This window comes from Halomonas heilongjiangensis, from assembly GCF_002879645.1.
GTDB lineage: Bacteria > Pseudomonadota > Gammaproteobacteria > Pseudomonadales > Halomonadaceae > Halomonas > Halomonas heilongjiangensis.
Map to the genome: position 1 here is coordinate 1 of NZ_PNRE01000031.1, position 48,325 is coordinate 48,325.

General features: G+C 57.4%; 41 protein-coding genes and 1 pseudogene. 17 read left to right on the plus strand and 25 right to left on the minus strand.

Features of this window, described 5'->3' with window-relative positions:
- The 3 genes from xseA to C1H66_RS06530 all read right to left on the minus strand — a co-directional run.
- The coding region (gene xseA / locus C1H66_RS06520; protein ID WP_102627094.1) for an exodeoxyribonuclease VII large subunit at window positions 1-729 on the minus strand (729 nt) is incomplete at its 3' end.
- 122 nt (window positions 730-851) lie between these two features.
- Window positions 852-1,517 (minus strand): PRC-barrel domain-containing protein, encoded by a 666-nt coding sequence (locus tag C1H66_RS06525; protein WP_205738632.1) that lies wholly within the window; start codon window positions 1,515-1,517, stop codon window positions 852-854.
- A gap of 41 nt (window positions 1,518-1,558) precedes the next feature.
- Window positions 1,559-1,756, minus strand: a complete 198-nt coding sequence (locus tag C1H66_RS06530) for a CsbD family protein (RefSeq protein WP_102627095.1) — start codon at window positions 1,754-1,756, stop codon at window positions 1,559-1,561.
- 231 nt (window positions 1,757-1,987) lie between these two features.
- Between C1H66_RS06530 and guaB the strand changes: the two genes are divergently transcribed.
- From guaB to C1H66_RS06560, 6 genes are all read left to right on the plus strand, one after another.
- Window positions 1,988-3,457, plus strand: a complete 1,470-nt coding sequence (gene guaB / locus C1H66_RS06535) for an IMP dehydrogenase (protein ID WP_102627096.1) — start codon at window positions 1,988-1,990, stop codon at window positions 3,455-3,457.
- A gap of 95 nt (window positions 3,458-3,552) precedes the next feature.
- Window positions 3,553-5,130, plus strand: coding sequence for a glutamine-hydrolyzing GMP synthase (gene guaA, locus C1H66_RS06540; protein WP_102627097.1), 1,578 nt, complete (start codon window positions 3,553-3,555; stop codon window positions 5,128-5,130).
- Between the two features lie 433 nt (window positions 5,131-5,563).
- Window positions 5,564-7,156: a DNA phosphorothioation-dependent restriction protein DptF gene (gene dptF, locus C1H66_RS06545; protein ID WP_170064108.1), complete on the plus strand. Its 1,593-nt coding sequence runs from the start codon at window positions 5,564-5,566 to the stop codon at window positions 7,154-7,156.
- Entirely contained in the window at window positions 7,153-8,496 is a 1,344-nt protein-coding gene (gene dptG, locus C1H66_RS06550) for a DNA phosphorothioation-dependent restriction protein DptG (protein ID WP_102627099.1), read from the plus strand. Before dptF ends, dptG begins: the two co-directional genes overlap by 4 nt.
- Complete coding sequence (gene dptH, locus C1H66_RS06555; protein ID WP_240618231.1) at window positions 8,477-13,582, plus strand: DNA phosphorothioation-dependent restriction protein DptH; 5,106 nt, start codon at window positions 8,477-8,479, stop codon at window positions 13,580-13,582. The genes dptG and dptH overlap by 20 nt, the downstream gene beginning before the upstream one ends.
- On the plus strand, window positions 13,579-15,318 hold the full coding sequence (locus C1H66_RS06560; RefSeq protein ID WP_102627101.1) for an AIPR family protein: 1,740 nt from the start codon (window positions 13,579-13,581) through the stop codon (window positions 15,316-15,318). The genes dptH and C1H66_RS06560 overlap by 4 nt, the downstream gene beginning before the upstream one ends.
- Window positions 15,319-15,359: 41 nt before the next feature.
- Here the strand turns inward: C1H66_RS06560 and C1H66_RS23515 are convergent, their stop codons facing one another.
- The 8 genes from C1H66_RS23515 to C1H66_RS06600 form a co-directional block, all read right to left on the minus strand.
- Window positions 15,360-15,728, minus strand: coding sequence for a DndE family protein (locus C1H66_RS23515; protein WP_102627102.1), 369 nt, complete (start codon window positions 15,726-15,728; stop codon window positions 15,360-15,362).
- 1 nt (window position 15,729) lies between these two features.
- Window positions 15,730-17,724: a DNA sulfur modification protein DndD gene (dndD, locus tag C1H66_RS06570; RefSeq protein ID WP_102627103.1), complete on the minus strand. Its 1,995-nt coding sequence runs from the start codon at window positions 17,722-17,724 to the stop codon at window positions 15,730-15,732.
- Window positions 17,724-19,244: a DNA phosphorothioation system sulfurtransferase DndC gene (gene dndC / locus C1H66_RS06575; RefSeq protein WP_102627104.1), complete on the minus strand. Its 1,521-nt coding sequence runs from the start codon at window positions 19,242-19,244 to the stop codon at window positions 17,724-17,726. Before dndC ends, dndD begins: the two co-directional genes overlap by 1 nt.
- Window positions 19,241-20,320, minus strand: coding sequence for a DNA sulfur modification protein DndB (gene dndB / locus C1H66_RS06580; RefSeq protein ID WP_102627105.1), 1,080 nt, complete (start codon window positions 20,318-20,320; stop codon window positions 19,241-19,243). Before dndB ends, dndC begins: the two co-directional genes overlap by 4 nt.
- Window positions 20,321-20,780: 460 nt before the next feature.
- On the minus strand, window positions 20,781-21,950 hold the full coding sequence (locus C1H66_RS06585; RefSeq protein ID WP_102627106.1) for an HNH endonuclease domain-containing protein: 1,170 nt from the start codon (window positions 21,948-21,950) through the stop codon (window positions 20,781-20,783).
- Window positions 21,947-22,339, minus strand: a complete 393-nt coding sequence (locus C1H66_RS06590; protein ID WP_102627107.1) for an HIT family protein — start codon at window positions 22,337-22,339, stop codon at window positions 21,947-21,949. Before C1H66_RS06590 ends, C1H66_RS06585 begins: the two co-directional genes overlap by 4 nt.
- A gap of 132 nt (window positions 22,340-22,471) precedes the next feature.
- Entirely contained in the window at window positions 22,472-23,086 is a 615-nt protein-coding gene (locus C1H66_RS06595; protein ID WP_102627108.1) for a tetratricopeptide repeat protein, read from the minus strand.
- Complete coding sequence (locus C1H66_RS06600; RefSeq protein ID WP_102627109.1) at window positions 23,076-23,912, minus strand: PAAR domain-containing protein; 837 nt, start codon at window positions 23,910-23,912, stop codon at window positions 23,076-23,078. The genes C1H66_RS06595 and C1H66_RS06600 overlap by 11 nt, the downstream gene beginning before the upstream one ends.
- A gap of 352 nt (window positions 23,913-24,264) precedes the next feature.
- Between C1H66_RS06600 and C1H66_RS06605 the strand changes: the two genes are divergently transcribed.
- Complete coding sequence (locus C1H66_RS06605) at window positions 24,265-26,181, plus strand: acetyl-CoA hydrolase/transferase C-terminal domain-containing protein (protein ID WP_240618232.1); 1,917 nt, start codon at window positions 24,265-24,267, stop codon at window positions 26,179-26,181.
- A 21-nt stretch (window positions 26,182-26,202) separates the two neighbouring features.
- Here the strand turns inward: C1H66_RS06605 and C1H66_RS06610 are convergent, their stop codons facing one another.
- The 4 genes from C1H66_RS06610 to C1H66_RS22830 all read right to left on the minus strand — a co-directional run bounded on the left by C1H66_RS06610 (window position 26,203) and on the right by C1H66_RS22830 (window position 28,530).
- Window positions 26,203-27,444 (minus strand): NAD(P)/FAD-dependent oxidoreductase, encoded by a 1,242-nt coding sequence (locus tag C1H66_RS06610; RefSeq protein WP_102627111.1) that lies wholly within the window; start codon window positions 27,442-27,444, stop codon window positions 26,203-26,205.
- Between the two features lie 183 nt (window positions 27,445-27,627).
- Window positions 27,628-27,804: a DUF1289 domain-containing protein gene (locus C1H66_RS06615; protein WP_102627112.1), complete on the minus strand. Its 177-nt coding sequence runs from the start codon at window positions 27,802-27,804 to the stop codon at window positions 27,628-27,630.
- Window positions 27,805-28,170, minus strand: coding sequence for a hypothetical protein (locus C1H66_RS06620; RefSeq protein ID WP_102627113.1), 366 nt, complete (start codon window positions 28,168-28,170; stop codon window positions 27,805-27,807).
- 198 nt (window positions 28,171-28,368) lie between these two features.
- A complete protein-coding gene (locus tag C1H66_RS22830; protein ID WP_170064109.1) occupies window positions 28,369-28,530 on the minus strand; it encodes a PAAR domain-containing protein in 162 nt (53 codons plus the stop codon).
- A gap of 611 nt (window positions 28,531-29,141) precedes the next feature.
- Here C1H66_RS22830 and C1H66_RS06625 point away from each other — a divergent pair.
- Window positions 29,142-29,756, plus strand: coding sequence for a LysE family translocator (locus tag C1H66_RS06625; protein WP_102627114.1), 615 nt, complete (start codon window positions 29,142-29,144; stop codon window positions 29,754-29,756).
- Window positions 29,757-29,881: 125 nt separating this feature from the next.
- Here the strand turns inward: C1H66_RS06625 and C1H66_RS06630 are convergent, their stop codons facing one another.
- Both C1H66_RS06630 and C1H66_RS06635 read right to left on the minus strand, forming a co-directional pair.
- The gene (locus tag C1H66_RS06630) at window positions 29,882-30,880 is read right to left on the minus strand and encodes an NADP-dependent oxidoreductase (protein ID WP_102627115.1); all 999 of its coding nucleotides are present in this window, start codon (window positions 30,878-30,880) and stop codon (window positions 29,882-29,884) included.
- 412 nt (window positions 30,881-31,292) lie between these two features.
- The gene (locus C1H66_RS06635; protein WP_205738633.1) at window positions 31,293-31,592 is read right to left on the minus strand and encodes a hypothetical protein; all 300 of its coding nucleotides are present in this window, start codon (window positions 31,590-31,592) and stop codon (window positions 31,293-31,295) included.
- A 353-nt stretch (window positions 31,593-31,945) separates the two neighbouring features.
- Between C1H66_RS06635 and C1H66_RS06640 the strand changes: the two genes are divergently transcribed.
- Window positions 31,946-32,725, plus strand: a complete 780-nt coding sequence (locus C1H66_RS06640) for a DUF899 domain-containing protein (protein WP_102627116.1) — start codon at window positions 31,946-31,948, stop codon at window positions 32,723-32,725.
- 1 nt (window position 32,726) lies between these two features.
- Here the strand turns inward: C1H66_RS06640 and C1H66_RS06645 are convergent, their stop codons facing one another.
- The gene (locus C1H66_RS06645; RefSeq protein WP_102627117.1) at window positions 32,727-33,647 is read right to left on the minus strand and encodes a LysR family transcriptional regulator; all 921 of its coding nucleotides are present in this window, start codon (window positions 33,645-33,647) and stop codon (window positions 32,727-32,729) included.
- A gap of 78 nt (window positions 33,648-33,725) precedes the next feature.
- Between C1H66_RS06645 and C1H66_RS06650 the strand changes: the two genes are divergently transcribed.
- Window positions 33,726-34,652 (plus strand): DMT family transporter, encoded by a 927-nt coding sequence (locus C1H66_RS06650; protein ID WP_102627118.1) that lies wholly within the window; start codon window positions 33,726-33,728, stop codon window positions 34,650-34,652.
- Between the two features lie 80 nt (window positions 34,653-34,732).
- On the plus strand, window positions 34,733-35,674 hold the full coding sequence (locus tag C1H66_RS06655) for a DMT family transporter (protein WP_102627119.1): 942 nt from the start codon (window positions 34,733-34,735) through the stop codon (window positions 35,672-35,674).
- A 19-nt stretch (window positions 35,675-35,693) separates the two neighbouring features.
- Here the strand turns inward: C1H66_RS06655 and C1H66_RS06660 are convergent, their stop codons facing one another.
- The 3 genes from C1H66_RS06660 to C1H66_RS06675 form a co-directional block, all read right to left on the minus strand.
- Entirely contained in the window at window positions 35,694-36,827 is a 1,134-nt protein-coding gene (locus C1H66_RS06660) for an aminoglycoside phosphotransferase family protein (RefSeq protein ID WP_102627120.1), read from the minus strand.
- Between the two features lie 7 nt (window positions 36,828-36,834).
- On the minus strand, window positions 36,835-37,422 hold the full coding sequence (locus C1H66_RS06665) for a GNAT family N-acetyltransferase (protein ID WP_170064110.1): 588 nt from the start codon (window positions 37,420-37,422) through the stop codon (window positions 36,835-36,837).
- Window positions 37,423-37,893: 471 nt separating this feature from the next.
- Window positions 37,894-38,244: a hypothetical protein gene (locus tag C1H66_RS06675; RefSeq protein WP_110286051.1), complete on the minus strand. Its 351-nt coding sequence runs from the start codon at window positions 38,242-38,244 to the stop codon at window positions 37,894-37,896.
- 148 nt (window positions 38,245-38,392) lie between these two features.
- Here C1H66_RS06675 and C1H66_RS06680 point away from each other — a divergent pair, with 148 nt between their 5' ends.
- The 6 genes from C1H66_RS06680 to C1H66_RS22565 all read left to right on the plus strand — a co-directional run bounded on the left by C1H66_RS06680 (window position 38,393) and on the right by C1H66_RS22565 (window position 45,619).
- Window positions 38,393-39,097: a LuxR family transcriptional regulator gene (locus C1H66_RS06680; protein ID WP_102627123.1), complete on the plus strand. Its 705-nt coding sequence runs from the start codon at window positions 38,393-38,395 to the stop codon at window positions 39,095-39,097.
- A 78-nt stretch (window positions 39,098-39,175) separates the two neighbouring features.
- Window positions 39,176-39,823, plus strand: a complete 648-nt coding sequence (locus tag C1H66_RS06685) for an acyl-homoserine-lactone synthase (RefSeq protein WP_102627124.1) — start codon at window positions 39,176-39,178, stop codon at window positions 39,821-39,823.
- A 179-nt stretch (window positions 39,824-40,002) separates the two neighbouring features.
- Window positions 40,003-41,985, plus strand: coding sequence for a flavin monoamine oxidase family protein (locus tag C1H66_RS06690; RefSeq protein WP_102627125.1), 1,983 nt, complete (start codon window positions 40,003-40,005; stop codon window positions 41,983-41,985).
- Between the two features lie 11 nt (window positions 41,986-41,996).
- The gene (locus C1H66_RS06695) at window positions 41,997-43,784 is read left to right on the plus strand and encodes an alpha-keto acid decarboxylase family protein (RefSeq protein ID WP_102627126.1); all 1,788 of its coding nucleotides are present in this window, start codon (window positions 41,997-41,999) and stop codon (window positions 43,782-43,784) included.
- Window positions 43,785-44,389: 605 nt separating this feature from the next.
- Window positions 44,390-45,064, plus strand: a complete 675-nt coding sequence (locus C1H66_RS22560; protein ID WP_146010691.1) for a hypothetical protein — start codon at window positions 44,390-44,392, stop codon at window positions 45,062-45,064.
- 18 nt (window positions 45,065-45,082) lie between these two features.
- A complete protein-coding gene (locus tag C1H66_RS22565) occupies window positions 45,083-45,619 on the plus strand; it encodes a DUF6710 family protein (RefSeq protein ID WP_146010692.1) in 537 nt (178 codons plus the stop codon).
- Window positions 45,620-45,622: 3 nt separating this feature from the next.
- Here the strand turns inward: C1H66_RS22565 and C1H66_RS06705 are convergent, their stop codons facing one another.
- From C1H66_RS06705 to C1H66_RS06720, 4 genes and pseudogenes are all read right to left on the minus strand, one after another.
- Window positions 45,623-46,030 carry an SOS response-associated peptidase family protein gene (locus tag C1H66_RS06705; protein ID WP_102627128.1) on the minus strand — a complete coding sequence of 136 codons (408 nt, stop codon included), beginning with the start codon at window positions 46,028-46,030 and terminating at the stop codon, window positions 45,623-45,625.
- 31 nt (window positions 46,031-46,061) lie between these two features.
- A pseudogene (locus C1H66_RS06710) lies at window positions 46,062-46,517 on the minus strand (transposase); the annotation flags it as partial.
- Between the two features lie 111 nt (window positions 46,518-46,628).
- Window positions 46,629-47,258: a Vgb family protein gene (locus C1H66_RS06715; protein ID WP_102627129.1), complete on the minus strand. Its 630-nt coding sequence runs from the start codon at window positions 47,256-47,258 to the stop codon at window positions 46,629-46,631.
- A gap of 35 nt (window positions 47,259-47,293) precedes the next feature.
- The coding region (locus tag C1H66_RS06720; RefSeq protein ID WP_102627130.1) for a helix-turn-helix domain-containing protein at window positions 47,294-48,325 on the minus strand (1,032 nt) is incomplete at its 5' end.

Genomic DNA, 48,325 nt, shown 5'->3' on the forward strand with positions numbered 1-48,325 from the left:
GTCCACCTCGTGGCCCACCGCCGACATCACCGGCAGCCGCGAATGGAAGATCGCCCGCGCCAGGTGCTCGTCGTTGAAGGCCCAGAGGTCCTCCAGGCTGCCGCCGCCGCGGGTGATCAGGATGGCGTCGCGGCCCGGGTCCAGCGCCGACTGGCGGTTGAGCAGGCCCAACGCCGAGATCAGCGCCGGCGCCGCCTCGCGGCCCTGCACCGGCACCGGGATCAGCGTGACCTTGGCCAGCGGCCAGCGCGCCGCCAGCACCGCCAGCACGTCGCGGATCGCCGCCCCGGTGGGCGAGCTGAGCACCAGCAGGTGGCGCGGCGGGTAGGGCAGGGGGCGGGCGTTGGCGAACACCCCCTCGGCGGCGAGCCGGGTCTTGAGCCGCTCGAAGGCCGCCAGCAGCTCGCCGACGCCGGCGGCCTGCACCGCCTCGACGATCAGCTGATAGTCGCCCCGCGGTTCGAAGATCGACAGCCGCCCGCGCACCTTGACCAGGTCGCCGTCGCGCATCGGGGCGGCGACGAAGCGCGCGCGGTTGCGGAACAGCGCGCAACGCAGCTGAGCCCGGTCGTCCTTGAGGGTGAAGTAGACATGCCCCGAGCCTGGCCGCGACACCCCCGAGAGCTCGCCCTCGACCCACAGCTCGCCGAAGTCGCGCTCCAGCGTCTGCCGGGCGCGGCGGTTCACTTCGCTGACGGAGAGGGGGGAGGGGGTATCGGCGCCGGGCATGGGGCAGCTGTCCTGTCGCGTATGACGCCGCTCACTCTAGCATGTCACCGGCAACGAAAGCGCCGAGCCTGGTCGGCTCGGCGTTATGTCATGGCGGTGGGGCGATGGCCCGTCAGCGGAGATCAGCCTTGGTCTTCGGGGACTTCAGCCTCTTCGGGGACGTCAGTCTCCTCGGGGACGTCAGCCTCCTCGGGGACGTCAGTCTCCTCGGGGACGTCAGCCTCCTCGGGGACGTCAGCCTCTTCGGGGACTGCAGCCTCCTCGGGGACTGCCGCGTCTTCGGGAGGCTCGTGCATGGGCTCTTCGTCGGGGGTCAGGGCCTCGCGCGTGCTCTGCCAGGCGCTTGCGGCACCCTCGCGGGTCCTCTCCCAGGCCTCGCGAGCCTGTGCCCTGGCCTGTTCCCACCAGTCACGGTCGTACTCAGGAAACGCTTCCATCTCCTCGGCGGTGGCTTCCACCAGGATGCGGTGCGTGGCAGCGCCAGCCTCGTCCAGCTCGCTTTCGAGCCGGAACTGTTCGGCTTCGACGACCACCCCGCGTCCGCCCATGCCCAGGACTGCACCACTCTTGACCACGATGGCAGTGACGCGCATGTCGTCATCGAACAACAGGTTATCCACGTTACCGACGTCTTCCTCGGGGTCGTCGGACAGAAAGACATCGGAGCCCAGAATGTCATCGGCTGCGTAGAGGCCCTGGGGGGCACCGGGCTCCTCGGCCGCCTGGGCAGCGAGGGCGAGACTTCCCGCCATGGCCGCAATCGCAACGGTCAGTACGTGCTTGTGCATGGCAGTCCTCCTTTGGCCCGTCGATCGAGCCACAATGCGGGTTAGAGCTTCCTGGCCCATTCATCGGCCTGCTTCTCGGCCTCTTCGCGGGCCAGGCCGTACTTCTGCTGGAGCTTGCCGACCAGCTGGTCGCGCTTGCCTTGGAGCTGATCCAGCTCGTCGTCGGTGAGTTCGCCCCAGCTCGAGCGAGCCTTGCCTTTCAGCTCTGTCCACTTGCCTTCGATCTGATCCCAGTTCATGTCGACACCCCTTTCCTGAATGGAACGTTGCATGAGGGAAGCCCTGGTCGCGCCTATCCATTTTAGTTCATTGTGGTCAACCTGATGGTAATACCAGCTTTTCTAATGGTCCGGCTCGTAGGCGGGCTACGCTTCCGTTGCCTTTCCCCCCGTGACGTGACCCACCCTTGGCCGTTATAATGGTTGATTAACTTCACTCCCTCCCCACCAGCTCACTGGGTGTTGCCGATTATGTTACGTATGGCCCAAGAAGCTCTTACGTTCGATGACGTATTACTCGTACCCGGCTACTCCGAGGTCCTGCCCAAGGACGTCAGCCTCCGGACCCGCCTGACCCGCAACCTCTTCCTCAACATCCCGCTCGTCTCGGCCGCCATGGATACCGTGACCGAGGCCCGCCTGGCCATCGCCATGGCCCAGGAAGGCGGCATCGGCATCATCCACAAGAACATGAGCATCGCCCAGCAGGCGGCGGAGGTGCGCAAGGTCAAGAAGCACGAGAGCGTGATCGTCAAGGACCCGGTCACCGTGGGCCCCAAGGCCAAGCTCGAGGACCTGCTGGCGATGGCCTCCGAGCACGGCTTCAGCGGCTTCCCGGTGGTCGAGGGCGAGACCCTGGTCGGCATCGTCACCCAGCGTGACATGCGCTTCCAGCCCAACCACGGCGACAGCGTCTACGACATCATGACCCCCCGCGAGCACCTGGTCACCGTGACCGAGGGCACCCCGCTCGACGTGATCAAGGGCAAGATGCAGGAGCACCGCGTCGAGAAGATGCTGGTGGTCAACGACCAGTTCCACCTGCGCGGCCTGGTCACCTTCAAGGACATCGAGAAGGCGCGCACCTTCCCCAACGCCGCCAAGGACGCCGACGGCCGCCTGCTGGCCGGTGCCGCGGTGGGCACCGGCCCCGAGACGCCCGACCGCATCGCCGCCCTGGCCGAGGCCGGCGTCGACGCGATCATCGTCGACACCGCCCACGGCCACTCCAAGGGCGTGATCGACCGGGTGCGCTGGGCGAAGGAGCACTTCCCGCAGATCCAGGTGATCGGCGGCAATATCGCCACCGGCGAAGCGGCCAAGGCCCTGGCCGAGGCCGGCGCCGACGGCGTCAAGGTCGGCATCGGCCCCGGCTCGATCTGCACCACCCGCGTGGTCGCCGGCGTCGGCGTGCCGCAGATCAGCGCCGTCTCCAACGTCGCCGCCGCACTCGAGCCCTACGACATCCCGCTGATCGCCGACGGCGGCGTGCGCTTCTCCGGCGACCTGGCCAAGGCGATCGCCGCCGGGGCCAGCTGCGTGATGGTCGGCGGCCTGCTGGCCGGCACCGAGGAGGCCCCGGGCGAGGTCGAGCTGTTCCAGGGCCGCACCTACAAGGCCTACCGCGGCATGGGCTCCATGGGCGCCATGGCCCAGAGCCAGGGCAGCGCCGACCGCTACTTCCAGGACAAGAGCGAGGGCGCCGAGAAGCTGGTGCCGGAGGGCATCGAGGGCCGCGTGCCCTACAAGGGCGTGATGAGCGCCATCGTCCACCAGCTGATGGGCGGCCTGCGCGCCTCCATGGGCTACACCGGCTGCAGCGACATCCAGGAGATGCGCACCAAGCCGGAGTTCGTGCAGATCACCGGCGCCGGCTTCGCCGAGTCCCATGTGCACGACGTGCAGATCACCAAGGAAGCCCCGAACTACCGCGCGGGTTAACCCAAGCTTGAAGCCGGAAGCTTGAAGCTGGAAGTGGCCGCGCCGCTTCCAGCTTTCCTGTTTCCGGGCCGTCTACCTCTCAAGGGAAAGGCCAGATGACCGATATTCACGCCCACAAGATCCTGATCCTCGACTTCGGCTCCCAGTACACCCAGCTGATCGCCCGCCGCGTGCGCGAGATCGGTGTCTTCTCCGAGATCCGCGCCTTCGACATCACCGAGGCCGAGATCCGCGAGTACAACCCCAGCGGCATCATCCTCGCCGGCGGCCCGGAGTCGGTCATCGAACTCGACTCGCCGCGCGCCCCGCAGTGCGTGTTCGAGATGGGCCTGCCGGTGCTCGGCATCTGCTACGGCATGCAGACCATGGCCGAGCAGCTCGGCGGCGCCGTCGAGGGCTCCCACAAGCGCGAGTTCGGCTACGCCCAGGTGCGCGTCGACGAGGAGACCGCGCTGTTCAAGGACATCAAGGACCACGTCGACCGCGACACCGGCCGCGGCCTGCTCGACGTGTGGATGAGCCACGGCGACAAGGTCGCCCGGGTGCCCGACACCTTCACCGTCACCGCCTCGACCCCGAGCTGCCCCATCGCCGCCATGGCCTGGGAGGCGAAGCGCTTCTACGGCGTGCAGTTCCACCCCGAGGTGACCCACACCCTGCAGGGCCAGCGCATCCTCGAGCACTTCGTGCTGGAGATCTGCGGCGCCGAGCGCCTCTGGACCCCGGCCCAGATCATCGAGGACCAGATCGCCCGGGTGCGCGACCAGGTCGGCGACCGCCACGTGCTGCTCGGCCTCTCCGGCGGCGTCGACTCCTCGGTGGTCGCGGCGCTGCTGCACAAGGCGATCGGCGACCAGCTCACCTGCGTGTTCGTCGACAACGGCCTGCTGCGCAAGGCCGAGGGCGACCAGGTGATGGAGACCTTCGCCCAGCACATGGGCGTCAAGGTGATCCGCGTCGACGCCGAGGACCTGTTCCTCGGCAAGCTCGAGGGCGAGGCCGACCCCGAGGCCAAGCGCAAGATCATCGGCAACACCTTCATCGAGGTGTTCGACGACGAGGCCAGCAAGATCGAGGGCGTCGACTTCCTGGCCCAGGGCACCATCTACCCCGACGTGATCGAATCCGCCGCCAGCAAGACCGGCAAGGCCCACGTGATCAAGTCGCATCACAATGTCGGCGGCCTGCCCGAGACCATGAAGCTCAAGCTGGTCGAGCCGCTGCGCGAGCTGTTCAAGGACGAGGTGCGCAAGCTCGGTCTCGAGCTCGGCCTGCCCTACGACATGGTCTACCGCCACCCCTTCCCGGGGCCGGGCCTCGGCGTGCGCATCCTCGGCGAGGTGAAGAAGGAGTACGCCGACATCCTGCGTGAGGCCGACGCCATCTTCATCGAGGAGCTGCACAAGGCCGACTGGTACCACAAGACCAGCCAGGCCTTCGCCGTGTTCCTGCCGGTGAAGTCCGTGGGCGTGGTCGGCGACGGCCGCCGCTACGAATGGGTCATCGCCCTGCGCGCCGTCGAGACCATCGACTTCATGACCGCCCGCTGGGCCCACCTGCCCTACGAGCTGCTGGAGAAGGTCTCCAACCGCATCATCAATGAGCTCAGTGGCGTCTCCCGCGTGACCTACGACGTGAGCAGCAAGCCGCCCGCGACGATCGAGTGGGAGTGATAGGGTAGGGCAGATGAGCAACGCCTAGTGCCATCACATCACACGCCTCATACGAAAGCCTGCCTCCTTCGGCAGGCTTTTTCATTGCAATTCGTTACAGAGACCGCTTTACTTGGTGGTTAAGGCCACTGAGACGGCTGCCGATAAGAAAGAATAGAAGAATACGCAGACAATGAGGTCGCAGGGAAAGGATGTCATCCCCGGGCGGTAGCGTGTCAGTTTCACCTGTAAGGCATGTATTTATTTATTGGTGGCGGGGCTGATGTACGGCCTGAAGATAGTAATTACTCCCCTGCATTCATCTTGCTGAATAAAGCGATAACGGAAGAGTGCTGCCTTAGCTCTGGTGTATGTGCCACTGGTAAGGTCAGGCGGTGATCTTGGTGCTATATGAATAATCTAAGTTTCACTATTCAGCTGCAAGGTGCATAACGTGAACTTTAGAATTCTTCTAGATACTCTTGCAAAGTCATCTGCTCAAGCAGTAACTACCCTTGGCCGAGGACAAGGAGAAGCAGAAGAACTTAAAGAGTATCTTTACGTAGAGACTGCAATAGAAAGGGACTTTAAGGAGGCTCTGGACTCCTGTCCAAGTTCCGACTCCATCATCTTTCTCTGTGGTTCTAGTGGTGACGGTAAGTCAGAGGTTCTGAAACGATATTACAAGCGTTATTCGGATACTTTCCGCTTCCACCTTGACGCAACCCACAGCTTTAGACCTGATCAGGGTGCTATAGAGGCTCTAGATCAGCTTTTCGACGAGCATAAAACCTCCAATAAGCCCCTAGTAATAGGCATCAATGTGGGGATGCTGTTTAATTATACGGTAGCGGGTGCGGGGCGCCATCAAGATATAAAGTCAGCGATTGAGGAGTTCACCCGCGCGGGGCATTCAAGCCATTCTTTTAGCTTTCTGAATTTTGAAGATTATCCGAAATTTAGACTTGAGAGTGGCTTTACCGGTTCAGCGTTCATAAGCGACCTGCTAGAAAGGGTAGTTCACTCTTCAGAACAAAACCCCCTTTACCGAGCCTATCAGGATGCAAGTGAGATATCTCCTGGCTTGCTTACGACAAATTATCGCCTTCTCCAGCAGGCAGAGGTCCGCGAACGGATTGTTCAGCTTTTGCTTTCTGCACGGCTGCGCTTTGATCAATTTTTATCCGCAAGAGGGCTTCTGGATTTTATACACCACTTAATTTGTGGTCCCCGAAGCCTTTTCGATAACTTATTTGTACGTGGTCACAATGATCTCTGTGACATTATTAGTCATTTTGACCCATGCTCAATCCGGTCTCAGAAGCTTGACCAATTTCTCATCCAGCATTCGCTAGGAGTGAAGGAGCAGAGGTTTACCGAATTCCAAGAAGACATCTTCAGGGCGTTTGATATAAAAGATTTAGACGCTGCCGGTTGGTTGCGACTATTCTATGTCCTCCAAGACCTCGAGATTGGCAATAAATACCATCAGGAGTTTGTTGGAGATTTTCAGCGGCCTTTATACGACAGATATATCGATGTATGGCGTTTACATGCAGAATTTGATGGTGATTCAGACAAAAGGCAGCTGCTTCGCAAGTTTTATCAAGATGAATTAGTCTCAGCTTTAATGCGTTTTGGAAACCGTTTGTCCCCATCATTGACAAAACGAAAGCATATGTATTTGTGCAAACGAAATAAGGTTGTCATCTCGGCTAAAGCAGATGTTCGGCCAGACTTTAAAGGAATTAAAGAAGAGCCAGTAAAAAGTATTCATGAATTCCCTGTTTGCTTAAAAGTCGAAAGTAATTCTCTCAGAGTGTTTCAGGTCAATGTAAGCTTTCTTGAGCTAGTGACAAAAATAAATAATGGTTACCGTCCTAATAAGCATGACAAAAACACCATTGTCATACTGGAAGAGATTGTAGATGAGATGAGCAAGGTTGTTGTTCAAGCTAAAACGTTGTTTCTCACAGCCAAGAACCGTAAAATTGCACTTACCAATGAGGCGGATGATGGAGAGTTTGTGGTTGGAGGTGATGAATGAGTATCGCTGATAACTTAAACAAACTGCCTGATCAAGAAATCCAGGAACGAAATCTTGTCAATAGTTTCTTACCCTTTCGCCAGCAGAGATCCAACGTTGCTGAGTACGACTTTGAAGCTATTGCAGCAAGTGTTCTCTCTACTGCTCTTAGGAGGAAAATTAAGAAAGGGAATGACCTAGAATCATATAAAAGCAGAATTATTTCTCGGCTGACGAATAAATTGACCGATGATTCCCTGGGCGATCTCATTTATGAGATGTATTTCAGCGGTAATGATCTTGGACTGTATAAAGTATCGCCAGAATTTCTGCTTTTTAAAGAGTCTCTCGCCGATGCGTCGAACAATAAGCATGTCTCTCAATTGCTTAAGAACTTCATTGCAGAAAGTGACCGGTCATTTCCTCCTCTACGCAGTGCAGTCAACTTTCTAGAATCAGAGTTGGTCTCAGAGCTTCAGACGGGGTTAGAAGAATATCGACCTATATCATTTGAGTCGCCCTATCTTCCCTTCCTTTCTGAGTTTTTTGCTGAGGATCTTCAATTTCTATTCCAGCATCCAAACTACCTGCTTCAGAATATCCGATCGTTTTTTGGTTTATATGCGTTTTTGTATAGTGCTCAACTAGCCTTGAATATTAATGGGTGGAAATCCGAGCCTGAAAGTAAACCGCTTTTCTTTATTCTAGATACCGAAAAGGCGAGTTTGGAACGCAAGTATGTTAAGGAAGCTTTTCCCCAACTAAAAGCCAGGGTGGCTGATTTGTTTCCAGTTTTATCTATGCTTGAGTACTTAAATCAGCCTCAAAATAAGAAAGCGGTTAAGTATCCTTTATGGAAGATTTTTAACCATATAGAGGGGGTTGGTGAGTCTGAACGAATCAATGTGCAAAGGTCAATGGCGAACTTTTGTGATAAGTATCGGAAAAAGCGTGGTCTTTCAAAGGTAGAAGGGTATCCGAGAGACATTATTTCTATGGTTCATCTTTTGACGGAAACTGCGAAGGAGATTTTCAGTAAACGTGGAACCAGTCAGTTCACCGTTAACAGTAAGTTTGTCAATGCATTTGAAAACGAGATCGCCCAGCACTTCGTTCAGACAAGAGGTCGTTCTGGACGAGTATTAACAATTTCTCAGGATTATTTTCTTCTACTTACCAATTTGGCGATTGGCGACCGAGAACAGCTACAGTTTCAGGAACTATTGTCAGCTTTTCGCAAACGTGGCGTTTGGTTTGATCGCCAATCTGAACTAGCGATTATTAAATTTCTCGAACGGATCGGGAATATCGAAAAAATGAGTGATAGCGGGGATGCAGTGTATGTCCAGAAGACACTTTGAAGCCTTTCTCGTAAAGAATCTGAAAGATTGGCTGAAAGAGCGTATAGCAAATGGAGCCCGATATCAGTTCAAGTCCCCTGACCCAGAAAATACGGTTGCGCTGATCTCTGAGCTTTTGGCGGGGCGCGATGGGGTACTGGCGATGGGTGATCAAAAGCTCTCCTACATTGCTATCGATGGCTGCCGCTTGCTGGTTGCGGGTCACCTAGAGCAGCATGACGTACAGAAAGGCTGTTACACCGAGAACTATATCTCTAATTTGCGAGATGCTGTCGCTGCCCAAGAGCCTCCCTTTGAAAACTGTGCACTCCTGATCATTCATAACAGTCTATTGGACACCCTAATCAACAGCGCTCTTGACCTCGCTCAGGGAGACGCTGTTTGGTCCCCTAATTCGATCAAGCAACAGCTTGAAGGGCTGATTTCAGAAGGCCTTTACAATCAGGTCGCTTCGCGTTGCCTACTTGAGCATCAGGTTCGTGTCATCATGGAAGAGGACTCCAGTGTTTTCGGTTTTAGCCACCTGCATGATTCGATGATTGATGGGGATCTTTGTTTCGAAAAACTGGGTCTATTTAACGACCCTATGGTTTTAAGCAATACCAATGAGAAGCAAGTCGAGCGGCGTCTGGAGGCTAATCGACAGTTACGGTCAGAGATTGAGTTTGCCGTTGAGCACTATCCAAATGATCTTGAAGATCGACTGACAAAACTTGGGACGAAGTTTATACAAAAGCACTTTGGAGACAATCCAGAGGTGCCGTGGACCAAGCTGACCTACGGTGATTTCAAGGCTGAAGAGGAGCGGCAAAAACAAATTTCTCTCGATTACGAAGGGCTAGAGATTAATGGCTGTGAAGTTAAGGTCCGCAATAAAAAAGAGACCGCGGCAGGTCTTCGGGACAAGCACCTAATTATAGAAATGTCTGCAGAACAAGACCGTTTCAAATTCAAGATAAAGTTTGTAGGACAAAGACTGGAGAAGAGAGAGTTGGCGCTTCAGCCAAAGAGTCTTTCGGATCGTGTCGCGATTGAGCTCTTTGGTCGTGGTAATAAATCAACTTTTATGATATCTGGTGCCTGCGAGGCTGAGCCCCTTTTTTTCACACTACGACTTAACCGAGATTCTTCTAGTGAGAAGTATAGTTTTCACTGCATGGTCGTTCGCGAAGGCACATTTAACCTCGCAGCTTTTGATAATCAATTTTTGATTGATAGGATGCGAAGGGCGCTCGTCCTGCAGGCGGAGCAGCATGTGCTGGAAATAAACCCGGAGCTGACGACAAGCCTGGTTCTAGATGACAGTGGAAAAACGATATTGACAGGAGAATATGGAACTGTCGATTTTCACCAGCTGTATGAGGAGTCTGATGAGGTAAGTTTTAACCTGTCAAACGGCGAGACAGAACTAACTGTCTTGGTTGAAGGAGAAGCAAGTAAGGAAAGCCTCCGTTTGCCCTTGATGCTTGATCCAGACCGGTTTGCGAGACTCTTCAAAGACGATAACTACAACGGAGTTTATCGCCGAGCCAAAGAAACTGTTGTCATAGACAATCAAGAATCTGAGCCTCTGTCCCTGAGAAAACTGCTTCTATGGGCGGAGTCTGCATTCGTATCAGAGGAAGTAATTGAATGGGATCAGGATCGTGGGAAGGGACTCTCGGCTTCTGGCTTGCAGCTGGCTGATGATGATCTTTATGCAAAGTATCACGCTTTGATTACTTATTTTCAGCAGAAGAAGACGCTCCCCTCGCTTGCGAGTTGGGGGCCGGAGTTGGTCGATCTCGCCAGAGAGTTTGTTCTTTCATGCATCCAATACCTTGAGTCCATTCCAAAAGGCCATACACTCAGCACCGCTAGCCGGACTGTCATGCGTCTAGGTTTTGCCACTATTGAGGGGCGAAGATTCTTAACACCGTTCCATCCGTTGGTGATGGCTTACTACATTAACTTGATCGATGAAATTAAAGCCGATGGAGAAGCGCGAAGCTTTAGGCAGCTTCCTGAGGTTACGAAAAACCGGTTAAACCCACGTGGATTGATACCTCATCTGTATGATCCGGAACACAGGTATAGCTATACTCAGGCCGTGAATCAGGATCCTTTTTGGCTTGAAGTGGTTCCACATCAGGAGACGAGTTTTGATTTCGTTATCACTCTAGTTAAACACAAAATCGAAGAGTTCACTGCTACCTTCCCCCAACTCTTCCAGCAGGTTGAAGATGCCCCGCTGCTCATCAATTCGGTGAACAATGCTGACAATACTGAATTGTTCCAAGGTATCATTTCCTATTACCAGGCTAATCTGGAAAGGGGCCCCCACATTCACGTAAATCTTTACGATGAGGAGCTCACGGAGACAGAGTTCGATGTTTTTGCTGAGATGGGCTTGTATGATACTATCAAGGAACGTTACCGGTTAGATAAAGGTGCTACACGTCGGAACGCAGATACGATTATTGATCTTTTAAGGACTCGTCTGACCTTCAGTAAGTTTAGACACGATGCAGCTGAACAGCAGGCATATGCGCACCTTACGTTCTTTAAGAACGATCAAAAAGTAGAGGCCGTCGATAACAACATAGAAGAGCACCTTTCAGGAGTAGCCTGTGGCGGCTTGTTAAATGGTGAGTCGTCACGAAGTGAGAACGGCCGGTTTTTCACCGCTTTTGGACTGAAAGGGGTTGCCTACGAAGACAAACCTCACTTACAGCTCGCTAAGCTGGTTGGCTCGTTCTCACGGCCCGCGCAATCGAAGAATGACCGTTACCATGATCACTCGGCTATCAGCTTGGCCGTGAGTGAGGATTTCATATCCTTGCTGCAACGATCCTACGACAGCTCAGTGTGGACAACCATTATCGATCCTAAGGTTACTCTGGAGTTCTTCGATACGACCAAAGACGTAATACTGATACATTACTCGGACCAGTACACGAGCTCTTCTGGCTATGATGCCATTACAGTTACCAAACAGGTCGATCTTTATAGGAATGTTCTTGGAAGTGCTGGCACAGATCTCATTCGGGAGTTCAACGCCTTCAATGGAGAGTGGTTGCTCAAACTAATTACGGATCAGCCTACGGAGAAAATCGCGAAAGAGGGAATCATCGGCGCATACAAGGTTGTCAGTGCTCTGTTAGACCAGTCGGATATCACTTGGGTTCCACTCTCCGTTGCGGAAATGATCCGTGTTGCGGGAAATATTGGTCTGGCGATGTCGGATAGTGATTTCTCACGCCACAACCGAGAGATTCGCAAAGGCGCTATCTCGGATGACATCCTCTTCGCTGGATTCAAAGATAATCAGCTTTACCTTCTCCCTGTGGAGGTAAAAGCAGGCTACCGTCCAGACTTCACCAAGGCTAGGAAGCAGGTGATCGAGCTTAAAAGGTACATGGAAGAAGATCTCTTGGGACTGAATACATTGGAGGCACGGCTATACAGAGCTCTGTTTGTCCGGCAAGTTCTGCTCCAGATCGAAAAATACGAACTTTATGAGGTTTTTAAAAAAAATCACTTTGCTCCATTCTTGGAAAAGAGAGAAGAGTGGCTTGAGGGTGATTACGGGATCGCTCAGCTTCCAAACTATCCGAAAGCAATGGTCATCGCGCATATTAATGTTGAGAGCTGTTTCGAGGAACACTACGAAACCCGAGAAGAAGTACTTGAGACTGAGATCCCTATGGGGATTCTCGACAAGCTGGTTCGTACTCCCTATCGGGATTTGAAAAGGGATATTCAAGAGAAAACGATTCTCCACGTTCCGGATAAATATTTCCTACTACCTTTTGAGCAAGTTGAAGAGGCCAGTGGAGTAGAGGGCGATTCAAAGGAATCGCAAGTAGAGGGTGTGGAGGCTGAATCGGAGCCCAAGATTGAGACACCGGAGCCTCTGGCAACGAAGGGCAAAGAATCTGCTTCAGGTGATGAGGAGCCGGTCAAGATTGAAGCGGGCCCTCTTAAGATTCAGTTTGGTACCGACGTCCAAACCGGTGAGCATATTTATTGGGAGCCAACGAACACTGAAAAGCTCTTCAATACCAATACCGGTATTATCGGTACCATGGGAACCGGGAAAACGCAGTTCACGAAGTCCGTCATCACCCAGCTGCATCGAAACCAGTATCAGAACGTCGATGGTTTACCAATTGGTATTTTAATCTTCGACTATAAGGCTGATTACGTAAAAGAAGCCTTCGTACAGGCGACCAACGCGAAAGTGCTAGATCTCTACCACCTTCCCTTTAGTCCATTCGCCATATTCGGTGACCGGCCGATGCAGCCGGTACATACTGCGAACCTGTTTAGAAGTACGCTTGCCAAAGCTTTTGGCCTCGGTAACAAGCAACAGAATAAAATTCGTACGCTTGTGATGGATGCCTACGAGCGTGCAGGCATCTTTCCACAAGACAAGGCTACTTGGGCGAAGCCAGCGCCCACGTTACGCGATGTCTGGGAGCTTTATCAGGACCAAGAGAAGGTTGAGCACGACTCGCTCCATGCAGCGCTTGATGACCTGATGAGCTTCGAAATTTTTGAGCCGGACACGTCAAAAACACGATCGCTCTACGATATGTTGGAGGGTGTGACGGTTATGAACTTGTCAGGCTACGACACCCAAATTCAGAATCTCGTAGTTGCTTTAACATTAGACTTGTTCTATACGCAAATGCACCAAAAGGGAAGTTCAACTCTTGATGGGAAATACCGACAAATATCTAAAATGATTTTGGTAGATGAAGCAGATAATTTTATGTCTCAAGATTTTGAGAGTTTAAAAAAGATACTAAAGGAAGGTCGGGAGTTTGGTGTTGGCTCTATTCTCTCAACGCAGGAATTGACTCATTTTAGAACCGGTGAAAATGATTATTCCAGCCTTATACTTTCATGGATAATTCATCAGGTTCCTAGTGTTGGTGGCAAGGATATAAAAGCTATTTTCAATGTTAGCTCGAAGCAAGATGAGGATGCGGTTATAAATGGTATTCGCAAAATGGATAAACATAATAGTTTGTATGTGACAGGGAATAAGAGAGTTTTAAAAATGAAAGATTTGGCGTTTTGGGAGCTGGATAAAAAATGAATTTGAAAGATTTTTCTTTAGTGAGAGAAAGAATAAATAAAATTGCTGGCGATAGAGGGCTAAAAGCTTCCAGTGCGTTTTATTTCTTTTGCATGGACCTTGTGCTAAGTATTAATGATACGGAGATAGAAGATAGTATAACAGATACAGAGTACCTGCTTCTTACTGGTGGTCAGTCTGGTAAAGATAAGGGTGTTGATGCGGTATATATAGATGAAGATCAAAATCCTCCGGTGATTAGTTTTTTTAACTGTAAGTATACAGGAAAGGTTGATAAGTTAGAAAACCATTTCCCTTCATCAGAATCTACTAAAGTTATAGATTTTTTTTCTAAGCTTTTAGAGCAAGATATAGATTTAATAAAAGAGGTCAATCCAGTGTTGGCCGGAAAAGTTGAGCAAATTTGGTCAATTTTTAGCAAGGTAAATCCTGAGCTTAGGCTGTATTTCTGTAGTAATAGCTACAATCGTATGGTTGGTGAAGAATATGCCGCTATAAAAAGAGATCTGGAGAGCAAAAGGCGAGTTTCTGTCGATTTCTTTCTTATGGATAACATGGTTTCAAGGCTCTTGCTGGAGGACCATGTTCCAGTTAATGCTAAAATTAAAGCCGTTGGAAAGCACTACTTTGAGAAAAGTGATGGTAATGTCAAAGCGCTTATAGCTGAGTTTGATGCAAGGGACTTAATCAGAATTGTATGTCGAAATGAAGCCATAAGGAATAATCCAGATCCTGAAGATTATTCTGTGCTTGCATATGAAGATCTTGATGAAAATGCTTTCAAAGATAATGTTAGGGTTTATTTGAAGCAAAGAACGAAGATAAACCAGAATATTAAGAATACTGTTAGGTCCGAAGATAGAGGGAAGGTTTTCTATTTTAATAATGGAATAACCATTACTTGTGATAGCTTCAACTATCCCGGAGGCAATAGGACTTCGCCTATTGTGGATTTGCAGAATCTACAGATTGTGAACGGATGTCAAACAATTAATTCCTTGTTTGAAGCCTATAAAGAAAGTCCAGATTGTTTCGAAGAAGGTAATGTTGATCTTTTGTGTAAAATATATCAGACAGTTGATAAGGAGCTCAGTACAAAGATTTGTGAATATACGAATAGCCAAAATCCCGTAAAGAGTCGAGATATAAAATCGATCGACTATTATCAGATAGGATTGGAAAAGCAGTTGGCAGACCGAGGTTATTGGTATGAAAGAAAGAAGAATCAATTTTCTGATGAGGATAAGGAAAAACGCATCGATTCTGAGTTGGTAGGACAGCTGCTATATGCATTTTTTAATGGATGCCCCGCCGAAGCGAAGAATAAAAAACGCCTGATTTTTGGCGATTCCTATGATGAAATTTTTTCTGAAAGTATCACTTCGGAAGAAGTGCTTTTAGTCTGGAAGCTCTTTAAACTAATTGAGTTTAGCAAGATCGAAAAGCGATCAATTTTGAAAGAATTTGAAGAGGGCGAGAGATTAAAGAAATCTTTTATTTTGTATGCAGATTTTTATCTGCTTTATCTTATGAGATTAAAAGCCGAGAAAGATGGAGTTGATATTTCTCTTGGTAATTTAGATGATATTTGGGCGCTTTACGATGAATGCTGTGACGAACTTGAAGAGATGGTTCATCAAGAAGCAATAAATCATGAAAGTAATTCAATATATACTGGTTACTTCAAAAATAATCGAGTGAAAATGAAGATTGAAGATAAATACCCTCTCGGTTAAGTGAGGTGGCTGGAGCTTAGTGGCTCCAGCCAATAATTTCATTACGTGGAATACCTTTCAAAAAAGTTTTCTGCTAGGCCTGAAAGACTTTGAACGTGTCCGAGCTTGTGTAAACCACTATCAATTAGTGAACGAATCACGGCCTGAATATCTGAGCTGATATTTTGCTCCCACAAAAACTGTCTGATCATAGCCTGGAACGATTGCTCATGCTCTCCGAATAACACATCACGGTTGATGATATGTGTCTGGTCGGGGTGGCTGTCGCTGATGGAAGCAGTCCGCGTGTCACGTAGTGCCAAGGTGATTGCAACGCGGGCTATAACATTAGGCGTTAGACGGGTCTTAGTCTGTAGATATTGCAGACGGTCCCAGGTTTTTTTGTTTAGATGAATTCGGGTTGGAAACATTTCAAAAGGCCTCGCTCATTTCCCAGAAATATCCCTTTTGCACCGATGTCACGCCTAAGTTGGGATCATATTCCAGTTTGTAGGCTCTTGCTATATCAGGCTTTAGCTCTGAGTAGAAGGACTCGTCGACTTCAGTATCGGTTGACAATACGATCATCTGATGGCTAGCGATAGGAAAATAGCCCTCAATCAATTTGCTGCGGTGCTTGGAATCGAGGCGTCCTAAGGGAGTGTCGATAATCATTGGTAGTTGACGGCCAGATGTTTTTGCAAGTGCTTCCAGCACGGCTATTGCAAATATCTGCTTTTCCCCAGCTGAGAGCTCGTCCTTGCCGATGACACGATCATCATGGGCCAGCAAGGCTACATCGAAGGTCTGTGGATTGATCTCGATATTGAGGTTCATATCCTCTTTACGGGCCAGCTTGGCAAAGCACTCCGTAAACTGAATCTCAAGAGCACGCACTTTAGTCGTGGCTGTATCGTTGACGAAATCTCTCAACAAGCCATTGGCGTTGTTGATGTAATCAAGCATGCGCTGTTGATCGCTACTTTTCGCTGCATCGTCGTAGAGTTTATCCAGCCGGCGCGCGGCCTCAACGGCCTTGTTGGCCTCTTCACGACCCTGCTGCTTAAGTGCTTCCAACTGGGCATTCAGCTTGCCAAGCTGCTGCTGCTGGGTTTGAAGATTCTGGAAATCATTGGCGATTAATGAATCATCGGGAGCTCGTGCTAGGGCTGCCCCCAGCTCATCCAGAAGGGTCTCCACGCGCTCAAGCTCATTAAAGAGCCGACCTGCTTCCTTCTTTTGTTGCCGGGCATCACTTAAGGAGGCAAAAAGCTTGCCCGCCTGTGAGGGCGTGAGATCATGCACTGGCTGGGTGGAGGGACTCTCGAGCGAACTCTGACGAAGCGCGGCAAACTCTTTTTCCACCACGCTAATCGCGTGTTCATCCAACTTCCCCTTGAGGTGTTCGGTCGCCTTGGCGAAGGAGGCTTCCAGTGCCTGATTGGCCTGCAGGGTGCGCTGCGTGTTCAAATCCTGCTCAACCTGCTGCTCAACTCGTACACAAAACTCATCCGCTAGGGCAATAGGTGCGGCATCAGAAAGCAGTACCGCCAGGCGAGACATCAATTCATCACGCTCAGTGTTCAGCTGGTCGAGTTGCTTTTCAAGCTCCTGCCGAGAGGTCGAGAAATGGCCGCCGCGTTCACTAATGGCATCTTGAAGCTGGTTGGCGCGTGTTTCTACTTCTGCCCGCTCAGCAGTGGCCGTGGTGATCTGTTGCCGTAATTTTTCAATCCGTTCTCGGTGTTCATCCAGCGCTTTTTTCTGGGCATTGATGTCATCCTGAATAGCGTGGGCGGAGGAGCGCTTGGTAAGGTTGCGGTTCAGTACCGTCAAATCTCCTGAAAGGCGCTCAGCCACATCCAGCCCAAGTAGCTTCTTGATGGACTGCTCCAGCACTGCGCCGCCGCTGTTATCTGCGAGTTCTGCAATTTTCTCACCATCGAAGAAGAATAGATCGGAAACACCAATTGGGATCAGCTCGTTCAAAAAACCCTGTGCCTGCTCCTGACTTAGCCCTTTCACCTGCTGGCCGTCTTCGGCAATGGTCAGCGATTCCTTGACACCTTTGCTTTTACGCTCCCAGGCGCGTTTGACGCGGTATTCGTACTCCACGCCGAGTTTGGAGTAGGTAAACACCAGCTCGACGGATGCTGTATTGGCCGCACGCTTCGTATATCGGGAAAAGTGAATGGAATCGAGCAAAAATGCCTCATAGCGTTTTTGAGAAACATTGCCCCCCAGCGAAGCGCGCCCATAAAGTGCCAAGCGAACGCCAGATAAAATGGTGGTTTTTCCTGCACCATTCAGTCCGCCAAAAAGGATAATTGGACAATGTCTGCCCGATGTTTTTTTCGGCGCTAGGTTAAAATGGTTTTCCCCTGCGTAGACGCGGAAGTCCGTCAGGGTTAGGTCTTTAATAAGCATTACTGCAGAAACTCAGCGAATTCATGTTTGATTTCCTCGACGTGGGATTTACCGCGCTTACGAAATGACTCGTTGCGTTCATTGATCACTTCAAGCGCTTCCCAGTCTCGTTGCAGAATGGATTCCAGCTTGTTCAAAATCCCTCGCCGGTTACCTAAACCGGAGACCTGAAGTTCTGCCTCAAGCATTTTGCGAACCAGAGCGGCCGGCACATTGTATTTCTCGGACAGCGCTTCTAGCGTGCTTGAATCAGCTTTGGTAAAGGCGCCAGCATCATCTTCGATCCAGTCGAGATCTTCGCCATAAACAGCGCGGTAAATGCCCGGCAAAGAGTCTTCCCAATCCGGCTCGTTTGGGTCCCTTAGCCACTCTCTGCGAATCATGTGCAACTCGGGCCGGGTGATTAGTTCGATCGCTTCACCGCCCTCGTTGATCTGTTTCTCGATCTCAAGCAGCTCCTGCAGGAACTCCTTGCGCTTAGAAAGCCAGTAAGGGCCGGGAATGTGCCGCACATCTTTCACGCTATCATCGTTAATATCGCCCGAATTGTACGATACGCGGCCCGTCCGGCGCCGGAAGTTACGGTACTCTTCGGCATTGTGAGGCTGGCGCGAATCGTAGAGTTTATTGCGGAATTTCAGCAGCGGCTCCATCCAGGTTGCACCAGACTCGATCAACCCGTGTAGGGCTTTGTCATCAGTTACTACTGTGCACGTCCAGCAGCCGAAACGGCTGTTCCCGCAGGAAGGAGTGCTTTTATCGATCACCAGCGGGCATTCGCCCTGGTTAGAGCCTTTATACAACTCAAATAGCTCCCGGTTTGACCCGCCCCAGGGGCAAGGGGCGCTCATCAGATACATCCAGACATCATCCGCCGACCAACTTTCAATCGGCATGTAGGTGTAGGCATTGGGAAGCGAGCTGTGCCTGCTCAGAGCAGAGCCGTCAATCTTGTGCTTAGCAATCACCTGCGCGCGGGAAGCACTCTCCTGGCTGCGCGAACCAAGCACCACCACGGTTTCCCCAAATTGCGCGACTGTCTCTAGAATGAATTCACTGACCGGGTCAATCTTCATCCGTTCAGTGCACCATCTGAATGTTTGATTAGGCGCCGGATAGCCACGGCCGATCAAGTTGACCCAGAAGGTCTGATCCGTCTTCGGTTCAACGCTATGAGCACTGATAGGCAGTTGTTCGCATGCTGCGGCTTCGTTGATGTCCTTCAGTACACGCTGAATCATGTCGACGACAACTGGTGTCTCCACTAGGGTGTCCGACGACACGACGTAGATGTGTTTTGTCCGCTGCTCGGGAGGGAGTTCGATAAGCGCGGTATAGACGAGTGACAGAACGCATGTCGAGTCCTTGCCGCCACTAAAACCGATAATCCATGGGCGGTCATCTGAAGTATAAATACGCTGTACCTCGCCGACCAAATCCACTAACGGCCGCCCGGATATCGTCGTCTCTTTGATCATCGAGACGTGATCAGGGTAAATAAACTGCTCTTGCGTTGTCATTGTTTAAGCGCCTCCTCGTATTCGCGCTCACTTTCTGTCAACGCAATACCTAATTGATGCTTGATGTAATTCCCCGTCAACACCACGCTGCTACGGGCTTTGCTGATCCGCCCGTGATGCATGGCACGGCCTTCCCATTCCCTGTTGGCACGTGCCCAATCGATACGCTGGAGACCTTTCAGAATGGGGCTCCATTGGGATTTAGGCTTGTAAAGAAGACCTGCTCCGATATGCCCCATAGCCTGCAGCATGACGCCATGGGAATGGATGTATTGCTCTCTTAAATCACAGGTTGCGACTTTCTTTTCAAGTGCCAGTTGCCAATCCTGCATATTGACTGAGACTTCGTTCCAGAAAACGATGGCAAGCTCTTGCTCATCCTGAGTGATGGCGTCTCCCTTGCCTTTTGCCAACAGCGTTTTGGACGCATTTTTGATGGCAGAGAGTGTAAACAGCTTGCTACTTCGGTTTGAAATGCTCGATTTTTCCATTTCGGTGAGCCGGGAGAATGCCGTCACGTTTTCAGCAACACTTCGGGCTAGCTTGGAAATAGCATCGCGGTGATCATAGAGCGTGCTAATTGAATCGCTCGGTCGAACAGCGTGCTTGTTCAAGTCGGCAAACATTTGCTGACTACGCTGCAGCCCCTCATCAATGAAGAACAGCACTGGAATATTGTCGTAGCCAAGCTCGGGGTTCTGCTCGATTGCCTGGATAATGGCTTCCCTACGATGCTGACCGTCATTTATCAGGATTTTGGCGTCCATCGGAATAGAGAGCAGCCCTAAATTTTGCCCAAGACCAGTATCGGTACTGGGCTCAAATGAAACATGGGCATCGATGGATGCTGTGATAGCTGATAGGGTGTAGTCAGTCGGGTTTTCGACCAGATAGCTCACAATATCGGGAACCCGAGTGCGATTGAGCGTACGTTGGGCCCGTAGCTCTGGTGGCACCTCCTGGCTGTCAAAAATAAAAATCTTAGGAATCAATCGCATCGGGCACATGGCAACATAACAAGGCCTACCTGACTGTACGCCCCTAGCGGCTGGGAAGGTATGGGAAAAATCGGCCATGAGAAGCTACCGCTTGGAAGTTAAAAAAATATGGAAGTTAAAGTAGTTTAAAATGACTTCCGTGTCAAGTTGGCGTTTAGCCAGCCCCAAGCAACGCATCGCCCATATCCTGCGGCTGGGCTCAGGGGGAAGCGCTAAGCAGGAAATGAGGGTGGGACCCTGAGGGATCCCCAGGAAAAATAAGAAAATCAGCACATTAGGATTGAAAGAGTCTGCATTGGTAGGTGTGTTGTCAATCGCCAAACCAACAATATACCGAGGAGCCCATGCAGCCCCCGATTCTCGCACAAGATCCTGTCGGATTCAGTCCAGGTCATCCATGCTCTCTGCCTGAATACCGTCTTTGGTGCCGTGCAGGTGCTGCTGACTGGTCAGCGCTTGGGGGTGACGGCATTGGGGCGTCATCTCCCCGGCGACACTACCCCGAAGCACACCATCAAGCGCATGGATCGTCTGCTCGTCAACCCCCATCTACATCAGGGGTAATGAGGGATGGGACCCTCATTACCTCTGATTTTCCATGGAAATCGGAGAAGCCCATCTGCCTGGCTAGCGAGATCAGCGGGCTCAAGGTGTTGCGATAGGCGCTGTCGAGCCTCGGGCCGTCGAGCAGTGCCTGCCGGGACAGCTGGAGGTCGCTGACGTAGGGCTCGGTGGCCTTGTTCCAGGCTGCGTCTGTCAGGTGGCTGTGGCCAATCCTCAAGGCGTGATATTGAGCTTCGATGAACCTGTCCACATGCGTTTCCAGGGGCAGGCGGCTTCCTTTCGAGGAGTTGACCGTGCTGGATACCGGGATCAGGTTCCACAGTTGATCATGGCAGACGAATGACCAGGGGATGAAGTGATCCAGCGCGAAGTCACTCGGCTCTATCGGGCCTGCCGTGTAGATACACCGCTGCGTGGATTGCGCCATCACCATCTGCCAGAAGCGCGTCTGCCGAGTCAGGGGAGAACGCTGCAGAGGTGGCATGATCTTCTTGATGATCGCGGGTGTGTTGGGGTTGCGATCCTGCAGGTAGCCGATCCAGTTGTGCTTCACCCAGCCATCGATGATGGCCATTCCCTGAACAAGATAGTCTCGCCAGGCGGGGTGGACCTCAATCGCATTCCCGCCTTCCGTGAAGCGATAGATGGGCGGCGAGTGGCTCGAGAATCGGGCATTGGCGAGTTCCCTGATGCGCCCGTCCTTCTGGCTGTCCCTGAGACCCTTCAACTCGGAGGCGAAGAACGGCGACAGCAGCCGGTAAGGCACGAAGCGTAGCAGGCCGTCGGCCTGAATCACATTGTACTGGTCCGCAATCGCCTGCCTTAGCCGAGCGTGGGTGTTCGGGTTGGTCAGCGCTCGCTCATCCAGGTTGAAATCCAGCCGATCAAGGACGTTGCCGGTCTGGTCCTGAAGGCCGAAGGAGAGTCGGAAGAAGTTGTGGGGGTACCAGGCGAGGGCCAGCATTTCGGTCGCCAGTTCCCGTAGCTCGATGGTGCAGTCGCGAGCGCCGCTCCTTTCCCTATCCGTCAGGATGTTGAGCAGGGCCTGGAAGAAGGCCAGCTTGTAAGAGTTGGTCGTGCTGTTGAAGAGCTGGCTGAAGGCGTGAGTATCGACCTCGCCACAAGGGGGCGGCTGTATCGTCATGACCAGTAATCCGCCTTGTCGGGAAAGATCCAGCGAACCCCGCCGCGAGGGTCTGGCTGGTCGCCGTGATAGCGTGGGATGACATGTACATGCAGGTGCGGCACCGTTTGGCCACCTGCCGCTCCCTGGTTGATGCCGATATTGTAACCATCCGGCCGGTGGCTCTCGTCGAGTCGTCTCTGGGCATCGAGCACCGCAGGGAAAAGCGCCGCCTGCTCATCGGTACTGAGTTCGGCAATCGTCGCGACGTGCCGGTTGGGAATCACCAAGGTATGCCCTGGCGACACGGGGAAGCCATCTTCAAACACGAAGAAGTGCGAGTGTCGGGCGATGACCCTGGCTCTTTCCGGATGGCAGAAGGGGCATTCGGTGCTGGCGTCGCACTCCATGCAGAGACTCCAGTCGGTGATGGGGCCACGGTGATGCACATTAGCGTACCACTGTCATATCAGCAATATGAGGCCCCATGATTTGCCAACGTGGTGGATTTGCCGGCTGTAGCCAGCTTTATCGATGGCCAGTCATAGCTGCCGCATCAACACTTGGTCCACATAGCTTCCATCCTGGAGGCTCTCGATTGTCATCTCGGCCATCTCTGCTTCCATCTCACCCTTGGCCTTTTCCTGCTCAAGATATGCCTCGGCCAGCTCTGGTGCAGAGTGGCTGTCGGCCAGGATAGCCGCGCCTGCCCAGTTGGCAGGGATTTGGCTGTCTTCACGATGCTGCTCGGCGTAATTTTCCTCGACCGCTGAGTAGCACTCCTTCCCGCTGTCATCCCCCTTGACTTCCTCTATCAGCATGCAGCGAAAAAGTGGCAGTGAGTCATTGCTCGGTGCAATGTCGTAAGCGCTTTCCACATCGCGTAGTGCAAGCTCGTAATTCTGCTGGTAGACGGCGATCTGCGCTCTATTGAGTAGCGCTGCATGGTTGTTGGGATCTGCTTGCAGTGACTGCTCTATCAGATCCTTCGCCCTGTCCAGTCTGTCGCTATTTCCTTCCGCTATGCCGAAGGCGACCTCTTCGTTGGCTTGTCTTTGAAGCTCGACAGAATCACCATGAATCTCATTGCTCATGCCTTCTTGGCAGGCCGAGAGAAGAAAAAACAGCGGAATGATAAAGAATAATTTACGGAGCATGTTGTTTCTCTACTACCTGAATGGGAGTCGTCTTGCTGGTGCTGGGGGGTATTGGCGTTGCCGACCCTGCACTGGTCTGATATTGGAAAGTGCCTTGCAGGTAAAGAGAAAGCGCCTTGCCGGGCTGTGGTGCGGGCAAGGGAAGAGAGGCGTGGCCTATCGGAATGTACTGTGGTTCATCTGGCCAGGCATTGATGCCGGTGTTCTTTAGAACGGCCGTCTCCAGAAGCTGGTCGCCATCCCTTAGCTCGGCTCGCATGTTGAGAATAGCAGTGCCTGAACCCGGGGCTTGGGCCGAGGGTGCTCCACCGCGTGACGATATATGAAGGGTATTGTTCCTGATGGTGATATGGTTCCGAAAGATATAGCCACCATTGAGGCCAACACCCTCTACCGGAAGATAGGCTGGCTGGTTCATGATAACTTCGCTTTCTTCGGCAACATACTCGTATACGGCTTCTGTGTTGTTTTCGGAAAATGAGGTCATGAATGCATCATCCATGTGCCTGGGCGCATCAACGGAGGCTGTGTGAGCTTGAGAGACGGCTGCCTGCGTGCCCGCTCTGGTGGGTGAGCCGGTAATCGTAGTAGAAGCCGCTTCGACATATCCACCACATGAGGTCGCGCTGCCATGGATAGCGGCAGGTGAACCTTCAATCGAATACCAGCTTGCGCCGGCGGTGATGGTGGCCCCACAGGAACTCTTGTCGCCGACCCTGGCGATGGGAATGCCATCCACCTGGGCCATGGACGCACCGGAAACGATGCGATGCGGCCCGCCCTTGCAGGAGCAGGCCACCTTGTCGCCGATCTTCGCAAGATCCATGGGAGATTCCTTGCTCCATAGTAATGTGGCAAGTTTATGGGCTTTGTCTATGGCCGTGCCACCCGTTGGAGCAATCGCCATATAACTCTTACGCGCTTGTAGGCGATTGCCCACACTGGCGTGATCGCAGGCGAAGGGCATGAGGGACGGCCCCGATTCCGAGAGCCTCCATTCCATCCGCGGTGGTTCGACGTGAACGCATCATTGAGGGGGCTTCCGGCCGACGGATCACCACCCCGCGCCTGCTCATCCGCTTCAACCGCCCCATGTGCTAGCTTTGAGCGTATCGAAGCCAAGGATGGGGGTTCAGTCTATGGCTGAGCCGGTGAGTTACCAGGACGCTGAGGCGTGCGTGGATCAGGTCATCGATCGGGTGGGCAAGAACATAGTGTTGGGGCTGCCGCTGGGGTTGGGTAAACCCCTGCGTTTTGTGAATGCCCTCTATGCCCGCACCCAGCGCGACCCGACGATCAAGCTGCATATCCTCACCGCTCTCTCCTTGCTGGCACCGGCGGGCAGTTCCTCCCTGGAGCGGCGTTTCCTGGGGCCTTTTGTCGAGCGCCTGTACGGCGATATCCCCGAGCTGGCCTATGCCCGGGATGCCCAGGCCAACCGCCTGCCGGACAATGTCACGGTGTCGGAATTCTTTTTCCAGGCCGGCAACCTGAAAAACAATGCCGACCAGCAGCGCCGTTATATCTGCACCAACTACACCCACGCGCTGCGCGATTTAATGGCCCAGGGCATCAATGTGATCGGTCAGTTGGTGGCGCCCGATGAGCGGGGCGAGACGGTGAGCCTGAGCTGCAACCCGGACCTGACCCTGGATCTGTTGCCCCGGCTACGCGCGCAGCCCTATGCCACCGCTTGCGTTGCGGAAACCAATCAACACCTGCCGTATATGGGTAATGACGCGGCCCTGGCGCGTACCGACTTCGACCTGCTGTTGGAAAACCCGGGTACCGACTACCCGTTGTTCAGCGCGCCCCAGACGCCCATCTCGCCGGAAGATCACCTGATCGGCTTCTACGCCAGCTGTTTGCTGAAGGATGCCGGCACGCTGCAAATCGGCATCGGTTCTCTGGGGGCGGCGCTGGTGCACAGCACCCTGTTGCGCCAGCGGGACAATGCCCGCTGGCAAGCGATTTACCGGTACCTGCAGGTGGCCCAGCGGTTTCCGGTGGCCGAGCAGTGGGGCGACGCCCAGCCCTTCAGCCAGGGGCTTTATGGCTGCAGCGAGATGATGGTGGATGGGTTTATCTACCTGATGGAAGGCGGAGTGCTCAAGCGCCGGGTCTTTGCGGACGCCGACTTTCAGGAAGCGATCAACCGGGGCGAGATCGACCCCGAGAGCAGCGACCACCCCAGCGCGGCCAAGGGTGTGGTGATGCACGGCGGCTTTTATCTGGGGCCACGGCGTTTCTACGACAAGCTGCACGCGCTGTCCGACGCCGAGCGCGCGCGCATCAACATGACCAGCGTCAACTACATCAATGATCTCTACGATCACTGCTTCGGAAAGCAACGGCTCAAGGTGGCCCAGCGCCAGCACGCGCGGTTTATCAACTCTGCCATGCTGTGCACGCTCGATGGGGCGGTGGTCTCCGACGGCCTGGAGGATGGCCGGGTGATCAGTGGTGTGGGCGGGCAGTACAATTTTGTCGCCATGGCCCACGAGCTGAGCGGGGCTCGCTCGGTCATTACCTTGCGCAGTACCCGCGAGAGCGGCGGCGAAACCCAGTCCAATATTCTGTTCAGCTATGGCCACTGCACCATACCCCGCCATCTGCGCGATATCGTGATCACCGAATACGGTATTGCCGATTTGCGCGGTCGGTCTGATGAGCAGGTATACCTGGCGTTGATCGCCATTGCCGATGCGCGTTTTCAGTCCGAGCTGCTGGCGCAGGCCAAGGACACCGGTAAAGTGGCCGCCGACTTCGAGAGTCCCGCGCACTGGCGGGACAATACCCCGCAGCGATTGGCGCAGCACTTTGAGCAGATGGGGGGTGAGCAGGTCTTTCCCCGTTTTCCGTTCGGCACCGACTTCACCGACGACGAGCTGACCCTGGGCAAGGCCCTCAAGCAGCTCAAGGCGCGCACCGCCACCCGGCGCGGCAAGCTGAAAGCCCTGCTCGGTACACTGGGCACAGGCCAAGCGAACGACGCTGAAAAGTCGCTGCTGGCCCGGCTCGAGCTGGATCGGCCCACCGGCTGGAACGAACACCTGGAGCGGCGGCTGGTGCTGCAGGCGCTGCGATCGAGCTAGCGGGTCAAGCGAGGTAGCGTTTCAGAAGCGATCGACGCGGAACGGGGCCATATCCACCGCGGGTTCTTCGCCATCCATCATCTGGGCGAGCAGCTCACCGGTGGCCGGGCCCAGGGTGAAGCCCTGATGGCCGTGGCCGAAGGCGAGCCACAGCCCCGCCTTGTCGGGGGCCGGACCGATCACCGGCTTCATGTCAGGCAGGCAGGGCCGGGCCCCCTTCCAGGGCTGGCCGTCACGACGCTTGCCCAGCGGGAACAGCTTGCGTGCCACCTTTTCGGCGGCGGCCAGTTGCTTGTACTGGGGCGGCGAGTCCAGGTCGGCAAGCTCGGCGCCGGTGGTCAGGCGAATCCCGGCGCGCATCGGCTCGAGCAGGAACCCCTTCTCGGCGTCCATCACCCAGTGGTTGAGCTTGGCTCCCTCTTCCGCGGAGTAGTGCATATGGTAGCCGCGCTTCACGAACAGCGGGATTTTCATGCCCAGCCTCGCCAGTAGTTCTCCGGCCCAGGGCCCCAAGGCCACCACCACCTGCTCTGCCTCCAGGGCCCCCTCGCTGGTCTTGACCCGCCAGCCGCCCTCTACCTGGAGCACGTCCTCGACGCTGGCCTGCATCACACGGCCGCCCTGTTCAGCAAAGCTGCGGGCGTAGGCCTGCACCAGGCCGCCCGGGTCCGAGACCATCCAGGGCTGCGTCCAGTAGATCGCCCCGATCAGCCCCTTGCCCAGATGCGGCTCCTTGGCGTAGAGCGCCTCGGCGTCCAGCACCTCATACTCGACCCCGAAGCGCTCGTGGTTCTCCCTGGCCGTTTCCTGGCGCTCCTCAAACTCCTTACGGGTGCGGTAAAGCTCCAGCCAGCCACCCTTGCGCACCAGCGCCTCGGCGCCGGCGGCCTCGATCATCGGCGCGTGGGCATCCTGGCAGCGCATGATCAGCGACGCCCACTCGTTTACGATGCGCGCGTAGCGCTTACCACTCGAGTTCAGCCAGTAGTTCAGCAGCGGGCCCGCCGCGTTCATCATGCCGGTGGGGCGGTAGCGGATATCCACCTTGCGGTTGGGCAGCACCCGCAGCAGGGTGCCGATATCACGGGGAAAGGCGTAGGGGCGTACCGCCTCGCGCTGGATGATGCCGGCATTGCCGAAGGAGGTCTCGAGCCCCGGCTCGCGGCGGTCCACCAGCGTGACGTCATGACCGCGACGCACCAGATGCCAGGCCACCGATACGCCGACCATGCCGGCACCAAGAACGATGATATTGCGGGCCATGAAGGACTCCCTGCCGGTGGATACAAAAAGCTCCGCCGCGGGGCAGAGCCTGTCATGCACGGAGTTTAGCAGCACTTCCTAGAAAATCGGTTATGCGCTGATAATTAAGATGATGTATCTGTGTTTAAGTTAAAAGACAGGATTTCCATTCAAAAAATCAAGAATAGTTAGAAAATTGGCGCGTCAGTCGCGTGTGGTCTTCTTCAAGCGCTCCTCGGCGCGCTTCACCGTTTTCATCTTCTCGGGCCGCTTCATGGCTTTCCAATGGCGTATCTCTTCCACGGTGCGGCCGCAGCCGGTGCACAGGCCTCCTGACAGTTGGCAAACGGAGACACACGGGCTTTCGATCTTCTTCGCCATTCAATGCCTCGTTGGCTTGGTGCGTAGCCGACGCTGCCAGTCGCCGCCGTGTTCCCGCTGGCACGCTTCTTCGCTGTCGAAATCGAGATGCCGCGAGACGTCGCCGACATCGAGGCCGGCCTCCGCCAGTGCCTCGGCGGTCAGGTCGGCGATGCAGCGTCGGGCATCGCCCTTGAGCGCATTCGCCAGGTTGGGGTGGGTATCGAACACCCAAGTCACCACCAGGCTCTCGGGAAAGCGCTGGTAATCGACCTCGTGTGTCAGCCAGCAAAAGCCGGGCAGTACGGGCTTGGCCTGCTCGCAGGCGTGGGTCAACGAAGTGGTCAGTCGTCGCTCCATCTTGCCGCGTTCACGCTTGGCAATCATTCATTCTCCAATATGTTCAGCCTGCCAAGGGAAGCAATCCCGCGAAGCCTCAATCGCCCCGAGGGCGATCCAGTGGGAGCACCGAAGCTGGCCCTGAACGGTTCCCCACCTTCGTCTATCGCCATCTGGATGCGTCCTGGCGTGAATCGCAAGCACAAGATCTGAGGAAGTAACGCTCGGCACCACAGATCGTGCAGCTTACGGCAAAAACTGCCGAATCATCTCCTCCCGCTCCATCTCGAGCAGTTCCCCCACTATGGGAATGCCATCCACCTGGGCCATGGACGCACCGGAAACGATGCGATGCGGCCCGCCCTTGCAGGAGCAGGCCACCTTGTCGCCGATCTTCGCTAGATCCATGGGAGATTCCTTGCTCCATCGCGATGTGGCGAGTTTATGAGCGTTGTCTATGGCCGTGCCACCCGTTGGAGCGATCGCCACACATCTCTTACGCGTATGTAAGCGATTGCCCACACTGGCGCGATCGCAGGCGCAGGACCTGAGGGTCGGCCCCTGACGAATCCCCTCATTTTGCTCGACGTTGATCGCTTGTTCGCCGAAAAAGGCGCCGAGGCTGCCCCTATGGGGTCAGACCCCAACCAAGTCACGAAGCCCATCATGGTGCGCCTTGCGAGCGGATTCGACGCCGCCGGGGTCTGACCCCATAGGGACCGGCAGCGCTGGCAGCCTGCCATCAATCCATGCCCAACATATTGATAATTCGAGAAATATTTCTGGGGATACCTCAGGGACGGCCCCGATTCCGAGCGCCTCAATGCCATCCGCGGCGGATCGACGTAAACGCACCCTCGGGGCCCGGCCGACGGATCACCACCCCGCGCCGGCTCATCCGCTTCAACGGCCTGATGGCCGTGTTGCTTTTCTCTGTGGCGGCAGTGATCCTTCATGAGCATGTTCATTTGCCGATCGTCACGGACATGACCCACTGAACGTCGCATGAGGAACGCGTTATGCCGTTGGAACTCTGGCTCTCCTTCTGCCTGGCCTCGCTGTTGATCATCGTGTCCCCCGGCCCCGCCGTGGCGCTGCTGGTCGCCACCGGGGTCAACCGTGGGCGGCGGGCCGCCCTGGCCATGTTGCCCGGCTTCTTCGTGGGTGACCTGCTGGCCATGACCCTGTCGTTCGCCGGGGTAGGCGCGCTCCTGATGAGCTCCGCCGAACTGTTCCAGGTACTGAAGTGGGTCGGGGCCGCCTATCTGCTCTACCTGGGCATCAGGATGTGGCGCGAGGCCGGTCGACTGGGCGATCTGGAGCCTACGGGCACGGACATCCGGCTCGGCACGGCCAAGGCGTTTCTCGTCACCGCGCTGAATCCCAAGAGCCTGGCCTTCTTCATGGCCTTCATGCCCCAGTTCGTGACACCGAACCAGCCCTTGTTGCCGCAGTTGGCCATCCTGTTCTCGACCTTCCTGGTCATCGGCGTGCTCAGCGATCTCGCCTACACCTACCTGGCCACCACCGGCGGCCAGCTGCTGAGCGCCCGGCTTCGCCGTATCCTGCACCGCACCGGAGCCGGCAGCCTGATCGGGGCCAGCGCCCTGGTCGCCGCCATGCGCCGACCCTGAGGGGCCTGGACGAGAGATAGCCGCTTAGGTGCCCTCGGCACTGGATGCCTTGAAGGAGTGGCCATCACCCCATGAGGTCTGCATCAGACAGTACGATCGCAGCGCCGGCTCATTGAGGGACGCGGTTACAGCCGCACCAGCATCTTGCCGGTATTGGCGCCTTCGAACAGCGCAAGGAAGGCGTCCGGCGTGCGCTCCAGCCCCTCTTCAACGGTTTCCGTGTAGTCGATCTCGCCCCGGGCGACCCGCGGGCCGACCTCTTCCAGGAAGCGCGGATAGTCGGCCCAGTGATCGAAGATGATGAAGCCCTGCATGCGCAGGCGCCGGATCAGCAGCATCGCGAGGTTGCTCGGCCCCGGTGCCGACTCCTCGGCGTTGTAGTGGGCGATCATCCCGCACACGGCGATACGGCCGCCGGTACGCAGGGTGTTGAGGGCCGCTTCCAGGCAGACGCCGCCGACGTTCTCGTAGTAGACATCGAAGCCTTCGGGGCAGGCGGCAGTGAGTGCTTCGGTGAGCTGTCGGGTATCACGATCGCGGTAGCTCACCGCCTTGATGCCGTGGGATTCCAGCCACTCGAGTTTCTCGGGTGCCCCGGCGATGCCCACCACGGTACCACCCCGGGCCTTGGCCAGTTGAACGGCCAGCGAGCCCACCGCGCCGCTGGCAGCGCTGACCAGCACGTTGTCGCCGTCGCGCATCTCGGCGATCCGGTTCAGCCCGGTCCAGGCGGTCATGCCCGGCATGCCGAGCACGCCGAGGTAGGCCTGTTCGGGTACCTCGATGCTTGGCAGCGGCTCCACCTGGTCACCCGGAAGCTGGGCGATGTCTCGCCAGCCGGCCATGTGCCGCACCTTGTCGCCCACGGCCAGGCGGGAGTCGCGGGACTCGATCACCTCGCCCACCGCGGCGCCTTCCAGCGGCTCGCCGATGACGAAGGGGTCGACGTAGGTCTTCACCCCGCTCATGCGCCCGCGCATGTAGGGGTCCACCGACAGCCAGGTGTTGCGGATGCGCACCTCGCCCTCGGCCAGGGCGGGAAGCTCGGTCTCGTGCAGCTCGAACAGCTCGCGGTTCGGCGTGCCCTGGGGAAAGTCGTGGATGGAGAAGTAGCGTGACTGCATGGTGTTTCTCCTTCATATGACGATGAACACGCCAGTTTAGGGCAGCGGAGAAAAGGGGGACAGGTCCTCATTGTTGCTGATCCTGTGGCACTGAATCTCGTCTGCCCGCTATGGTGTTGCTATTGATAGGACACAGGCTGGTAGGTGGCCGTATGGATCAGCGTATGAGCTTGATCACCTAAGGGGGGGATTTTCCCCATCGATGACCAGGGCAACACCTGGCTTGGTTGTGGTAATCAGGGGCAGTAGTGCTTGCAGTTTCGCTCTTGCGAGAGGCAAGGGCGGTAGGTTCGCATTCTGATACTTGGACAGGATAATAGTTTAAAAACCGCCACTTGCGGATCACACCGGGTGGCGGTATTGCCTTGAGGGCCTCCTCGGCCGCGATCGCCGCGGGAGGAGGTGGCTCCGTTCAGCTGCGCAGCTTGCGGACGTTGGATTGCGTCTTGGTGCTGTATGGCTTCAGCGCCGCCGCGGTGATTCGCGCGGGGTCGGCACCTTTGGCCGCCGCCACTGCTGCTCGCTCGGCCGCTGTGGCGTAAATCGTCGCCTTCTCCATCACCATGCCCATGGCTTCGGGGCCGGTCATGGCGCCGCTGGCCATCATCATGGTGCGACGGGCGATCACCTCAGCGGCAGAAAGCATCATCATGTTGTAGGAAGATGCGACCTTCATCCATGCGACCATCATGTCCATCGGGTTGTATTTCATTTCGTCTGGTACTCCTCATTCCTTTTACCGTCGGCATGGTGCTTGTTCATGAACCCTGCTCCTGTGGATGGCGGATATCGCCGCCCGAACCTCGCCATGGAGTCATCGAGAAGCGGGGTTGGTTCAAGATAGCGTTGCCTGCGATCGGTGTCGGTGCGCTGACACACCCTCGGCATCCCGATGGCTTCCGTTATTGCCGATCAGGCGTTGCCAGTTCTTGGCCAGTGCGCCGACTTTCTGCAGTGATCGGTAAGCCCATCGGAATCCCGTCACACTTGTTACTCCCACCGTTCGGTCATCCGGCACTACGTTTGTCCCATGACCTCGATATCTGACGGTGGGAGGGCAAGACGATGACGACACACAAGACCGGAACACGCGAAGAGTGGCTGGCCGCCCGGCTCGAACTGCTCAAGGCCGAGAAGGATCTCACGCGGCGCAGCGACGAACTGGCGCGGTGGCGGCAGGAGCTGCCGTGGGTGCGGGTCGACAAGAAATACCGGTTCGAGACCGATGAAGGGAGTGCCTCGCTGGCGGATCTCTTCCAAGGGCGTTCGCAGCTCCTCGTTTACCATTTCATGTTCGGACCCGACTACGAGGCGGGCTGTCCCTCCTGCTCATCGATCGCGGACGGCTTCAACGGCTTTGCGGTTCACCTGGCCAACCACGATGTGATGCTGTGGGCGGTGTCGCGGGCGCCACTCGAAAAGTTGCAGGCATACAAACGGCGATTGGGCTGGACCTTTCCCTGGGCATCCTCGCATGGCAGCGACTTCAACGGCGACTTCAATGTGTGGTTCTCCGAGCAGCAGCAGCGTGAGGGGGGCATCGAATACAACTACCAGCGCGAGCCGGTGGTGATTGAGTGGCGCGCGGGCCAGGAAGGCAGCGAGGGGGCGGAGGACCAGTTCGCCGCCATGTGTGGAACCGACGCGGCCACGTTCCAGCGCGATAGGCCGGGCATGAGCGCATTCGCGCTCGAGGACGGCGTCGTCTACCACGCCTATTCCACCTATGCGCGCGGACTGGACGGCCTGTGGGGCATGTACCAGTGGCTTGACCGCGCGCCCAGGGGGCGCAATGAGACGGCGGGCGTCTGGTGGCGCCGCCACGATGAGTACGACAAGCGCTGAGTCAGGTGGTGGGAGGAGTTGGCGCGATAGAGCGTAGATCGGGCGTGATCAGCGCGGCGAAGGCCTTGGCCGTATCGCTGCCGTCATCGGCCAGATAGATATGGGTCCGCCCCAACGGTGGCAGCCCCCAATGTTCCGGCACTTCGACGAGATCGCGGTCGGCAAGCGAGCCGGGCAGGGCCGCCACCGCAAGATCCGCACGCAGGGCGGCGACCTGGCCCATCGAGGTGTCGCTGGAATAGGCAACCCGATAGGCCCGCCCGACTCCCTCCAAGGCGCCGAGGGCGGCGTCGCGCCAGGCACAGCCGATCTCGGCCACGGCAAGCGGCAGCGGGTCTTGCTCCACGGCACGGCCGCCGTCCCGCATCAACCAGCGGAGCGCTTCGGAAAAGAGATCCCGTGCCGGAACCAGCGGTGAGCCTGCCTCGTTGAACAGGGCGAGATTGACATCGCCCTCCACGAAGAGACGTTGCACCGTTTCACTGGAATCGAGCCGGACGTCCACGCGAATCCGCGGATGCGTTTCGGCCAGGCGTCGGAGCAGCCCCGGCACCAGAGAGACACCGAGGTCATGGGGAGCGGCGAGACGCAGGCTCCCGGACAACGGTGAGCCGTGGAACACCGCCATCGCCTCGTCGCTGATCCCGACCAGACGCCGCGCGAAGCCGAGCAGCACTTCTCCCTGGTCGGTCAGGCGGACGCGGCGCGCATCGCGATGCAGCAGCCGGACGCCGAGCTGCTCTTCCAACTTGCCGACCTGCAAACTGACCGCCGAGGGCGAGCGGTTCACGCGCGCCGCGGCGCGCCGAAAACTCCCCGTGTCGCAGATCGCAACGAAGGTTCGGGCGGCGTCTAGATTGAGCGTCCGGATGGCGGGATGCGGATCGCCGCTCGGCCGGTTGGTTGAGGTTTTCTGATTCATTGACTGAGAACATATCGTTTTTCTCAACATCGGTCAAAGCCTACGCTCCTATCGGAAACGAAGCCGAAAGGAGTGGCAATGTCACCGTTACCGAAAGGGCGCGTGCTCGGTCTTGTCTGGGCCGCGACCGCCATCGCCATCTGGTCCGGGTCGCTGGTCATGCTGCGGCTCGGCGTGACGACGAGCCTGAATGCCTACGACCTGACCGCGCTTCGCGTCGGCGTCGCCGCGTTGGTCCTGGCGCCGGTCATCTGCCGGCGCGGTTTTGCCCTGGAGCGGCTGGGTGTGAGGGGGCTCCTGGCCATGGTGGCCGGCTTCGGCGCACCGTACATCCTGCTCATCTCGCTCGGCCTGGGAACCGCGCCGGCATCGGCGGCCGGCTCCCTCAATCCCGGGGTGATGGCGGTCGTCTCCGTGCTGTTGGGCTGGAGGCTCTGCGGCGACAGGATCGGCCCCGCACGGGTCGCCGGGGTCGTGGCGATCCTGGTCGGTGCGTCCTTCTTCGCGGGGGTGCCAGGGGCGGAGACGGCGTCGGTCGGCCATCTGATCCTGATCTTCACCGGAGTGATGTGGGCGGGGTACGCGCTGGTCGTCCGCCGGGCCGGCATCCCGGCCCTGCACGCCACCGCCATCGTCGCCGTGGGCTCCGCCATCCTCTACCTGCCGGTCTACGTCGCGGCCCTGCCCACGCAACTGCCCGTCGCCCCGATGCCCGACATCGTGATGCAGGCGGTATTCCAGGGCGTGTTCGTCAGCGTCGTCGCGGTTTTCGCCTTCAACCGCTCCAGGGAGTTGCTCGGGCCGGTCGCGGGCGCGACCCTCCCGGCCCTGATTCCGCTGGTGACCCTGGGCCTTGGCGTGGTCGCCCTGGACGAGGCGGCGGGCGCTCGAGACCTCGCCGCGGCGACGCTGATCGGCGTGGGCGTCGCACTGACCCTCGCTGGCCACGCGCCTGGCCGTTGGCCCGGGATGGCCCTCTTCAGAAGAGTCTTCCGTGACGCCTGAGGCGCAGCCTATTTTCTACACTTCGGCATTCCACGGTATAGTCCTAACGGCTTCGCATTCGCGAAAAACAAGGCGATCCCATGAGCGCAACCGGCAACCCCATGAAGGCACGCCTGCGATCCGACGTCGAGATCGGCATGCTGCTCATGGCCTTCGCCATGTTGCTCGTTCCGGGGATCGACGCCATCGCGAAGCTACTCTCGGGCACCGTATCCCCGGCCCAGATCGCCTGGGGCCGGTTCGTCTTCCAGACCCTGCTCCTGCTGCCGGTCATCCTCTTGACGGGTCGCCCCGTACGCAGTGCACGGCTCGGTGTCCACGCCTGCCGCGGGGCGCTCATCGCGACCGCCATCGTCCTGCTGTTCTGGGCCCTGCGCTATCTGCCCATCGCCAACGCCATTGCCATCTTTTTCGTCGAACCGCTGATCCTGACTCTCTTTTCAGCCCTGTTCCTGCGCGAATCGGTAGGCGCACGGCGACTGGTCGCGGTGGCGGTCGGTCTGCTCGGGGCGATGATCGTCATCCGGCCAAGCTGGGAGGCATTCGGCTGGGCCGCCGTTCTACCGCTGGGCACGGCGATCTGCTTCGCTGGCTACCTCACGCTGACGCGACAGGTAGCGGGAAACGAGGACGTGCTGACCATTCAGCTCTGGGCAGGCATCTTCGCCGCCCTGGTGCTCTCGGCCGTGCTGATGATGGGCGGTGCGACAGGCGTCGAGGTGATCGCGCCGGCCTGGCCCACCGCCTGGGAACTGGGCATGCTCGGTGCGCTGGGTTTGATCGCCACGGTGGGGCACGTCCTGATCGCACTGGCGTTACGCCATGCTTCGGCGAGCATTCTCGCCCCCTTCCAGTATCTGGAGATCTTCAGCGCCACCGTGCTCGGCTTCGTGCTGTTCGGCGATTTCCCCGATGCCGTCACCTGGCTCGGCACGTCGATCATCGTCGCCTCGGGGCTCTACGTCTTTCTTCGCGAGCGGCGGCTGGCTCGCGACTCCGTGCGAGGGATCGAAGCGCCTTGATTGGATTGCTGCCACACTTCTACTCGACCCCGGCCAACTCCCGGCAGCGCCGGCGCAGCGCTCGGCCCTCCTCGGAATCGACCAGGCCCGGTCGATCGAGACGCTGGAAGAGGTAGGTGAAGCCCACCACGCCGAGGCGCTGGGCCGGGCTGCCACCGGCAAGGCGTTCGGCGGTGTCGCCCGGCAGGCCGCGCATCAGCAGGGCGAGATCGAAGCCGATGGGCAGGTAGCCCCAGCGGTCCCAGTCGATCAGGGCGATGTCGCCACGCTCGGTATCCACCAGCGCGTTCTCGCGATGCAGGTCACCGTGCGACAGCACCCGCGGCAGGCGCACCAGCCGGGCCAGCAGCCATAGCAGGAAGCGGCGCTCGCCGCGGGCGCGATTCCAGCGCAGGGCATCGCTCATGGCCCGGCGCAGCAGGCGGTGGAGCAGGGGGCGCTTGCGGCCGGCACGGGCCCGCAGGCGGTGGCGATGCTGCTCGCCGAATCGCTGCAGGCGCGCCAGCTCATCCATCACGGCCGGCAGCCACGCCTCCCAGCCCGGGCCGAGCCGATCCAGCGGTCGCCCCGGGAAGAAATCGAAGATCAGCGCCTGTCGCTTGCCGAGCCCTACCCGATGGTGCAGTGCCGGGCAGGCGACGCCGGCGGGGGTCAGCACCCGCTCATGGAAGTGTTGAAGGTGATCGGCATCGCGAGGCGCTACGCCGAAACACGCCACCCTCGGGCCTTCGCCGGCATCGAGCTTCACCGCCGCCACCTGGCCGGGCTGGCCAAACAGCGGCCGGAAGCGCGTCAAGGCCAGCTGACCGGCGAGCACCGCGATCTCGGCATATTCCGGGTGGCGAGAGGCCAGCGACACCGGCAGCCAGCCCTCGGATTCCGGCGGCAGGTAGAGCCAGGGGCTATGACGCAGCGGCCGGCCCTGTGGCGTGGTCACCCGCACGATATCCCCACTGGCGAGCGAGAGCGGGGCGCGGAAGCCGACGACGCCATCGGCCGACAGCCCCGCCGCCTGCACATCGGGCCGCCTGTTCGTGCAGGGTACGCTGCCAAGCGCGGTGCCATTGACCGACACCAGCACCCTGGGGGCCAGGCTCCAGCCGGCTACCCCCTCGGCCCACACGCGATCGACATAACCGTTCACCGATGACATGGCCGCGCTACCACCGCTTGATCATGTGCGTCAGCTCGCGATCGCGCAGCCAACTCGCGCGCAGCGGCAGCCTGCGCCGCCGGCTCACCTGGAACCCCAGCGAGGCATAGAAGGCCTCGGCCCGGGGGTTGTTGCCCCACACCTCCAAGTCCGCCTGCTGAACCTCATGCCGGGCCAGCAGCGCCAGCCAGCGCTCCAGCAACTGCCTGCCGAGGCCCAGGGAGCGAAACCGCTCGTCGATGATGATGCGATAGAGATAGGCTTCGTACCGTCGGAAACGCCGCTGTACCAGGCGGTAGAGCGCCCAGCGCCAGGCCGCCTTGCTCGCCCCGAACTCGGCGCGCAGGTCGGCAAAGGAGAGACGATGCGGCCCCTCGCCGCGCAGGTAGAACTGCAGGTAGCCGGCCACCTCGCCGTCCACCTCGATGAACAGGACCCGCTGCCAGTTGACCCCCGCCGCCAGCAAACTCCGCCGCTGATGGGCCCTGCCCAGCAGCGGCCGCAGGAACGATGGCGAGCTCGATGCCAACCGACGTTCTTCGGGCCTCGCCGCCTCGGCTCCCGCCACCTGATAGGTCACCACTCCCTGGCTCACGCCATACCCCTCATGCCTCACTCCGTCGGCCCATAGACTAACGCTTATCAAGGACCATCAGAAGTGGGCCGCCAGTTGTCACGGTGCTCCAGGTCGACGACTTGCTCGCGGGGCCGACGGGGCCCGGAGCCGCCGTCGGCCGCATAGCCTCACCTGGGGCGGCGCACGGCCCTCACCGTTCCGCTGTTCCCGCCGCCGCAGAAGAAGCGCTCGCCGCCATCGGACTCGAGCCCCGACACGCCCACGCCGGGCGGCATCTTCCTCTAAATGGACCATGTCTTCCTGAACTCTGAAAGGGAGCCCCCGGCCGCTGACCGGGGGCACGTTTGGGCAGGGGGTGAACTCGCTTAATCGACCATGGCCTGCCAAAGGTGTAGCCGGGCGTGCCGAGCAGTAACTCGCAGGGCGAGAGCGGCGCCTCGATGCCGTCTCCTAGGTGATCGGAGGCCATCAGCCGCACCGTGTAGAGGCTCAATAGGCGTTCTCCGTCCAGCTCGCCACCATAAAGCCAGCGCTTTCCTGCTCGGCCGTTGGCAGCGATTCGGCCCAGGCACTGGGAAAGAGGAGCAAGCCAAGCGCCAGAAGCGCTGGCAGTAACCTTGCTTTAGCGTGCATCACTTTCTCCTTTGTGTGATCAAGGGCCTTGTGGCCCTCATCACGAGTCATGATAATTCTTGAAAACTGCTTGACCGAAAGGTTTGAAAACATCCAGCATTCGTGCAGCAAAACGTCCAGCATGTCAGGAAAAAGGTAGTGGATAATCCCACTGAGTGCGATGCCGTCAAGGAAACGACCGAGGCTCGGGTCGCAGATGATCCTCACGGCTTCCGAGCCGGTAGAGTGGTGGTCCGCCGACCATCTCAACAGTCGTCTGCTAGAATGACATCGACGACTGAGTGCCCGAAAGGAACGTTGCGAGCAGGCTAAACCATTTTCATAAGGTGTGACCAAACAGGATGGGAGGTCTACGATGCGCCTTGAGAACCCGCCATCATTCAAGGCTCTTGATGAGGCTCGCAGTTTCTTGAAGTCGTTGACCTCACGCGATGAGGTGACAAACTTTGCTTATCTCGGCGTCTCATTGCCTGGAGAAGGCGCCAACAAACCCTTGGACGTGACAACATACTCTTCGGAGTGGGCGAGATACTATTTCAACAAGCGGTATCATCGCATTGACCCTGCAATTATCCAGGGATTGTCGGGCATTTTGCCATTCGACTGGAATTCGCAGCCATACACCGCAAGGAAGCTTAAAGAGTTTTTCAGCGTAGCCAGAGAGTTTGGCGTGAGCCGTCAGGGGGTGTCATTTCCAATTCGAGGTGCCCATGGCGAAAGGGCCATGTTCTCCGTCAACAGTAGTCTGCCAAGTAAGGACTGGGAGTGCTTCAAAGCGACCCATCTAGGCGACCTGGCACTCTTCGCTTACATGTTCCATCTCAGAATCCTTGAAGTGCGGGGGATAGCCCAGGTTGCCCCAAGTGTGACGCTTTCCGAGCGAGAGAAATCCGTTATCATGTGGGCGGCAGAGGGAAAGACAGCGTGGGAAACGGCCAAAATATTGGGGATCACCGAGAACACCGCGAACTTCTACCTGAGAAACGCAGCAGTCAAATTGTCAGCCACCACCAAGCCTCAGGCCGTCGCCACAGCGATACGAATAGGGATTCTGAATTAGTCAATACTCAATTTCTTGAGTATTGCTATCACTCATAAACCGAAATAACTTTCACCCATCTCCGAAGAGGATGGGCAGATGATAGTATTCGACTATGCTGATAATCTTCGACGCACCCGAAGTGATCTTCTAGACCAGATGTATATTTTGCGAGCTCAATCGTTTTTTGAGCGTCGCGGCTGGTCTGTTGAAGTTAGAGATAACAAAGAGATCGATCGGTTCGATGCTATGAACCCGCTCTATGTACTGTCCGTCGCGCCGAGCGGACAACTCTTGGCATCGCTACGCTTGTTACCTACTACCGGCCCTCATATGCTGTCCGACGTGTTCCCGGAAACCATGACAGGGGCACGAATCATTCGGCATCCCTTGATATTGGAAAGTTCCAGGTTCTGTGTAGACACTGCCGCGGCCAATCACTACATGTCAACCGGGGTGAACACTGTTACCGGCGAACTGCTGGTAGGGCTGTTTGAAATCGCGCTGAAGGCGGCCGTAGTCAATGTGGTTTCGGTTTATGACCTGTTCGTGGAGCGGATCCTGAGACGTGCCGGATGCCGTTTCAATAGGCTTGGGGAACCGTTTGTCTATGATGGCTTGAGGACAGTGGCGGGGGTGTTCGAAGTTTCTCAAGAGGCAATAGATTCAATTAGACAGAGATCCGAAATTCACGGCGACGTCTTCGCGATTGCAGAAGATGGATCTCGTTTTTCTATTCGAGCGTAAAGGAGGTGTCGATAGGGGCTATGGTTTCTTCCACTGGCCTTCTACGCTCTTGCAAGTGGTCTGGATGTAAGTATATGCACGGCATTGGGCAACTTAAAAGGGGTTGAGATAGTTCCTCTTTCGGGCAGTGATGCCGAAGAGTAAAACACAATCGCAACAATCGATTAAGGAGATATACAATGGCTCATTACACCCTGAAGGACCTGCATCACGGCAATCCGCTGCCGAAACACACGGACACCCTGGTGGTCGGTGCCGGCATGGCAGGCTTGTACACGGCATGGCGCATCATCGAGGACAAACCCGACGCGAACGTTACCATTATCGAAAAGTCCGGCCGTACGGGGGGGCGGCTCAATTCGGATGTCGTGAAGATCGGAGAGGATCGGGTGAAGGAAGAGGAAGGTGGCATGCGCTTCACCTTCGATGAGATGGATAATCTGATGAGTCTTCTCATGATGCTGAAAATCGATGATCAGATCGTCCCCTTCCCCATGAACAGTGGTGGCAACAATCGTCTGCTCTTCCGCAACAAGAGCTTTAACAACACCCAGGCGGCCGCGAATAATTTCGCCATCTGGTCCGAGTTGTACAAACTGCAACCGACGGAGAAGGGAAAGAGCCCGAATGCCATTATCAATGGTGTCTTCAACTGCATCTTGGATAACAACCCGCAGTTCACGGAACGTCCGGAAAAGCGGGGCCCCGAATTTTGGCAGAAGTTCCGCCTGGAGTGTCAGTGGAAGGGCATCAAGATGAAGGATTGGACCCTATGGAACCTGTTCAGTGCCATGGGGCATTCCGACGAGTGCATCGACATGCTGTACCGTGCTGCGGGCTTCAACGGCACCTTCCTTTCCAGCATGAACGCAGGCGTCGCCTTCCAGCTGCTGGAAGAGTTTCCCGCCGACCCTGGGTTTCGCACCCTGGAGAACGGCTTCAGCACGCTGCCCAATGCCCTGGTCGATCGGATCTGCAAGGAGCACAAGGAGCGTATCCATCTCAAGACTCAGCTGCTGAGCATCCACGAGGCGGAGCCAGGGAAGCGCAAGGGCTACCGGGTGAAATACCAGACCATGGATGAGCATCATCGGGTCCACTACGGCGAGCTGACGGCCGAGAAGGTCGTCCTGGGCCTTCCGCGCCTGGCCCTGGAAAAGCTGTTTATCGGTTCCAATCTGCTGAACGATTTGAAGCCGGAGGACTCGGAGAAGCTGTGGAACACCCTGCAGACGACCACCAACCAGCCCTTACTCAAGATCAACCTTTACTACGACAAAGCTTGGTGGGGGAATGGCAAGACGAGCAGCCGGGCCAAGGTGGCGTTCGGTCCCAACTTCTCGGATTCTCCTCTGGGGTCGGTCTATCCCTTCTATGCCATCGACGAGGCTAGCCTCGCCGCCTTGGAATATGAGGAGTGGTTGAAAACCAGCGGCACGACACCCTCGCCTGACGTCCAAGAAAAATTGGACAATATCGTGCAGTCCAAGTATGACAGGCCGGCGGCGCTGACCATTTACTGTGATTACTTGAATATCAATTTCTGGGAGACGCTGCAGAACCAGGGAGAACTGTTCGATTCGCCGCTGCAGCGTGAGTGTACGAAGCACGATCCCCAAACACTATTTGCGGCCTCGAAAGCCGTCGTGGAGCGCGCCACCCATTACTTCAAGGCGCTTTTCGATACTCAAGACGTACCCCAGCCCATCTTGACCAGTGCCCGAATCTGGGACGGTACAACTCGATTTAATGTCACCGCCAGCCAGGAGTTCGGCTTTGGCGTGCACCAGTGGGCGGTGGGGGCCGATGACCAGGAGGTCATGGCATACCTGTGCGAGCCTATCGAGAACATCTATGTCTGCGGCGAGGCGTTCTCCGACTACCAGGGTTGGGTGGAAGGCGCACTACGTTCGGCCAATCGGGTGCTGAAAAAGGGCTTTGACCTGGCACCCATCAGCGAGGTGTTCAAGAAGAAACACCTCCGGTTGCCTTCCTCTGCCATCAAGGAGTCATACCAGCAGAGCGTTACGAAAATGATCAGGGAGTATATCGATCCCGACTTCGTTCCAGGTGGTAGTGAAGACAGCGAATATCATGAGCCGGTGCTGGATGCCGAAAGCCTGGTGGGCGCGATCAACCTTAGCTACTTCGATAAACCATAAGGGGGCCGGGGATGGAACGGGATATTACGGTCGCCCAATATCTCAAGCTCAGGCTGGAGCAACTGGGGCTGAAGCAGATGTTCGGGGTGGCGGGTAATTACACTGCCCCCCTGCTCGATACCATACTGGCCGACGAGCGCTCGCCGGTACGCATCTCGAGCAACGCCAACGAGCTCTGCGCTGGTTACGCCGCCGATGCTTACGGCAGGCTGAAGGGGTTCGCAGCCGTCTACGTGACGTACAGCGTGGGCGCCTTCAGCATTCTGAACGCCATTGCCGGCTCCTTCGTCGAACGGGTACCGGTGCTGCTGATCAACGGGGCGCCGACCAACAAGGAAGACAGCATCGAGAAGCACACGGGGCTGCTGTATTCCCATACCACGGGGTACCAGTTCGTCGACATCAACATGTTCCGCCCCATCACGGCTGCGGCGGAGCGCATCACCAATGCCCGACAGGCCACCTACCAGATAGACTCGGTGCTCACCGCCATGTTGACGGAACACCGGCCCGGCTATCTGGAGATTTGCGAAGACGTCTGGCGTGCCCCTTGCCGGGCGCCGGTCGACCACCTCGGCTCCGGACGGGGCGATATCGTCACGGTCAGCGCGGTCGATGACGCCGTGGCGGCCACCCTGCAGAGGCTGGTCGAGGCGAAGCAGGCTATCGTCTGGGCGGGCATCGAATTGCAGCGCTATGGCTTGCAGGACACCTTTGCCCGCCTGATGGACGTCCTGAATCAGACCCTGGCCAGCCCAGAGCACCCCATCCATTTCGTTACCAGTGCCTGGAGCAAGTCCGTGCTGTCGGAGCGGCATCGCTATTTTGAAGGCTGCTATACCCTCACCAAGGAAGAGATCGACACCCTGATCGGCCCGGATGGCATCCTGCTCGGTGTGGGCGCCAATACCATAGGGAAGGATACGGGGAACCAGAACATCCGCGGTGACAGAACGGTGTTGGCCTGCCAGGACAGCCTGTTCATCGGTGCCGGTTTCTACCCGGGGGTAGCCCTGGACTCCTTCATGAAAAAACTGATACAGGCCCTGGAGCACCAGGCCGCGACACGTCATCTGGTGGGCCTGCGTATTCAACAGGCTGCGCCCGTTCAGGCGATGGCCGGTGGCCCGGTGCCGCTGGGGTACGACAGCTTCTTCGGCGCCCTGGGCAAGTGGCTGAGCCCGGAGGACGTCCTGGTCGTCGATGCCGGGTTCCCGCTCATCGCGGCGCAAAGCGTGCGGATCCCCGCTCAGAATGGCTTCGTGGCCCAGGCGGCCTGGCTCTCCATTGGCTACTCCGTGGCCGCTGCCACTGGGGTGAAATGTGCCTGTCCGGACAAGCGCGCCGTGGTGGTGGTGGGGGACGGGGCCTTCCACGAAACCTGCCAGGCAGTGTCGGATCATCATGCCTATGGCCAGAATACCGTGGTGTTCGTACTGGCCAACGGTATCTATGGCATCGAGCAAAAGCTGGTAAACCCGAATCCCTTCCGGAAGGGAGACCACAAGCGGGATTATCCGGACCCATTGTTGAATGACGTCTATCCCTATAATGATCTGCCCGTATGGCAGTACAGCAAATTGGTCGAGGTGGTCGGCGGTACGGGCTACAGGGTCGGCAACCTGAACGAGCTGAACGCCGTCATGGAGGAGATCCGCGCACACCCTGAGAAGAACTATGTCGTCGAGGTTCCCCTGAACAAGGTAGATGTACCGTCTGCCGTGGCGGCGGGTGTCGACTCCTCTGTGGGTGAGGATGAAATAGGGAATCCTGGCTGGCCCCCGACCAGTATTTTTTGACCAGGGCGGGGTACTCGCCCCACCCAGTGTCTGCCCGATATGCGTCAACAGTGGGATGACTGTATCCGGCCGGTTACCACAAACCGGCTGGGATACTGCCTTGAGGCTCATATAGTGGTGGCCTGATCTATCGAAAAAGCTGAATAAGGTTTCCCACCCGTCTTGGTATGAAGTTCCATGGAGTTACACGCCAAACCTCAAGCCCGAGCGCTAAAAGAGATGAATAGGGCTGAGGCTTTGCAATGAAGAGTCGGCCTGCTCAGTGGGGAGTAGCCCCGGCCGGAGCCGGGGCTACAATCCCGTCACCCTCAGCGAGAGGCGCTTCCCGGTGCACTGGGTGTCCTTTATTGGCTGTTGCCCGGACAAGCGGGGGCTCGGCAGGGGCGTAGTGGGCGCTGGGGCATGTTGACCTCGGCGAGGCGGGCGGTGATCTCGTCATCGAAGCGCATCTGCAGGGCCTCGTAGTCGTCAATTACCTACATGAAGCACCGGCAATGTCTTAGAAGTAATTCCAAATGGACTGGGCTACTCTGACGGGGTTGGCTGTGACCCTGTATACCTGCCAACCGAAAATCTCCCTAGTTATAATCACAAGGATGTTATTTATGGGTTACACAAAGACGGTGTGCTGTAACGTTCGCCCTGAGCGTCCGAGGACTCAAGAGTGGGTGGAGTCTGAGAAGCAAAGGTCAAATCTCATCCAGACCCTGCGCGCCTATCTGAATGACGAACCCTGCGTGGTAGGCGCGTCCAAGGACATCGCCAAGGTCAATCCGCATGTCAATCTCCTTGCAAAGGCTTACGTGGCACTAGTCAAGGAAGAGATATCAGGTCATAAGAGCCGGGCTAGCGGAATGCGCTGCATGCGTGCCACGGCCTTGGTCTTCTCTGATATGTGGCGCATACCTGCAAACCTGGATTCGAAGCTCCTGAAAAGCGATGATGTACTAGACATATCTTTAAAAGATGGTCAGTCCGCTACCGATACGAAGCTGTTGCAGAAGCTCATCAAGACCTATGCCAAGGTGAAGATCAAGAAAGGGCCGGCTAGCCAAGTCCTTGAGGCGGCGGAGGTTCTCTCGGAGTCATACGCTAGGGCATTTTCTGAGTTGCAGGCAGCGCTGCAAAATGATGATATATCCGTGGTTTACCACCATGCGTCGTTAATCGCGGACCTTATCGAGCAGATGCATAACCTCTTGAACTATACGAAGCAAAAAACGGATACGGACTTCACCGAATTTAACTTGCCTGAGTCACACCCTCACACTCGGCGATAATACCTTTCTGATGCATGTATGCTCGCTCCCAAAAATGGGGGCGGGCGCTACTCTGGGGTGGTGGAGGATGATGCTTACGACCTTTCCCCTTTGTATGCCTATATTGAGTATGACGGAGAGTCATTTGTTCGCCTGTGTGATAGAAAGGTACTGTCTTCTCCGGAGGATGAGGAAATTGGAATGCTGTTTGAAATCGGAAGGATTATGCTTGAATGCGGGGTGAGTTATGATGGCCTACGCTGTTCTTCTGATGAGATAGGATATAAGAAGAACAGCGGCGATTGGACTTTCTTCTATAAGATAGAAATCAATGGAGTGGATACAGGTCAAAGTCTGACAGAGAGTGGTTTTACAAGAGCCTTGACGAAAGCAGGGATTGAGCGAGGGTCGAATGAGTGGGAAGCTGTGGCTTGTGGAAACAAGCCAATCTACCGAAAGGGCTCTTGTGGGGAAAAACAGGAAATCTTTTTAAAATACTATATTCGCCGTCGTGCCTTAGATAAGTTGGAGGATGTATTTAGCAACCACTCGTGGGTGAATCCTGATGATGATTGACTCTCAGTCGCTCCCCACTTCTGGGTACCACGGCTCCGCATACAACCTCTCAGCTGGGTACTGCCGCATGAACTCCATGCTGGCAGATGCCGGTGTCGCCAGCCAGTCGTGGATCAGGCCATGGGGCAGGATCACCACCATACGTTTCTCGGCCCCGGTCCGGTGGTAGTCGCGCATCAGCGGGTGGTCGTCGGCGTTGATGGTCAGCATCGTATAGCTGTGCACCACCTCGCCGGTGGGACTGGTCCAGCGCTCCCGCAAGCCGGCCAGGCTCATCGGCTCGCCGTCGCGGCGGTTGATCCGAGTGGGGATCGCCCGGCCGTAGCGCCAGTCGGGCTCGTAGATAGCCGTCGCCGGGATGATGCAGGGTTGAGCTTGACGCCAGGCCGCCCGGAAGGTCCGACAGATCACGGCGGCTCCATGTCTTGTGCTCGTCGCTCTACTGGGCCTTCAGCCGCGACACCGTGTTGGCCGAGAGCCCCTAGGCCTAGTCGCCGAGCCGGGCCGACAGCGCCTCCTGGTAGTCGCCGGTGGAGACGCCCTTGAGGTAGCGCCAGGGGATCAGCTCCTCGACGCTACGGACCTGCTTCAGGTAGGGCGGCAGCAGACTGCTGTTGAAGCGAACACCGGCGCCCCTGCGGTCCCGCACCTTGGGCACTTGCACACGGACATCGCCGATGCCGGTCTGCACAGTGCGTTCTGGCAGGTAGCCGTTGCGGACGACGGCCTGCCGTCCATCCTCGAGGTGCTGATCGGCATACTGCGCCAGAAAGGTGGACAGCTCAGCCTCGACGGCCTTGGCGATCAGGTCGCTGGCACCTCGGCGCAGCAGCTCGTGCAGCGGGTCAGCGACATGGGGTTCTGGTTGTGAAAGAGCCTGGAGGATAGAATCGGTCATGGCGTATCCGCTCGCGTTGATTGAGATCTTGGTCGTGATCAATCAACAGGATACGCCACTCTTCCTACCTCCTCCCGTACACCAGAAATCACTATAGCTCGCCGCTTCACCTCACTTGGGCCTCCGCACGGTTCTCACCGTTCCGCTGTTCCCGCCGCCGCAGAAGAAGCGCTCGCCGCCATCGGACTCGAGCCCCGACACGCCCACGCCGGGCGGCATCTCGAGACTCTCCAGGACCTCTCCGGTGTTCGGATCGATGCGCCGCAACTCGCTCGCGTCCTCTTCCCAGGTGCCGTGCCAGAGCTCGCCGTCGACCCAGGTGACCCCGGTGACGAAGCGGTTGGACTCGAGGGTGCGCAGGATTTCTCCTGACCGGGGATCGATCTGCTGGATACGCCGGTCCGGATACTGCCCCACCCACAGCGACCCTTCGGCCCAGGCGAGCCCCGAGTTACCGCCGGGGGGCGCCGGGATGGTGGTGAGCACGGCGCCGGTGTCCGGGTCGATCTTCTGGATACGATCCTCGGCGATCTGGAACAGGTGCTCCCCGTCGAAGGCGGTGCCGGCGTGGGCGGCGACCTCGATCGAGCGCCGCGTCTCGCCGTTCGCCGGGTCGAGGGCGGTCAGCGTGTCGCCGGTGGCAAGCCAGACGTGCCGGCCGTCGTAGGTGACGCCATGCACGTTGTCGATGCCGGGAAAGGGGCCATATTCGCGAAGGATCTGGGCGGCTGAGCGATTCATGGTTACGTCCTGGTGGCTTGGTAGGTGACTCCAGCCTAGCTACCCGGATAGGGACCGGGGAGTAACAAGGTTGTCGTGAATCCCGGCACGGGCGGGGTCATCCAGCGCCGCGCTCGCCCGCGACCCAACGACTGCACCTTGCCCGCCGCCGCCAGCGCGTCGAGGGCCCGCTGCACGGTGCGCTGGCTGGCGCCCAGCGCCAGCGCCAGGGCCGAACTCGACCAGGTCTCGCCGTCGTCGAGCAGGGCGAGCACCGCGGCATGCGGCTCTTCGATCGGCCGCGCCAGCACCACGACCTCGCCGGTGCCGTGCGGCACCAGGGTGAAGCCTCGCGGCGTCGCCCGCACGTCGGCCAGCGTGCCGAGCGCCGTGCGCAGTCGCCCGACTTCGACGCGCAGCCGCGCACGATGGGTTTCATCGGCGAATCGGGTGCGGAAGGCTCGGGCGATGAGCGTGCCCCTCGGCACGTCGCCGGGCCAGGCTTCGCCCAGCAGGCGGACCAGCGCGAACAGCACCGGGCGCCTGGCGAGCGAGACCACGGTGCGGGCGTCACGCACCACATGGCGGCAGGCGTCCACGACGAGGGCCTTCGATGCCAGCAGCGCTTCGACCTCGTCGAGCAACAGGAGCCGCGCTTCGCCATGCGCGATCAGGCGTGCCGCGGGCGTGGCCAGCACGCGGGCGGCGCTTTCGACCTCCGCCGTCAGCGCCGGGATCCCGGCGAGGCGGGCGGCGCGCTCGGCCCGAGCGAGCGCGGCGCGTGCCGCCGCCGTGCGCAGGCGGCGTATCGCGATCCCCGCCACCACCAGCGCGTGGGCCGTGCTCAAGGCGGGCGGAAGGAGCGCATGGTCGAGCTCGGCGAGCGCATGCTCCGCCTCGTCCAGGCGCCCGATCAGCAGCAGGCGCCGGGCCTCGAGGTAGCGCGCATGGGCGGCGTTCACCCGGTCGCCGTGTGCCTCGAGCGTCGCCCGCGCCGTGTCGAGCGCCTCCTCGGGCCAGCCGAGGTCGCGCGAGACGAGCGCGATCTCGGCCTCGGCGACGACGCACCTCGCGCGGGCCACGGCCTC

What these genes read in the sequence shown, in the direction of transcription:
- guaA (WP_102627097.1), top strand. Translation starts at nt 3,553, where the DNA reads ATGACCGATATTCACGCCCACAAGATCCTGATCCTCGACTTCGGCTCC.
- guaB (WP_102627096.1), top strand. Translation starts at nt 1,988, where the DNA reads ATGTTACGTATGGCCCAAGAAGCTCTTACGTTCGATGACGTATTACTC.
- C1H66_RS06650 (WP_102627118.1), top strand. Translation starts at nt 33,726, where the DNA reads ATGTCACCGTTACCGAAAGGGCGCGTGCTCGGTCTTGTCTGGGCCGCG.
- C1H66_RS06635 (WP_205738633.1), bottom strand. Translation starts at nt 31,592, where the DNA reads ATGAAATACAACCCGATGGACATGATGGTCGCATGGATGAAGGTCGCA.
- C1H66_RS22565 (WP_146010692.1), top strand. Translation starts at nt 45,083, where the DNA reads ATGCTCGCTCCCAAAAATGGGGGCGGGCGCTACTCTGGGGTGGTGGAG.
- dptG (WP_102627099.1), top strand. Translation starts at nt 7,153, where the DNA reads ATGAGTATCGCTGATAACTTAAACAAACTGCCTGATCAAGAAATCCAG.
- C1H66_RS06690 (WP_102627125.1), top strand. Translation starts at nt 40,003, where the DNA reads ATGGCTCATTACACCCTGAAGGACCTGCATCACGGCAATCCGCTGCCG.
- C1H66_RS06685 (WP_102627124.1), top strand. Translation starts at nt 39,176, where the DNA reads ATGATAGTATTCGACTATGCTGATAATCTTCGACGCACCCGAAGTGAT.
- C1H66_RS22560 (WP_146010691.1), top strand. Translation starts at nt 44,390, where the DNA reads ATGGGTTACACAAAGACGGTGTGCTGTAACGTTCGCCCTGAGCGTCCG.
- C1H66_RS06625 (WP_102627114.1), top strand. Translation starts at nt 29,142, where the DNA reads ATGCCGTTGGAACTCTGGCTCTCCTTCTGCCTGGCCTCGCTGTTGATC.
- dndC (WP_102627104.1), bottom strand. Translation starts at nt 19,244, where the DNA reads ATGACAACGCAAGAGCAGTTTATTTACCCTGATCACGTCTCGATGATC.
- C1H66_RS06525 (WP_205738632.1), bottom strand. Translation starts at nt 1,517, where the DNA reads ATGCACAAGCACGTACTGACCGTTGCGATTGCGGCCATGGCGGGAAGT.
- C1H66_RS06655 (WP_102627119.1), top strand. Translation starts at nt 34,733, where the DNA reads ATGAGCGCAACCGGCAACCCCATGAAGGCACGCCTGCGATCCGACGTC.
- C1H66_RS06715 (WP_102627129.1), bottom strand. Translation starts at nt 47,258, where the DNA reads ATGAATCGCTCAGCCGCCCAGATCCTTCGCGAATATGGCCCCTTTCCC.
- C1H66_RS06590 (WP_102627107.1), bottom strand. Translation starts at nt 22,339, where the DNA reads ATGGAGTGCGACGCCAGCACCGAATGCCCCTTCTGCCATCCGGAAAGA.
- C1H66_RS06610 (WP_102627111.1), bottom strand. Translation starts at nt 27,444, where the DNA reads ATGGCCCGCAATATCATCGTTCTTGGTGCCGGCATGGTCGGCGTATCG.
- C1H66_RS06695 (WP_102627126.1), top strand. Translation starts at nt 41,997, where the DNA reads ATGGAACGGGATATTACGGTCGCCCAATATCTCAAGCTCAGGCTGGAG.
- C1H66_RS23515 (WP_102627102.1), bottom strand. Translation starts at nt 15,728, where the DNA reads ATGTTTCCAACCCGAATTCATCTAAACAAAAAAACCTGGGACCGTCTG.
- C1H66_RS06560 (WP_102627101.1), top strand. Translation starts at nt 13,579, where the DNA reads ATGAATTTGAAAGATTTTTCTTTAGTGAGAGAAAGAATAAATAAAATT.
- C1H66_RS06615 (WP_102627112.1), bottom strand. Translation starts at nt 27,804, where the DNA reads ATGGCGAAGAAGATCGAAAGCCCGTGTGTCTCCGTTTGCCAACTGTCA.
- C1H66_RS22830 (WP_170064109.1), bottom strand. Translation starts at nt 28,530, where the DNA reads ATGGATCTAGCGAAGATCGGCGACAAGGTGGCCTGCTCCTGCAAGGGC.
- C1H66_RS06630 (WP_102627115.1), bottom strand. Translation starts at nt 30,880, where the DNA reads ATGCAGTCACGCTACTTCTCCATCCACGACTTTCCCCAGGGCACGCCG.
- C1H66_RS06530 (WP_102627095.1), bottom strand. Translation starts at nt 1,756, where the DNA reads ATGAACTGGGATCAGATCGAAGGCAAGTGGACAGAGCTGAAAGGCAAG.
- dndD (WP_102627103.1), bottom strand. Translation starts at nt 17,724, where the DNA reads ATGCTTATTAAAGACCTAACCCTGACGGACTTCCGCGTCTACGCAGGG.
- C1H66_RS06660 (WP_102627120.1), bottom strand. Translation starts at nt 36,827, where the DNA reads ATGTCATCGGTGAACGGTTATGTCGATCGCGTGTGGGCCGAGGGGGTA.
- dndB (WP_102627105.1), bottom strand. Translation starts at nt 20,320, where the DNA reads ATGGCCGATTTTTCCCATACCTTCCCAGCCGCTAGGGGCGTACAGTCA.
- C1H66_RS06595 (WP_102627108.1), bottom strand. Translation starts at nt 23,086, where the DNA reads ATGCTCCGTAAATTATTCTTTATCATTCCGCTGTTTTTTCTTCTCTCG.
- C1H66_RS06620 (WP_102627113.1), bottom strand. Translation starts at nt 28,170, where the DNA reads ATGATTGCCAAGCGTGAACGCGGCAAGATGGAGCGACGACTGACCACT.
- C1H66_RS06600 (WP_102627109.1), bottom strand. Translation starts at nt 23,912, where the DNA reads ATGGATCTTGCGAAGATCGGCGACAAGGTGGCCTGCTCCTGCAAGGGC.
- C1H66_RS06585 (WP_102627106.1), bottom strand. Translation starts at nt 21,950, where the DNA reads ATGACGATACAGCCGCCCCCTTGTGGCGAGGTCGATACTCACGCCTTC.
- dptH (WP_240618231.1), top strand. Translation starts at nt 8,477, where the DNA reads ATGTCCAGAAGACACTTTGAAGCCTTTCTCGTAAAGAATCTGAAAGAT.
- C1H66_RS06645 (WP_102627117.1), bottom strand. Translation starts at nt 33,647, where the DNA reads ATGAATCAGAAAACCTCAACCAACCGGCCGAGCGGCGATCCGCATCCC.
- C1H66_RS06640 (WP_102627116.1), top strand. Translation starts at nt 31,946, where the DNA reads ATGACGACACACAAGACCGGAACACGCGAAGAGTGGCTGGCCGCCCGG.
- C1H66_RS06680 (WP_102627123.1), top strand. Translation starts at nt 38,393, where the DNA reads ATGCGCCTTGAGAACCCGCCATCATTCAAGGCTCTTGATGAGGCTCGC.